The organism is Thermobifida cellulosilytica TB100, assembly GCF_001517975.1.
GTDB lineage: Bacteria > Actinomycetota > Actinomycetes > Streptosporangiales > Streptosporangiaceae > Thermobifida > Thermobifida cellulosilytica.
Genome location: NZ_KQ950180.1, coordinates 741205 through 797445, shown reverse-complemented (window position 1 = coordinate 797445; position 56241 = coordinate 741205). Strand labels below are relative to the sequence as shown.

The window sequence follows — 56241 nt, the reverse complement described above, 5'->3', positions numbered from 1 at the left end:
GGTGCGGACCGGAGGCCGCCCCCGCCGTGGCCGGGGAGCGGGCGGTTCAGCCCTGGGACCGCCTGCGCCCCGGCTCGAAGATCGCCTCCACCAGTTCGGAGCACCACTTCAACAGCTCCCGGTCCCGGAGCTGCCGACCGCCGATCCCACCGGACTTGGGCACCGGCACCAGCAGGATGTTGGTGGTCTTCTTCAGCACCGACTTCGGGTAGAGCCGCCGCAGCCGCAACTGCTGCGACTCGCGCAGCTCCGCCGGGGCGAACCGGATCTGGCTGCCCTGGAGGACCACGTCGGTCAGCCCCACGCTGCGGGCCAGCACCCGGAACCGCGCCACCGCCAGCAGGTTGTCCACCGGCTGCGGCGGCTCGCCGTAGCGGTCGACGAGCTCCTCGCGCACCGCGGCGATGTCGTCCTCGTTCGCGACCTCGGCGATCCTGCGGTAGGCCTCCAGCCGCAGCCGCTCGCCCGGCACGTAGTCGTGCGGGATGTGCGCGTCGATGGGCAGCTCGACCTTGGTCTCGACCTCCTCGGCCGCGTCCTGGTCGCCCTTCAGCTCGCGCACCGCCTCGCCGACCATGCGCACGTACAGGTCGAAGCCGACGCCCGCGATGCTGCCGGACTGCTCGGTGCCCAGGATGTTGCCCGCGCCGCGGATCTCCAGGTCCTTCATGGCCACGTACATGCCCGCGCCCGTCTCGGTGTGCTGGGCGACCGTGGCCAGCCGCTCGTGCGCGGTCTCGGAGAGCGGCTTGTCCGGCGGGTACAGGAAGTAGGCGTAGGCGCGCTCCCGGCCGCGGCCCACCCGGCCGCGCAACTGGTGCAACTGCGACAGGCCGTAGGTGTCGGCCCGGTCCACGATCAGGGTGTTGGCGTTGGGCACGTCCAGCCCCGACTCCACGATCGTGGTCGAGACCAGGACGTCGAAGTTCTTCTCCCAGAAGTCGATCATCACCCGTTCGAGCTGGTGCTCGTTCATCTGGCCGTGGGCGTAGGCCACCCGGGCCTCCGGCACCAGCCGGCTCACCGTGGCGGCGACCCGGTCGATGGAGGCGACCCGGTTGTGCACGAAGAACACCTGGCCCTCGCGCATCAGCTCGCGCCGGATGGCCGCCGCGATCTGCTTCTCGTCGTAGGGGCCGACGAAGGTGAGGACGGGGTGCCGCTCCTCCGGCGGGGTGAGGATCGTGGTCATCTCGCGGATGCCGGTCAGGCCCATCTCCAGGGTGCGCGGGATGGGGGTGGCCGACATCGCCAGCACGTCCACCTGGGTGCGCAGCCGCTTGAGGGACTCCTTGTGCTCGACGCCGAACCGCTGCTCCTCGTCGATGATCACCAGGCCCAGGTTCTTGAACCGGGTCTCCGGGGAGAGCAGCCGGTGCGTGCCGATCACCACGTCGACCTCGCCGGTGCGCATGCCCTCGCGGGTGCGCTCGATCTCGGCGTCGGTCTGGAAGCGCGACAGCGGGCGGACCGTCACCGGGAAGGAGGCGTAGCGCTCGGTGAACGTGGACAGGTGCTGCTGGACCAGCAGGGTGGTGGGCACCAGCACCGCCACCTGCTTGCCGTCCTGCACCGCCTTGAAGGCCGCGCGCACCGCGACCTCGGTCTTGCCGTAGCCGACGTCGCCGCAGATCAGCCGGTCCATCGGCACCGGCTTCTCCATGTCGCGCTTGACCTCCTCGATCGCGGCGAGCTGGTCGGGGGTCTCCACGTAGGGGAAGGCGTCCTCCAGCTCCCGCTGCCAGGGGGTGTCCGGGGAGAACGCGTGCCCCGGGGAGGCCTGGCGCGCCGAGTACAGCCGGATCAGGTCCCCGGCGATCTCGCGGACGACCTTGCGCGCCCGGTTCTTGGTCTTGGTCCACTCGGCGCCGCCCATCCTGGACAGGGTGGGGGAGTCGCCGCCGACGTAGCGGGTGACCTCGTCGAGCTGGTCGGTGGGCACGAACAGGCGGTCGCCGGGCTGGCCGCGCTTGGACGGCGCGTACTCGATGACCAGGTACTCGCGGGTGGCGCCCTGGACGCTGCGGCTGACCATCTCGATGTAGCGGCCGATGCCGTGCTGCTCGTGCACCACGTAGTCGCCGGGCTTGAGCTGGAGCGGGTCGACGCCGCGGCGGCGGCTCGGCATCCGGCGCATGTCGCGGGTGGAGGAGCGCTGCCCGACGAGGTCGGTCTCGGTGAGCACCACGGTGCGCACCGAGCGCCACACGAAGCCGTGCTCGAGCAGCCCGGTGGTCACCGTCGCCACGGCCGGATCGGGCGGCTCGGGCAGGGACTCGCGCAACTGCGTGCCCAGGCCCGCGTCGCGCAGCATGGAGGTCAGCCGTTCGGCCGGACCCTGGCCGGGGGTGAGCAGCACCACCCGCCACCCCTCGTGCAGCCAGGACTTGACGTCGGCGATCGCGCGCTCGGTGTCGCCCCGGTAGGCGTCGGCGGCCGACGCGCCGAGCAGCACGGAGTCGTCCTCCTCCGCGGCGGAGGGGTTGCCCGGGTCGAAGGGGGTGGTGGTCCACCACGGCAGGCCCAGCTCGCGGGCGCGCGACCGCAGCTCGGCGATGGACTGGTAGGCGGAGCCGCCCAGGTCGATGGGGGCCTCGCCGCCGGAGGCCGCGTTGATCCAGGACGCCTCGAGGAACTCCTGGCTGGTGGCGACCAGCTCCTCGGCGCGGGTGCGGATGCGCTCGGGGTCGCAGCCCACGATGTGGGTGCCCTCGGGCAGCAGGTCGAGCAGCAGCTCCATGCGGTCGGCGAGGACCGGGGCGAACGCCTCCATCCCCTCGACCGCGACGCCCTCGGCGAGCTTGCCCAGGACCTCGGCGAGCGCCGGGTGCTCGGCGGCCAGGGCGCGGGCGCGCTCCCGCACGGCGTCGGTGAGCAGCAGCTCCCGGCAGGGCGGTGCGAACAGCCCCGCCGCGGCGTCGCCCCCGGGGCGGTCGGACCGGTTGATGGAGCGCTGGTCGGCGACCTGGAAGTAGCGGATCTCCTCCACGGAGTCGCCCCAGAACTCCAGGCGCAGCGGGTGCTCCTCGGTGGGCGGGAACACGTCGAGGATGCCGCCGCGCACCGCGATGTCGCCGCGCTTCTCCACCAGGTCGACCCGCGCGTATCCCGCGTCGACCAGCGCCTGGACCACCTCCTCCAGCTCCACGGAGTCGCCCGCGCGCACCCGCACCGGCTTGAGGTCGCCGAGCCCGGCCACCAGCGGTTGCAGGACCGCGCGCACCGGGGCGACCACCACCCGCAGGGGCGCGGTGAGCGGGTCGGAGGGGTCGGGGTGGGCCAGGCGGCGCAGCACCGCCAGGCGCTGCCCCACGGTGTCGGAACGGGGGGAGAGGCGCTCGTGCGGCAGGGTCTCCCACGCCGGGAACAGGGCCACCGACTCCGCGGACAGCAGCGACCCCACAGCACTGGTCAAATCGGCGGCCTCACGTTCCGTAGCGGTGACGGCCAGGACGGGGCGCCCCGCCCCCACAGGGGCGTCGGCTGCGAGCCCCGCCACGACGAAGGGCCGCACTGCGGGAGGCGCAACGAGGTCGAGGTGAGGGTCGTGGCCACCACGGGCGGTCTCGATCGCGCGGTGCAGTGCAGGGTCGCCGGTGACGACGGAGAGAAGTCCTTTGAGGCTCATATCACCAGGTGGGGCGTGTGACGGTGGACCCCCGCCGAGCGACGGGAGCGGAACTGGGACGGAGATCGGTTTCCTCGGGTACAGCCTACGCGGGGCGCTGTACCAGCCGCATCAGGAATCGACAGGCCTGTGGACGGAACCGGCGGAGGCGCAGGACCCGCCGCGAGGAACAACGCCACGGGCGGCCCCGGTGTTCCCGGGGCCGCTCCGCCCGGAGGCGGCCCCAGGCGCGTCCCCTTACCCTTGGGCGGGACGTCCGATCGACAAGGGAGCCGCGATGACCGACCCGACCGGAGCACCCGCCGTCTTCACGCCGGGACCCCAGGGACTGGCCCACCTGGAGCTGCTGCTGGCCGGGATCTGCCCGCTGCCGGGGTTCATGACCCGCGACGAGGCCGCCCGGCTGGAGCGGCCCGGGCCGCCGCCCGCCGGGGCGCCGTGGCCGGTACCGGTCACGCTGGCCGTCCCCGACGGGCTCGCCGACGCCCGTGCGCTGGTGCTCACCGACCCGGAGGGCGCGCCGCTGGCGGAGCTGACGGTCACCGAGGCCCACCGGGACGGGGCCGTCCGCCTGGCCGGGCCGGTCCGCCCGGCCGCCGCCGCGCCCGCCTACGGCTCGCTGCGCTCCCTGAGGTCGACCGTCGAGCAGGTGCGGTCCGCGCGCGACGAGCGGCGGCCGCTGCTGGCGGTCGTCACCGACCGGCCGCTGCACCACCGGGCGCTCGCCCGGATCCGCTCCGCCCTGGCCGGTCTGGGCGGGGCCGACCTGCTGGTGCTGGTGGACGCGCCGCTGGACGGCGAGGGGGCGGCGCCCGCGGTGCTCGCCGCCCGGGAGTCGCTGCCCGAGGACGCCCGGTTCGCGGTCGTCACCCTGCCGACCGCGGCGGCCGACGGCGCCCCCGAGTGGTCGGCGCAGCGGCGCGGCCTGCTCGCCGCGCACGTCGCCGCCGCCTACGGCGCGACCCACGTCCTGCTGGAGGGGGTCGGCGAGCCCGCGGAGCCCGCGGAGGCCCCCGTGAAGGTGCTGCCCGCCGAGGAGTGGGTGTACGACACCGCGCGGGAGCGGTGGCGGCCCGCCCACGAGGTCGCCCCCGAGCACGCCCGCGCGGAGTGGGACGCCGCCGCGGTGGCGGAGGCGCTGGACCGCGGCAGGCCGCTGCCCGCCTGGTTCACCCCTGCGCCGGTGGCCGCCGCGCTGTCCCGGATGCGCCCTCCCCGTACCGAGCGCGGCCTCGTCCTCTTCTTCACCGGGCTGTCCGGGTCGGGCAAGTCCACGGTGGCGCGCGGGGTCGCCGAGCAGGTCCGCCGGGCCGGGCGCACGGTGACGCTGCTCGACGGCGACGTGGTGCGCCGCCTGCTGTCGGCGGGGCTGACGTTCTCGCGGGCCGACCGCGACCTCAACATCCGCCGGATCGGGTACGTGGCCTCCGAGATCGCCCGGCACGGCGGCGTGGCGGTGTGCGCGCCCATCGCGCCGTACGCGGCGACCCGCGCCGAGGTGCGGCGCATGGCCGAGGAGACCGGGGACTTCTTCCTGGTGTACGTGGCCACCCCGATCGAGGTGTGCGAGGCCCGCGACCGCAAGGGGCTGTACGCCAAGGCGCGCGCCGGGCAGATCCCCGAGTTCACCGGGGTCTCCGACCCGTACGAGGTGCCCGAGGACGCCGACCTGGTCCTCGACACCTCCCAGGAGAGCGAGGCGGAGTCGGTGGCGCGGGTGGTGGCGGCGCTGCGCGACGGCGGCTGGCTGCCGGACTGAGCCCGCCGCGGGCTGCCCCACAATGGGAGGCATGAGCGAGCACAACGGCACACCCCCGGGTCATCGGCTGATCGCGCTGGTCGAGGTCATGGACACGCTGCGGCGCGAGTGCCCGTGGGACGCCCAGCAGACCCACCAGTCGCTCGCCAAGTACCTCATCGAGGAGGCGTACGAGACGCTGGAGACCATCGAGCGCGAGGACTGGGACACCCTCGCCGAGGAGCTGGGCGACGTCCTGCTCCAGGTGGTCTTCCACGCCCGGGTGGCCGCCGAGCGCGGCGCGGACGGCTTCACCATCGACGACGTGGCCGACGCCATCATCGACAAGCTGGTCCGCCGCCACCCGCACGTGTTCTCGGACACGGCGGTGGCGGGGGCCGACGAGGTCCGGGCCAACTGGGAGGAGATCAAGGCCGCCGAACGGGCGGCGCGCGGGGAGCAGGCCGACGTGTCCGTGCTGGCCGGGGTGCCGTTCGCGCAGCCCGCCGCGCTGCTCGCCTACGAGTTGCAGAAGCGTGCCGCGCGCAACGGCGTGCCCGAGGAGCTGATCGACGACGACGGCGGACCCGGCGGGGAGCTGTTCGCGGCGGTGGCCCGCGAGCGGCGCCGCTCCTCCGACCCGGAGCTGGACCTGCGCGCCGCGGCCCGCCGGTTCGACGCCCGGGTGCGCGCGGTGGAGGAGGCGGCCCGCGCCGACGGGCTGGACCCGCGCGAGCTCACTCCCGAGCAGTGGAAGTCCTACTGGCGGCGACAGCACGCGCAGACGCCCCGCTGACCACGACGCGGGGCAGCTCCACGGTGGCCGTGCCGTCGCTGCCGGGAGGGACGGCGGCACGGCGGACCTCGCTGCTCACCCGCAGCCACAGGCCGACTGTGATCCAACTGGTCACCAGGGAGGAGCCGCCCACGGCCAGCAGCGGCGTGGTCATGCCGCTCAGCGGGATGAGCCGGGTGACCCCGCCCACCACCACGAACACCTGGAAGGCCCAGAGGAAGGCCAGGCCGGTGGTCATCAGCTTGACGAAGGTCTCGCGCGCACTCAGCGCGGTCCGGAAGGCGCGCTCCACCAGCAGCAGGGTCGCCATCAGGACCGCGGCGACCCCGGCCAGGCCGAACTTCTCGCCCAGCGACACCACGATCAGGTCGCTGTCGGCGGCGAACAGGGAGGCGGCGCGCCCCTCGCCGAAGCCGGTGCCGAACAGCCCGCCGTCGGCGAGCGCGAACAGCCCGTCCACCACCTGCGCGCTGCCCTGGCGGGCGTGGTAGACGTCGGGCGAGAAGGCGTGCAGCCAGATCGCCACCCGCTGCCGGATGTGCCAGAACAGCAGGTAGGCGGCGTAGGCCCCGACGAGGAACATGGCCAGGCCGATGCCGACCCAGGACTTGCGCTGGGTGGCGGTGTAGAGCATCGCCAGGAACAGGGTGAACAGCAGCAGCGAGGTGCCCAGGTCCCGGGTGCCGACGAGGATGAGGATGGCGACGCTCCACGCCGCGGTCATCGGTCCCATGTCGCGCATCCGGGGCACGCTGAAGACCTTGACGCCGCGCACCGTGATCTGGGAGGCGGCCAGGGCCAGGGCGTCCCGCTTCACGCCGAGGTAGGCGGCGAGGAAGACCACCAGCGGGATCTTGGCGAACTCCGAGGGCTGCACGGTGAACTCGCCGAACGACAGCCAGCGGCGCGCGCCGTACTGGTCCAGGCCGATGACGGGCAGCACGGGCGCGGCCAGCAGCGCCAGTCCGGCCAGCGCCGACACGTAGGGGTAGCGTTGCAGGCGCTGGGGGCGGCGGACCAGCAGCAGCGTGGCCAGGCAGGAGAGCAGGCCCAGGCCGGTCCACAGCAGTTGGCGCAGGGCGACGGCGGCGGAGTCGCCGGCCTCGGCGTGCAGCCCCCAGATGACGGTCAGGCCGATCCCGTTGAGCAGGACCGCCAGCGGCAGCAGCAGGGGGTCGGCCCAGGGCGCGAGGAACCGCAGGGCTACGTGGACGGCGAGGCCCCCGCCGCTGAGGACGGCGGTGAACAGCCACAGCACGTCCGGCAGGCGGCCGTGCAGCTCCAGTCCGGTCAGGCAGAGACCGACGACGAACACCGCGAGCGCCAGCAGCAGCATGGCCAGCTCGGTGGTGCGCCGCCGCCCGGGGCGGGGCGTGGTCTCGTCGGTCATGTCCCGCCTCGTTGGTCTGTGCGGTGGCACAGCGGACATAGCGAACTATAAGCGGACCCGGGGGCGTGTCCCACGAGGTGGGCGGGTGAGTCGCCGCTGGTGGCGACCGGTGCGGCCGGAAAAGTCGGCGGCGGCCGTGTGGCGGCCCGGCCCCGTGGGTACCGACAGGACCGCGGCACCGCGCGGTCCGGGCGCGGCGGCCGACACGTGAGGTGCGTCTCACAATCGTGAGCGCGGTCGGCCCTGTCGATCAGGGGATCAGGAGAAATGGACTAAACCAATTCGTGTCCCTGGGAAGACGCGGCGGCACCCGGATCGGTAGGCTCTGGGTGGTTCGCACGGTGATCCGGAGCACTTTTCCGCGTCGCCGTGCGGCCGAGGTATACCCCACCGGCCGGGTCTCGGACAGCGCAGTGCGCGGACCGACCGGGACCACGCACAGACGCGAGGAAATGGAGTACTACGTTGGCGTCGATCGAGGCAGTGCACGCACGGGAGATTCTCGACTCCCGCGGTAACCCGACGGTCGAGGTCGAGGTCGCGCTCGACGACGGGACGATCACCCGGGCCGCTGTCCCCAGTGGCGCGTCTACCGGCCAGTTCGAGGCGGTCGAGCTGCGCGACGGCGGCGACCGCTACGGCGGCAAGGGCGTGGAGAAGGCCGTCACCGCGGTCAACGAGGAGATCTCCGCGGAGATCGTGGGCTACGAGGCCGACGAGCAGCGGCTCGTCGACAACGCGCTGATCACCCTGGACGGCACCCCCGGCAAGTCCCGCCTGGGAGCCAACGCCGTTCTCGGCGCCTCCCTGGCCGTGGCCAAGGCGGCCGCGAAGAGCGCGCGGCTCCCGCTCTTCCGCTACCTGGGCGGCCCCAACGCCCACGTGCTGCCGGTGCCGATGATGAACATCCTCAACGGTGGTGCGCACGCCGACACCAACGTCGACATCCAGGAGTTCATGATCGCCCCCATCGGCGCCCCGAGCTTCCGCGAGGCGCTGCGCTGGGGCGCCGAGGTCTACCACGCCCTCAAGGCGGTCCTGAAGGCCCACGGCCTGGCCACCGGCGTCGGCGACGAGGGCGGCTTCGCCCCCAACCTCGACAGCAACCGCGCCGCGCTCGACCTGATCACCGAGGCGATCTCCAAGGCGGGCTACACCCCCGGCCGCGACATCGCGCTGGCCCTGGACGTCGCCGCCACCGAGTTCTACTCCGACGGCGCCTACCAGTTCGAGGGCGCCAGCCGCAGCGCCGAGGAGATGGCCGCCTACTACACCGAGCTGGTCGACGCCTACCCGCTGGTGTCCATCGAGGACCCGCTGAGCGAGGAGGACTGGGAGGGCTGGAAGTCCCTGACCGCCTCCCTGGGCGGCCGGATCCAGCTCGTCGGCGACGACCTGTTCGTCACCAACCCGGAGCGGCTGCGGCGCGGCATCGACGCGGACACCGCCAACTCGCTGCTGGTCAAGGTGAACCAGATCGGCACGCTCACCGAGACCCTCGACGCCGTGGCGCTGGCCCACAACAACCGCTACACCGCGATGATCAGCCACCGGTCCGGCGAGACCGAGGACACCACCATCGCCGACATCGCGGTGGCCACCAACGCCGGCCAGATCAAGACCGGCGCCCCCGCGCGCAGCGAGCGGGTCGCCAAGTACAACCAGTTGCTGCGCATCGAGGAGGAGCTCGACGACGCGGCCGTCTACGCCGGAGCCGGCGCGTTCCCGCGCTTCGCCCGGCAGGGCTGATCCGTGGCGAGGGCACCGGAGCCGCCGGAGGGCCGCCGTCCGCGGAAGGCGTCGGCCCCGGCCTCCGGTGCCTCCGGCCGCGGGCGCCCTGCCCCGCGGCCGTCCGGCGGGCCCGCGCTGACCGGCCGGGCCGCCGTCCTCGCGCTGCTGGTCTGCGTGATCGCGCTCAGCCTGGCCTATCCGCTGCGCGAGTACATCGCCCAGCGCGCGCAGATCGCCCAGCTCAAGGAGGAGCGTGAGCGCACCCGGGAGGCGGTCGAGGAGCTGACCGAGCGCTACGAGGAGTTGCAGGACCCCGCCTACATCGAGCGCGAGGCCCGGTCCCGGCTGCACTACCAGTACCCGGGCGAGCAGACCTACATCGTCATCGGGGGCACCGCGGAGGAGGAGGGGGAGGAGCGCGACGGCCCCTCCGACCCGTGGTTCGTCGAGCTGTGGGACTCGGTGGCCGAGGCCGACCAGCCGCGGGGATGAGCGCAGCGGCCCGGACCCGTCCCGGCGGGGAGTAGGCTGAGGGGGCCATGACTTCCGCAGACCAGGTTCCCGGCAGACGGGCCTCAGCCGAGGACGTCGAGGCCGTCCGGCTCCAGTTGGGGCGACCGCCGCGCGCCGTGCACGAGGTGGCGCACCGCTGCCCGTGCGGGCTCCCCGACGTGGTGCGCACCGCTCCGCGTCTGGCGGACGGCTCCCCGTTCCCCACCCTGTACTACCTGACCTGCCCCCGCGCGGCCTCCGCGATCGGCACGCTGGAGAGCAGCGGCCTGATGCGGGAGATGACCGCGCGGCTGGAGCACGACCCCGACCTGCGCGCCGCCTACACCGAGGCGCACGAGTCCTACGTGGCCGAGCGCGACGCCCTGGCCCGCGAGCTGGGCCTGGAGCCGCTGCCCGAAGGCATGCAGAGCGCCGGGGGGATGCCCAGGCGGGTCAAGTGCCTGCACGCCCTGGTCGCGCACGAGCTGGCCCGGCCCGGGAGCAACCCGTTCGGCCGGGAGGCCCTGGACCGGCTGCCCGAGTGGTGGAACAGGGGGCCGTGCGTGCGCGTGGACGACAGTACCGACAGCACCGAGAGGAACGGCGGGGGCCAGTGAGAACGGTCGCGGCCATCGACTGCGGAACCAATTCCATCCGTCTGCTCCTGGCAGGGGTGATCGACTCCGGCGGCGACGACGTCCAACTGCTGGACATCGACCGCCGCATGGAGATCGTCCGGCTCGGCCAGGGCGTGGACCGCACCGGGGCGTTCGCCCCCGAGGCGCTCAAGCGCACCTTCGACGCGCTGGCCGGGTACGCCGACCTGATGCGCGCCCACGGGGTCGAGCCGGGGCCCGGCTCGGTGCGCATGGTCGCCACCAGCGCCACCCGGGACGCCGCCAACCGCGACGAGTTCGTCGCGGGCGTGCGCGGGATCATCGGCGTGGAGCCCGAGGTGATCAGCGGCGACGAGGAGGCCGAGCTCTCCTTCGTCGGGGCGACCGCGGAGCTGGCCGCCGAGGGGGAGCAGGCCGGACTGCGCCCGCCCTACCTGGTGGTGGACATCGGCGGCGGGTCCACCGAGTTCGTGCTCGGCCGGGCCGACGGGGCGGTGCGCGCCTCCCGCTCGGTCAACATCGGCTGCGTGCGGATGACCGAGCGGCACTTCCACTCCGACCCGCCCACGGCCGAGCAGATCGCGGCGGCCACCGCCGACATCGAGGCGGCGCTGGACGAGGCCGCGGCGACCGTCCCGCTGGACCAGGCGGCGACGGTGGTGTGCGTGGCGGGGACGGCCACGACGGTGGCGGGGATCGCACAGGACCTGTCCGCCTACGACCCCGAGCGCATCCACCACGCCCGGGTGCCGGTCGGCCGGCTCCGCGAGATCACCGCCGAGCTGCTGGCCATGCCCCACGAGCAGCGTGCGGAGATCGGCGTCATGCACCCGGGGCGGGTGGACGTGATCGGCGCGGGCGCGCTCGTCCTGGAGCGGGTGCTGGCTCGGACGGGGGCGGCCGAGTTCGTGGCGAGCGAGCATGACATCCTGGACGGCATCGCCTGGAGCCTGGCGCTGGAGCCGGACCCGGAGGAGTAGGCCGCCCCGGAACCGGTGATCCTGCCGTGGCCAGGGACCTTCGGCACGCCGATGGTCCCTGAGCGCGTGAGTCGGGTCACGTTGGATCAAGCTTGTGAATCCATTCACATATGCTCTGACCTGGACAAACGAGGTGTCTGGGCGATTTAACCTGGTTTAAACCTTTCCAAGCTGTGCCTTGGATGACGGGGGAAGCTTGTGAAAGAATGCACAAGCAGGACGGGAGAGGCGAGCTCTCGCCCTGGCTCGAAAAAGTGCGTGATTTCTGCGAGAAGTCACCATCAAAAGTGACAGTCAGAGAAGACTTGTCGATCTTCGTGCTCTGCGAGGGCCGCGGGATCGGGGAAGCAGGGGCGGAACAGCGATGACCGAGGGCAGGAACTACCGGCTGGTGCACGGCGGTGGTGACGAGGCGGAGATCCCGCACGTGCTCATCGTCGGCGGCGGTTACCTGGGCATGTACACCGCGAAGCGGCTGGAGAAGAAGCTGGGTCCGGGGGAGGCCCGCATCACCGTCGTCGACCCCAACTCCTACATGACCTACCAGCCGTTCCTGCCCGAGACGGCCGCCGGGAGCATCTCCCCGCGCAACGTCGTCGTCCCGCTGCGCAAGGTCCTGAAGCGCACCCGCGTCCTCACCGGCCGGGTCGTGCGCATCGAGCACGCCAAGCGCAGGGTCGAGTTCGAGTCGAACCAGGGCGAGCTGCGCGAGATCGGCTACGACTACCTCGTCATGGCCGCCGGGGCCGTCTCGCGGACCCTGCCCATCCCGGGCCTGGCCGAGCACGGCATCGGCATCAAGACCGTGCAGGAAGCGGCCTACCTGCGCAACCACGTGCTGGAGCAGCTCAACATCGCCGACTCCACCGACGACCCCGCGGTGCGGCGCAAGGCGCTGAACTTCGTGTTCGTCGGCGGCGGCTTCGCCGGCGCCGAGGCCATCGCGGAGCTGGAGGACCTCGCCCGCGACGCCACCCGCATCTACCCGTCGATCGGCATCGACGACCTGCACTTCTACCTCATCGAGGCGGCCGACCGCATCCTGCCCGAGGTGGGCCCCGACGTCGGCGCCAAGGCGCTGAGCCAGTTGCGGCTGCGCGGCATCGACGTGCGCCTGTCGACCTTCCTGGAGTCGGCGGTCGACCAGCGCATCAAGCTCAGCGACGGCACCGAGTTCGAGGCGGGCACCCTGGTGTGGACCGCCGGGGTCAAGCCCAGCCCGGTCGTGCAGGCCTCCGACCTGCCGCTGGGCCCCAAGGGCCACGTGGACACCAGCGAGTACCTGACCGTCAACGGCGTGGAGAACGCCTTCGCCGGCGGCGACAACGCCCAGGTGCCCGACGGCAACGGCGGCTACTACCCGCCCAACGCCCAGAACGCGGTCCGCCAGGCCCCGGTCCTGGCCGACAACATCATCGCGACCCTGCGCGGCAAGGAGCTCAAGCCCTACCGGCACAAGAACCTGGGCGCGGTCGCCGGGCTCGGCATGCACAAGGGCGCGGCCCAGTTGTTCGGCAGGATCAAGCTGACCGGCCTGCCCGCGTGGATGGCCCACCGCGGCTACCACCTGCTGGCGGTGCCCACCTTCAACCGCAAGCTGCGGGTCCTGGCGGACTGGACGCTCGCCTTCTTCCTGCGGCGTGACTTCGCGTCGATCCCGGAGATGAGCCACCCCCGCCAGGCGTTCACCGAGGCGGCGCGCCCGCAGGTCGAGGACGGCCACCTGCTGCGCCGCGTCTCCTGACCCCGACCGGTTCCGCCGCGGCGGAACCTCCGCAGGGCCGCGTCCACAACGGGCGCGGCCCGTTGCGCACAGTGGGGGAAGGAAAAACCCGGACCACGGAAAAAGCGGCGTGTGACCGGTATGCTAGATAAGCCCTCGTAGCCCAATGGTAGAGGCAGGCCCCCTAAAAGGGTCACAAGTGTCGGTTCGAGTCCGACCGAGGGTACCAGTATGCCCCGGCGCACCGACCGCCGGTCCGACCTTTCCCAGGCCCGCCTCCCGAGCACGGGGACGGGCCTCTCCCCCTGCCGGCCCCGCCTCTCCCGCGGCCTCCGGCCGCACCTCCGGCAAAGAACCCCCCACGGAGTGATCTCCACGCTGTTGGAGTCCGGTTTGCGGGTAAGGAACCCAGTGGCGGCTACCGCACAGCCCGTTTTCCACCTCGAACCGACCCGTTCGACCGAGACGCCGCCCCCCACGGGCTTCCACGAGGAGCCCGCCAGGCGTTGCTCCGACCACGACACGCACCAGGGGGTCACACCATGGACGCTGTGACGAACGTTCCCGTACCGGTGAACGAGCCCGTCCTGTCGTACGCGCCCGGCAGTCCCGAGCGCGCCGAACTCACCCGCCGACTCGCCGAACTGGCCGCACAGCCCACCGAACTGCCCATGACCATCGACGGGCAGCGCCGGATGGGCGGCGGCGAACGCGTCGACGTCGTGCAGCCGCACCGGCACTCCTCCGTCCTGGGCACCTTCGGCACCGCCACCCACGACGACGCCCGCGCCGCGATCGCCGCGGCCAGACGCGCCGCCCCCGAGTGGCGGGAGACGCCCTTCGACGAACGCGCCGCGGTGCTGCTGCGCGCCGCCGAGCTGCTGGCGGGCCCGTGGCGCCAGCGGCTCAACGCGGCGACCATGCTGGGCCAGTCCAAGACCGTCATCCAGGCCGAGATCGACGCGGCCTGCGAGCTCGTCGACTTCTGGCGGTTCAACGTGTACTTCGCCCGCCGGCTCCTGGAGCAGCAGCCGCCGGTCAACGCCCCGGGCACGTGGAACCGCACCGACTACCGCCCGCTGGAGGGCTTCGTCTACGCGATCACCCCGTTCAACTTCACCGCCATCGCCGGGAACCTGCCCACCGCGCCCGCGCTCATGGGCAACACCGTGGTGTGGAAGCCGTCGCCCACCCAAACGCTGGCCGCCTGCCTGACCATGGAGCTGCTGGAGGAGGCCGGCCTGCCCCCGGGCGTGATCAACCTGGTCACCGGCGACGGGGCGGCGCTGTCGGAGGTCGCGCTGGCCGACCCCGACCTGGCCGGGGTCCACTTCACCGGCTCCACCCGCACCTTCCAGTACCTGTGGCGGACCGTCGGCGAGAACATCTCCCGCTACCGCGGCTACCCGCGCGTCGTCGGGGAGACCGGCGGCAAGGACTTCGTGGTCGCGCACGCCTCCGCCGACCCCGACGTGCTGCGCACCGCCCTGCTGCGCGGCGCGTTCGAGTACCAGGGGCAGAAGTGCTCGGCGGCCTCCCGCGCGTTCGTCGCGCGCTCGGTGTGGGAGCGGATGCGCGACGACTTCCTCTCCGAGGTCGAGGCGCTGCCCATGGGCGACGTCACCGACTTCCGCAACTTCCTGGGCGCCGTCATCGACCGCCGCGCCTACGACCGGCTGGCGGCGCTCCTCGACGCCGTGCGCTCCGATCCCACCGTCGAGGTGCTCGCGGGCGGCACCGCCGACGACAGCGTCGGCTACTTCGTGCGCCCCACCGTCCTGCTCGGCAGCGACCCCGGCCACGAGATCTTCTCCACCGAGTACTTCGGGCCGGTGCTGGCGGTCAGCGTCTACGACGACGACGCCTACGACAAGGTGCTGGAGACGGTCGACAGCGGCGCCCCCTACGGCCTGACCGGGTCGGTCGTCGCCACCGACCGCGCCGCGATCGCCGAGGCGACGCGGCGGCTGCGGTTCGCGGCGGGCAACTTCTACGTCAACGACAAGCCCACCGGCTCGGTCGTGGGACAGCAGCCGTTCGGCGGCTCCCGCGCCAGCGGCACCAACGACAAGGCCGGATCGGTGGCCAACCTGATGCGGTGGACCAGTCCCCGGGTGATCAAGGAGACGTTCACCCCGCCCACCGACCACCGCTACCCGCACCAGGGGTAGCCGTGGCAGGACGGAACCGCGCGGTGCTGCGCACCGCGCTGCTGCTGGCCGCGCGCTCCGACCGGTGCCGCGCGTTCGTGGAGCACTCGCCGCTCACCCGCAGGGTGGTGACACGGTTCGTGGCCGGGGCCACCCTGGAGGAGGTGCTGCCCGTCGCCCGGCGCCTCACCGCCGACCGGCTGGTCACCCTCGACTACCTGGGCGAGGACGTCACCGACGCCGGACGGGCCGCCGACACCGTGGACGCCTACGTCCGCCTGCTGGCCGAACTCGGCCTGCACGGCCTCGCCGGGCGGGCCGAGGTGTCGGTGAAGCTGTCCGCGCTGGGACTGGCCCTGCCCGCCGACGGGGCGCGGATCGCGCTGGACAACGCCCGGCGGATCTGCGCGGCGGCCGAGGCGGTCGGCACCACGGTCACCCTGGACATGGAGGACCACACCACCACCGACGCCACCCTGGACGTCCTGCACCGGTTGCGCGAGGACTTCCCCGCGACGGGCGCCGTGCTCCAGGCGTACCTGCGGCGCACCGAGGCCGACTGCCGCGACCTGGCCGTACCGGGGTCGCGGGTGCGGCTGTGCAAGGGCGCCTACGACGAGCCCGCCTCGGTGGCCTACCGCGACCGGGGCGAGGTGGACCGCTCCTACGTGCGCTGCCTGCGCATCCTCATGGCCGGACCCGGGTACCCGATGGTGGCCACGCACGATCCGCGGATGATCCGGATCGCCGCCCACCTGGCCGAGGAGGCCGGGCGCGCCGCGGACTCCTACGAGTACCAGATGCTCTACGGCGTCCGCGCCGACGCGCAGGCCGAGCTCGCGGCCCGGGGGCTGCGGATGCGGGTGTACGTGCCCTACGGCGGGCAGTGGTACGGCTATTTCATGCGCCGGCTCGCGGAGCGTCCGGCGAACGTGGCCTTCCTCGCCCGCTCCCTGGTCGGTGTCGGAAGCGCACGGTAGGGTCGCCGGACGCGGCGTGACGGAGCCGACGGGAACCTGTTCGACACCGGGATCCGTTACGTTGATGGTAGTGGTATCACGCCTTCGGAAGGTACAGACGAGAAGATGCGGAAGCGCAGCAGTTCCAACCCCGTGATCAAGCGGGCCCTGGCTGCCGCTCCGGGAAGCGCGGGCGCCTACCCGCCGCCCGGCTACGGCCAGCCTTATCCCCCGCAGGGCTACGGTCAGCCCTACCAGCAGGGTTACGGGCAGCCCTACGCGCAGCCCGGCTACGGCCAGCCCTACCCGCCGCAGCCGGGTTACGGTCCGGACCCGTACGCCCAGCAGGGCTACGCTCCGGTCGGCCCCGGCTACCGGGACCCCAACTACCGTCCGGTGACCATCGACGACGTCGTGGTGCGCACCGGCATCACGCTCGGCACCGTCACGGTGGCCGCGATCGTCACCTACTTCCTGGCGATGACGGTCAGCCCCGCCCTCGGCCTGGGGCTGCTGGCCGTCGGGGCGATCGGCTCCCTGATCCTGGGGCTGGTCATCGCCTTCAGCCGGTCCACCAACCCCGTGCTGGTCCTGCTCTACGCGGTGTTGGAGGGCCTGTTCGTCGGCGGCCTCAGCTTCATGCTGGAGCGGTCGCTCGTCGGCAGCGGGGTGTCGCCCGGCGGTCTGGTGGTCCCGGCGATCTTCGGCACGCTGTTCGTGGCGGGCACCATGCTCGCGCTCTACAAGTTCAAGGTCATCCGGGTCACCAACACCTTCGTCAAGGTGGTGACCGCGGCGGTGATCGCCTTCGCGGTGCTGATCCTCGCCAACTTCGTGCTGAGCTTCTTCGTCGACGGCGGCCTGGGGCTGCGCGAGGCCGGCCCGCTGGGCCTCCTGGTGAGCGCCGTCGCCGTCGTCCTGGCCGCCCTGGTGCTGGCCATCGACTTCAGGGACGTCGACGAGGCCATCGCCGTGGGCCTGCCGGAGAAGTACTCCTGGCAGCTCGCCTTCGGCCTGACCGTCTCGCTGGTCTGGCTGTACATCGAGATCCTGCGCCTGCTGTGGATCATCCAGTCGATGTTCAGCGAGTAGCCGTCCCGGCACGACGGGAACGCCTCCTCCCGGACGGGAGGGGGCGTTCTCTGCTTTCTTGCTCGGTGCCGCCGGGATCAGGACCGCGCGGTGGTTCTGCGGCCCCTCTGGAACGGGATCAGGGTGTGCCTGCGACGGCGGCGGTCGAACTCCTGGACGATCGCGGTGGCGTACCCGTGGGTCAGGCCGTACTCGTCGGACAGCCAGTGCGCCCGCTCCACGCAACTGGTCAGCGCGGGTCCCCGATCCAGGATGTCGAACCACTCGCGGAGCTCGTATCCGGTGGTCTCCGGGATCCGCGCGAGCAGCCGGGCGTGGATCTCCGGCGAATGGCTTACCGGCATGGGCACCTCCAAGGTGAATGGCACTTACCAAGGACACTGCACCACGAAACCGGGCCGGACAAGCGATTTGTGAAACCTTTTACGATTAGTCCGGTAGATCAGCCTTTGCCATGGTGAGAGGCGGGGAAAGCCACCGCCGACCGTGGCGGAGAACAATTCCACGAAATGGCAAAGCGGGGCATTCGCCACGAATGCCCCGCCCGTGCGGCCGACGGTTTCCCGCCGGTCAGCTCAGCCGCTCGAAGACGGCCGCCATGCCCTGGCCGCCGCCCACGCACATGGTCTCCAGGCCGAAGGTCTTGTCGTGGAACTGCAACCCGTTGATCAGGGTGGTGGTGATCCGCGCCCCGGTCATGCCGAACGGGTGGCCCACCGCGATCGCACCGCCGTTGACGTTGAGCTGGGAGTCGATGTCGATGCCCAGGTCGTCGGCCGACGGCAGCACCTGCGCGGCGAACGCCTCGTTGATCTCCACCAGGTCGATGTCGCGGATCGACATGTTGGCGCGGGCCAGCGCCCGGCGGGACGCCTCCACCGGCCCCAGGCCCATGATCTCCGGGGACAGCGCGCTCACCCCGGTCGACACGATCCGCGCGAGCGGGGTGATGCCCAGCTCGGCGGCCTTGGTGTCGCTCATGACGACCAGCGCGGCCGCGCCGTCGTTGAGCGGGCAGCAGTTCCCCGCGGTGACCGTGCCGTCCGGGCGGAACACCGGGTCCAGGGCGGCCACCTTCTCGTAGGTGGTGCCGCGCCGCGGGCCGTCGTCGGCGGAGACCACGGTGCCGTCGGGCAGCGTCACCGGGGTGATCTCGCGCGCCCAGAAGCCGTTGTCGATGGACTTCTCGGCCAGGTTCTGCGAGCGCACGCCGAACTCGTCCTGGCGCTGCCGGGAGACGCCGCGCAACTGCGCCACGTTCTCCGCGGTCTGCCCCATGGCGATGTAGACGTCGGGCAGCTCGCCGTCCTCGCGCGGGTCGTGCCAGGGCTCCGCACCGCCCTCGGCGCGCTTGGCGGTGCGCGCCTCGGCCGCGGCGAACAGCGGGTTCTTGGTGTCGGGCAGCGAGTCGCTGTTGCCCTTGGTGAAGCGGCTGACCATCTCCACGCCGGCGGAGATGAAGACGTCGCCCTCCCCGGCCTTGATGGCGTGGAAGGCCATCCGGGTGGTCTGCAACGACGAGGAGCAGTAGCGGGTGACGGTGGTCCCCGGCACGGTGTCGAGGCCCAGTTGCACGGCGACCACGCGGGCCAGGTTGTGGCCCTGCTCGCCGCCGGGCAGACCGCAGCCCAGCAGCAGGTCGTCGATGGTCGTGGGGTCGAGCTGCGGGACCTTGGCCAGCGCCGCGGAGATGATCTGCACGGTCAGGTCGTCCGGCCGGATGTCCTTGAGGGAGCCCTTGAAGGCCCGTCCGATCGGAGAGCGCGCCGTGGCGACGATGACGGCTTCAGGCATGTCCTCGGCCTTTCTAGAAGCGCTGATGGGAAACGCCCGCAGGCAGATCACGGGCGGCTGCGACCTCGTTACCCGAAACGCTAGCCAACGCGGCTGCGGTCGGACGCGCCAGGGGCGACTTTAACCGAATTGGAATCGGTTTCTGATGTGCTGTCGTCCCCGGCCGGGGCCGTGCCGCGCCGCAGCAGCCGCGCCCACAGCCCGCGCGGTCCGCGGCCGTCGGCCGCCCCGGCCTGCCGGACCTCGCTTCCGGGCTGCTCCACGGCCGCCGCCGCGGCGCGGTCCACCGGCAGGACCTCGGCCTGCTCCGGTTGCGGCTCCACCGGCTCGGGCAGCAGCCCCAGGGCCGCGCACAGCGCCGGCAGCACCACGGTCGCAGCCCGCGCGTACCCACGGGCCGAGGGGTGGAAACGGTCGGGGCCGAACATCTCGTCGGGATAGCGCAGGAACTCCTCGGCGAGCAGGTCGCCCAGCGCCACGGTGCTGCCCCCCTCCTCCACCACCGCGACCGTCTGCGCGGCCGCCATCTGCCGGGAGGCGCGCCGCGCCACGGCGCGCAGCGGCTGCGGAATCGGCTGCACCGTGCCCAGGTCGGGGCAGGTGGCCACCACCACCGCAGCGCCGGAGGCCACCAGCTCCCGCACCACCTCGCGCAGGTGGGCCGCCGCGTCGGCGGGACGGATCCGGCCGATGACGTCGTTGGCGCCGATGAGGACCACGGCGAGGTCCACCCGCTGGCCGCGCACCCGCTCCAGTTGGGCGGCCAGTCCGCGGGAGGTGGCGCCTACCCGCGACACGTCGCGCAGCCGTACCGGCCGGTCCGCGGCGGCCGACAGCCCGGAGGCGATCTGCACCGGCGGGGTCTGGCGGGGGTCGTCCACGGCGAAGCCCGCGGCGGTGGAGTCGCCCATCATCACCAGGGTGAGCGGCTCGCCCCCGCCCACGCCGTAGACCCCGTCGACCCGGGGACGCTTCCAGGGGGTGATCCCGATCGCCCGGGCCGCGATCCTGGCCTGTAGGTACAGCAGGGCGACGGTGCTGGCGGCCAGCAGGGTCAGCCCTCCGCCGCCGAACGCCGTCGCCGCCGCGATCCGGCGGGCCTGCGCCGCGCGTAGCGCCATGCCGTCACCTCCGACCGCGAGAAGGACAACCGGTCCCTGCTCCTTGGTGGTACCCGGCAGCGGCGCCTGCCAGTCGTGGCAGGCCGGGGCCGTACCCCACCGAGCGGCGGCCGGGGAACAACAGAGGCGTATAGGGTTCGGACGAGCAGCGGAGAGCCGGTACCGCACGGCACCGGCCGCAGGCCGCGCAGCCGCCCCCTCCGCACACGGCGGCGCGGCGGCCCAGGGGAGGAAGGGAACTGTTGATGCGGGTCTACAACTCCTTGATCGAACTGGTCGGCAACACGCCGCTGGTCCGGCTGAAGAAGGTCGCCGCCGGAGTCGCGCCGACCGTGCTGGCCAAGGTGGAGTACTTCAACCCGGGAGGGTCGGTCAAGGACCGCATCGCCCTGCGCATGGTCGAGGACGCCGAGCGGCGGGGCCTGCTCCGGCCCGGCGGCACCATCGTGGAGCCGACCTCCGGCAACACCGGCGTGGGCCTGGCCATCGTCGCCGCCGAGAAGGGCTACCGCTGCGTGTTCGTCTGCCCCGACAAGGTCGGCGCCGACAAGCTCGCGGTGCTGCGCGCCTACGGGGCCGAGGTGGTGGTCTGCCCGACCACGGTCGCCCCCGACCACCCCGAGTCCTACTACTCGGTCTCCGACCGCCTGGCCGCGACCATCCCCGGGGCGTGGAAGCCCGACCAGTACGCCAACCCCAACAACCCCGAGTCGCACTACCACAGCACCGGCCCCGAGATCTGGGAGCAGACCGAGGGCCGCATCACCCACTTCGTCGCGGGCATCGGCACCGGTGGCACCATCACCGGCACCGGCCGCTACCTCAAGGAGGTCTCCGGCGGCCGGGTCAAGGTCATCGGCGCCGACCCGGAGGGCTCGGTCTACTCCGGCGGCACCGGACGCCCCTACCTGGTCGAGGGCGTGGGCGAGGACATCTGGCCCACCACCTACGACCCGGAGATCTGCGACGAGGTCGTGGCGGTCAGCGACAAGGACTCCTTCCTCATGACCCGCCGCCTCGCCCGGGAGGAGGCGCTGCTCGTCGGCGGCTCCTGCGGGCTGGCCGTGGTGGCCGCGCTCAAGGTGGCCGCCGGCGCGGGGCCCGACGACGTCGTCGTGGTGCTGCTGCCCGACGGCGGCCGCGGCTACCTCGGGAAGATCTTCAACGACGAGTGGATGGCCGACTACGGCTTCCTGGAGGCCGACACCGAGGAGGCCACCGCGGGCCAGGTGCTCGCCGCCAAGGACGACAGCCTGCCCGAGTTCGTGCACACCCACCCGCACGAGACCGTCGGCACGGCCGTGGCCATCATGCGCGAGTTCGGCGTCTCCCAACTGCCGGTCATGAAGGAGGAGCCGCCGGTCATGGCCGCCGAGGTGGTGGGCGCCATCGCCGAGCGCGACCTGCTCGGCGCGCTGTTCAACGGCCGCGCCCAGCTCGGCGACCCGGTGGAGGAGCACATGAGCCCCCCGCTGCCGGTGGTCGGCTCCGGCGAACCGGTGAGCCGCTGCGTGGAACTGCTCCAGGAGGCGGGCGCGGTGGTGGTTCTTGTCGACGGCAAACCCGCGGGCGTGCTCACCCGCCAGGACCTGCTGGCCCACCTGGCGGGCTGACCGGCCGCAGGAGGCGGCAGTGGCCGTGTCCCCGGGGTCGCTTCGGCGGGTGCCGGCGGCCCGGGGACACGGCCGCGGCGGGGACGCCGGGCTGCTTCGCCCGTCTGTCCGCGGGGGCGGTGGCGGGCCGCCCTGGAGGCTTGCCTGGAATGCCTCGCCGTCCCGGTCGCCCGGCTTCGCGGGCCAGACGTTCTAGAGGCGTTCGCCTCGGGCCGCCCGCACGAACGCGGCCCACTCGTCAGCGGGGAAGAACAGCGCGCCGAGGTCGCGGTTCTTGCTGTCGCGGATGCCGGTGACCGGGCCTTCGGAGACTTCGACGCAGGCGCCCCTCTCGGTGGTGTAGGTGGCCTTGTGCCAGTTTCTCGCGGGCGTGGTGTCGTCGCTAGTGGCCATGACCTCTCGCGTACTCGTGGACCAGGTTGCTGATGAAGTCCCGCGACTCCGTTGGGGAGAGCGCGGCTGCCTGAAGATGATCGAACACCCGCTCGTGTTCGGACAAGTCGCCCCTGTCTTCGTAGAACATCCCGTTCGGTGGAACATCCACGTAAACCGCCCGGTCGCTCTCATCGAAGGTGAGGATGGAGAACCCGTAGCTCTGCGACATCCCCTTGGCGTGGGGCAGCACCTGGATGTCGATGGTGGGACGCTCGGCCAGGTCCAGCAGGTGGCGCAACTGAACCTCCATCAGCTTCGGACCGCCGACGGCGCAGCGCAGGCACGACTCGTCGAGAACCGTCCAGATCCGGGGCGGAGTGTCGCGTTCCAGCACGTTGCGGTGGCGCTGTAGCCGCACCTCGATTCGGCGTTCCTGCTCCTCCTTGTCCGGCAGATAACCGCGCTTCATCAGCGCCGTCACGTACTCGGGGTGCTGGAGGAGGCCGGGGACAAGGCCGAGGGAGTACTCCTGGATCTTGGCCGCCTCGTGTTCCAGGCCGTAGAACGCGGTGACGAGGACGTCCTTGTACTGGAACCACCAAGGCTTCCTGCCGCGTGAAGCCTTGGCGATCTCGACCAGTTCCTCGCGCAGGTCGTCGCTGGCTCCGTAGAGGCGGCACAGTTCGGAGACGTCGGCGGAGTTCAGTCGGATGAACTTCCCGGTCTCGATGCGGATGATCTTGCCTGATTCCCAGCCCATCCTCTTGGAGACCTGGCTCTGGGAGAGCCCGCTCCGGGTGCGGAGCCGTTTGAGCTGGCTGACCAGGTGTCGGCGGCGGACTGGAGAGCCCTGGGACACGGCTGCCTCCTCGGGCGTCGAGGGCTGGACCTGAGTGGGTCTCATCTTCTCATCAGCTAGGAACTACGCTTTCCGGGATCTTCCGGACTGGTTTTTTCCAACACTTGGATTTTCTGAGTCTATGGGCAACTATGGATCTGCGTCCCGCCGCACTCGGGGCCGCACGTCAGTCACGTCACTTCCTTGGGAGAGCCATGTCCGCATTCCTCCCGACCGACGACTCCCGCCGGTCCTTGCTCGCCCGCCTGCAAGAGGAGCTTCACCGGCTCGGGGCATCCGCCCTGCTCGCCCTGTCCGCCACCGCGCATCCGGTGCTCTACGTCCGCGTCTGGGGGCGCCTGGTTCCGGTCGTGGTGGTGCGGGACGCCTCCGGTCACCGGTGGTTCATCTGGGGGCGGACCGGTCAGGCGCCCGCCAGCCACGTGGAGGGGGCCGCCGCCGTGCTGTGCGGGCTGGAGCCTCCGCCCGCCCCGTCCTGGACCGCCCCGGTGGCCGCGCGCCGCGCCGCACGGAAGGACGCCGCCTGATGACCGACAGCGGCACCGGCGAGTCCGCCTCCGGCCGCCTGTGCGCGGTCTCCGAATTCTGGGAACTGCCCGGCGATCCCGCGCTCTGCCCGGGCCTGCGCCGCCGCGTCCGCGCCAGCCTCACCGGCTTCCCGCACACCGCCGCCGACGCCGAACTGTTCGCCAACGCCTGCCGCCACTCCCTCAGCGGCGACGGCGGCAAGGTCTCGGTGAGCCTGTCGGGCTTGCGCACCGGCCTGGTCCTGGTCACCGTCACCGACCAAGGCCCCAAAGCAGACCCGGCCACCGGAGGGCCCCGCGTCCCCCAGGTCCGCCCGCTCGGCGACCCGCTCGCCCCCGGCGGGCGCGGCCTGCGCCTGGTCGCCGAGCTCACCACCGACTGGGGCCACTGGGCCACCGACGAGGGCGGCCACACCGTCTGGGCCGTCTTCGAACCCCCGCTGCCCGCCTACGCCTACCTCCCCCACGAACCCTGACCCGACCCGGTGGCCCCCGCCCGCAGACCTCCTCCGGTTTCCGGGATTTCCGGGGGCCACCCCCTGGGCGGCAACGGGCGCGTCGTCTAGTGTTCTCCTGGTATTACCAGCGAGTAAAGACGGAGACCCGGTGTCGCGGCTGCTTTCCTGGATGGTGCGCACGACCTGGTCGTGGGCCCGGCGCAAGGCGGACATCCGCCACGGCTCGCGCGCCGCCGCACGCTTCGCCGCCTACGGCGAGGGCACCTCCATCGCCTTCCCGCCCGCCACCATCTTCGGCGAACCCTGGATCGAACTGGGCTCCCACACGCTGATCGGCGCGGACATCACCCTCAGCGCCGGATACGTGCCCGGACTCGACCTCGGTCCCAGGCCGCTGCTCACCATCGGCGACGGCTGCACCATCGGCCGCGGCTCGCACGTCGTGGCGCACCGCTCCATCGTCTTCGGCGACCACGTCTTCACCGGCCCCTACGTCTACGTCACCGACCAGAACCACGGCTACGCCGACCCCGACACCCCGATCGGCTTCCAGTGGCCCACCGAGGCCCCGGTCCGCATCGGCTCGGGCTCCTGGATCGGGGCGAACGCGGTGATCCTGCCCGGAGTGACCCTGGGCCGCAACTGCGTGGTCGCCGCGGGCGCGGTGGTGCGCGCCGGCAACTACCCCGACCACAGCGTCATCGCGGGCGTGCCCGGCAGGGTGGTGCGCCGCTACGACCCCGAGACCGGATGGCAGCCCCCGATGCGCCAGGACCTGGTCGTCCGCCGCGACGACGCCGAACCCGCCGCGGGATGAGACGACGGCCACGGTCGTGGAGGGGGCGCGGGAGCACGGGGGAGTGACGGCCTGATACTACTGTGGCCCCATGAGTTACGAGGGGTTTGAGACACTGGCCATCCACGCCGGTCAAGAGGCGGATGCCGAGACCGGCGCGGTGGTGGTCCCGATCTACCAGACCAGCACCTACCGCCAGGACGGCGTGGGCGGGCTGCGCGGCGGCTACGAGTACTCCCGCACCGCCAACCCGACCCGCACGGCGCTGGAGGAGTGCCTGGCCGCGCTGGAGTCGGGCGTACGGGGCCTGGCGTTCGCGTCGGGCATGGCCGCCGAGGACACGCTGCTGCGCACCATCGCCCGGCCCGGCGACCACCTGATCATCCCCAACGACGCCTACGGCGGCACCTTCCGCCTGGTCTCGAAGGTCTTCGAGCGGTGGGGCCTGGCCTGGGACGCGGTCGACCTGTCCGACACCGACGCGGTGCGCGCCGCCGTGCGCCCCGAGACCGTCGCGGTCTGGGTGGAGACGCCCACCAACCCGCTGCTCAACATCGCCGACATCGCCGCGCTCGCGGAGATCGCGCATGCCTCCGGCGCGCTGCTGGTGGTGGACAACACCTTCGCCTCGCCCTACTTGCAGCGCCCGCTCACCCGGGGAGCGGACGTGGTGGTGCACTCCACCACCAAGTACCTGGGCGGCCACTCCGACGTGGTCGGCGGCGCGCTGGTGGTGGCCGACCCCGAGCTGGGCGAGCGGCTCGCCTTCCACCAGAACTCGATGGGCGCGGTCGCCGGGCCGTTCGACGCCTGGCTGACCCTGCGCGGCATCAAGACGCTGGCGGTGCGCATGGACCGGCACACCGCCAACGCCGAGCGGGTCGTCAACGCGCTGCTCGGTCACCCCGAGGTCGCCCAGGTGCTCTACCCGGGCCTGCCCGAGCACCCCGGCCACAAGGTGGCCGTCGACCAGATGCGCGCCTTCGGCGGCATGGTGTCGTTCCGGTTGAAGGGCGGCGTGGAGGCGGCGCTGCGGGTGTGCGCCAGGACGAAGGTGTTCACGCTCGCCGAGTCCCTGGGCGGTGTGGAGTCCCTGATCGAGCACCCCGGGAAGATGACGCACGCCTCCACCGCCGGTTCGCTGCTGGAGGTCCCGGACGACCTGGTCCGCCTCTCCGTGGGGATCGAAACAGCGGATGATCTGGTGAATGACCTTCTCCAGGCCCTGGAGCCGTGACCACGGGGAACAGGGGGACGGGAGGGGCCGCGCGTCCCTTCCGCCCCCGTCACGTCCCGCGGCTCCCGAAGAGGCTTCCGCCCGGCAAAGGCCCGGCGGTACCGGCGTCAACGGCGCCGTCCACGGGCTCCTCCTCCACCCGTGAAGCGGAGCGGGCCACGATGCCCCCGACGCCGCCGAGGTCCCGGCAGACGGCTCGGGCCAACCACCGCGCGGCGTCGTCGGCGCCCCGCCGGTCCAGCAGGGCGGCCAACCGGTAGGCGGCCGGCCGGTGCCCGGCTTCGGCGGCCCGGCGCAGCCACTCCTCCGCTCCTCCGGGGTCACCGCGCCGCTCGGACAGCAGCGCGAGGTCGTAGCCCGCGTCGAGTGAGCCCGCCGCCACGGCCCGGCGCAGCCACTCCGACGCCTGGCCGGGGTCCTCCGGCTCCGTGAGTCCGGCCAGTCGGCGCATCGCCTCGGCGTGCCCGGCCTCGGCGGCCCGGAGCAGCCACGTCCGCTTCTCCGCGGACCCGCCGAAGGCGTCCGAGGAGAGCAGGGCGAGTTCGTACATGGCCGCGACGTGACCCTGCTCGGCGGCCCGGCGGAACCAGTACCCGGCCCGGTAGAGGTCCCACCTCCCGGGCGGCCGCAGCGGGTCGGCCCACAGGCCCCGGCGGGGCTTCAACCGCATGCCCAGTGCGTACATCGCGGCGGCGCTCTCGGCCTCGGCGGCCCGGGCGTACCAGTCCGCCGCCTCCCCGTCCCGGCCGAGCCGTTCCAGGAGAAAGGCGAGGTCGTTCATTGCGCGCTGGTCGCCCCGCTCCGCCAGCGGACGCCACGCGGTCTCCGCGACCGACCACTCCCCGGCGTCGAGCGCAGCCCGGCCGATCCGCCACCGGTCGTCCTCGGCGGCCCGCTCCAGCGCGGCCAGCCACACGGGCCCCGGGACCGCGGCGGCGGCATCCGAGTCGACCAGGTAGTCGAAGGCCCGCCAGGTGGTCTGCGCGACGTCCCCGGGCACCAGCAGGCCCGCGGCCCCCGACCGCTGCTCGGTCGCCCACCGCCACGCCTCGTCGTGCCCCTCGGGACGCAGCAGGGCGGCACCGGCCAGATAACCGGTGTGCAGCCGGTCGAGCAGTTCCCTGGGCACCGGCGCGGTGAGCCCCACCCGGGCCAGGTCCACCGCCGCGGCGACCAGGGCGTGGCCGCGGGGATGCCCGCCGTCGGCGGTCGCGGCACGGGCGCTCTGCCACTCCTCCAGCAGTTCCGGACCGGCGGCCAGGTACTCCGCGACACCGAAGTCGCCGTGGCGGGCGTGGGCCTCCCGCAGCCGGTCGTCGCGGTGGGCGGCGGCGGACACGCGGGCCAGCTCCCCGGGCGACCACTCCCGGTGCAGCGTGAGGACGCGGGCCGTGTTCAGCACCAGCATCCCGGCGCGCAGCTCCGGGCGGCGGTCCCGCCGGTCGCGCAGCTCCCGGTAGAACCTGGCGCGCATGGTGGCCACCACGGGGACGCGGCGCTCCCGGAGCCATTCCAGCAGCTCCGGGCCGAGCGCCTGCGGGCCGAGGTGGTTTTCCAGGTCGTCCAGCCACAGCAGCCAGGACACGGCCCCGGCGTTGTCCAGTTCGACGAGTCTGCGCAGGTCAGACCCTGGGTCGGGGGCGAGCAGCCGGTGGCCGGGAAGGACCCGGCGCACCGCCTCCAGCGCGGTCCGGGACTTGCCCGCGGTGGAGGGGCCGACCACCAGCACCACTCCGCCCCGGTCCGCGGCGTCGCGTATCCGGTCGCGCAGCTCGCCGTCGGCGTCCCGGGCGACGTAGGGCGGGAGCCCGCTGCCGTCCCGGCCGCGCCGCACCCGGTGGACGCCCGCCAGCAGCGGGTCGTACTCGGTGGTCAGCGGCAGCTCGGCGAGGGAGCGCAGCGGGCGCCGGTCCCCGCCCGCGGCGGTGACGGTGACGTCGCCGTACACCGCTCCGGTCTGGATGAGGGTTCCCCGCACGCTCCCGGCGGAGTTCGACGCCCGCTCCGGCCACTGGTTCACGAGCAGCCCCCCGCCGCGCCGGTGCGGCGCCTGTTCCCGCGGGGCAGCCGCAAAGCCCCTACCATTCGTCCTCGAACCAGCCCTCGGGAGCGGGGACCGCCCGCGGCGGGGAGCGGTCGACGTGGCGCTCGGGGGTGCAGTCGCGGAAGGGCCCGGTCGCCGACAGCAGGACGTCCAGCTGGACGTCGAGGTGGTCGCGGTACCACACGGCCATGCCGGTGCCCGGCTCCCAGCGCAGCACCTCCCAGGCGTGCCACAGCGCCTGGAACCGCGACACCGCCTCCGCGTGCCGCCACCACTCCCCGCACCAGCGGTAACCGTCGTCGAGAGAGCGGAGGTAGACCGGGAGGAACCGGTAGCGGACGAACTCCTCCACGTTCCTGAAGACCGGCTCGGGAGCCGGCTGCGCGGTGTCCTCGGGGGCGTCGTCCAGGAATTCGTCGTCCACGAGACCGTCTCCTCCCCGTTGCCCGACCGGTGCCGACCGCGGTGCCGCGGCGCGCGGGACGCGCCGCCGGCCTACGGCCCCCGGAACAGGGTATGCCCCGGGGGCGCGGAGGGACAGGGGGTGCAAAGCGCCCTCGGGGCGGCGGGGACGCTCCCGAGGGCTCCGGGGGCGGCGGTCAGGCCGGGAAGCCCCGGAACTGGCCGAACCGCTCGCCCTCCGCCATCTTGAACACCGTGTAGAACTTCACCAGACGAAGACGCTCGTCCACGTCGAAGTTGGTGACCGCCGCCTGGAGCAGCACGGCGTCCATGACGTCGATCTCGCCGACCGAAGAAGTGGCGACGTAGTTGATCATCTCGGCGAACGCCGACTGGTCGTCCAGCTCCAGCCAGCGGTTGACGGTCATGGCGTAGGCCATGCCCTGCGCGAACGCCCCCACGCCCTGGAGGATGCGCTGCCAGTCCACCACGGGGAACCACCCCTCAGCTCGGAATCCACGATGACCTTGACGCCAGGGGGTTGTCGGGGCTGTTTCGCTCACCCGCGGCTCAGTTTCCAGAGTGCGTTCGCTGTTCCTGACAGGCAATCCCGAAATATGGGGATATGCAGGTGCGGAAGCGTCCGACAATATGGGACAGCCGTCGTGCTCCCTACCCGTGAGGCAGGCCCATGCGTGTCCCCCCGAGGCGAACCCTGACCGTCCTCCCCGCCGTGCTGCTGACCGCGGCGTGCGGCCTGCTTCCCGAAGTCGGCCCCGCCGCGCCGCAGCCGTCGCCGAGCCCGTCCGCCCCGCCCGGCCCGGACCTGCCCACCCTGCACGAACTGGTGCGCACGCACCTCGCCGACACCTGGGCCGAGGAGGTCGAGTACGGCGGCCGGTGCGAGGCACTGGGCTTCTCCGAACAGATGGACCTCGCCTCCCGCGGCGGCGTGTGCCTGGCGCTGTTCGCCGACTGGCAGGACAGCACGGTGTTCGTCGTCGGCCCGCCCGCCTCCGAGCCCTTCGAGGCGCTGCGGCTGGCCACCCCCGACGGCACGCACTGGGAGCTGGTGGAGAACTTCGTCATCGAGGACCCCTACGCCCCCGGCCCCGAGTGGCTCGACGGGGCGATCACGACCAAGGACGACCCCGCCGCCTGGGAGGTCACCGCGCCCACCCCGACCGAGGCCGCCGAGACCTGGCTGGCCGACCGCTACCTGCCGCTGGACTGCGAATCCACCGGCGGCACCCACCCGGAGCAGGACGCCTGGTGCCCCCGGGAGGAGGACCCCGGGCACGCGGAGGACCCGCAGCCCGGCGCGGAGACCTCGGTGGTGGTCACCCACAACGGCGAGCCGCGCTACCGGCTGCACCTGAGGCATACGGGGGACGGCTGGTCGCTCACCGACGAGGCCGAGATCGACGACCGGTACGGCTCCTGAGCCCCGCCCGGGCGGTCACCTCCGGGAGCGCCGCGACAGCAGGTCGCGCACCACGTAGGAGCCCAGCCGGTCGGGATCGGGACGGACCGTGCGGCCGCCGTTGCGGGACACCAGCGCGGTGACGAACTCCTCCAACCGCGGGTCGTCGGCCAGGGAGAACACGGTCAGCCGGGCGCCGCGCCGGGTCATCCGGTCCACCTCCGCCAGCGTCAGCTCCGTGGTCCGGCGCGCCGGAGGGTACGAGAAGTACGGCAGGCCGTCGTCCTCCAGGTGCGCGGTCGGCTCCCCGTCGGTCACCACCAGCACCACCGGCTCGAACTCCGGATGCCGGTCCAGGTGCCGCCCGGCGAGCAGCAGCGCGTGGTGCAGGTTGGTGCCCTGCACCGGCTTCAGCGACAGCTCCGCCAGCTCCCGCGGGGCCAGCACCCGGGCGTGGTCGTTGAATCCGACGATCTGCACCGCGTCCTGCGGGAAGCGGGTGGACACCAGCGCGTGCAGCGCCATCGCGGTCTGCTTGGCCGCCCCCCACAGGTCGCGCTGCACCATCGAGTACGACAGGTCCACCAGCAGGCACACCGCCGCCGCGTCGCGCTGTTCGGTCTCGGTCACCTCGAAGTCCTCGGGGCGCAGCCGCAGCCGACCGTCCCGGTCCGCCCCGCGCCGGGCCGCGTTGCTGAGGGTGCGCACCACGTCCAGCGGCTGCTCGTCGCCGAAGCGCCACGGCCTGCTGGTCCCGGTCGGCTCCCCGGCAGCGCCCGTGGCCCGGGCCTCGTGCGCGCCGGGCCGCCCCCCGGAGGCGGACAGCACGTCGCGCAGCGCCGCCTCGCCGAGCCTGCGCACCGCCTTGGGGGTCAGCTCCAGCCGGTTGCGCGACCCCGACAGGTACCCCTGGTCGCGCAGCTCCCGCTCCAGCTCGCGCAGCCGCTCCAGGTCCTCGGCGGCCGACCGGCCCAGGACGCGCCGCACCGCCTCGGCGTCGACGTCGTCCAGACGGGCTCCCGCGTACCCCTGGCCCAGGGCCTCCTCCAGCTCGGCCAGGTCGGCGAGCTCCGCCACGGCCGTGGTGGCGTCGCCCAGCCCCAGCTCCGCCTCGCCGGAGACGTCCACACCGCCCGACCAGACCAGGTCCGGGCGGCGGGCGCGCAGCCGCTCGCCGAGCCGCTGCACCGCGCTGTCGAGCCCCGCCTCCCGCATCGCCTGGCGGCTCAGCTCCAGCAGTTCGGCGCGTTGCTCGGGGGTGAGCGAGTCCAGCAGGCGTTGCAGGGCCGCCGAGCGCCGCGCCAGCAGGTCCACGAGCTCGTCCAGGTCGCGCGGGTTCTCCGGGAAGAAGTCGCCGAACTCGGCCAGGAACCGGTCGAAGTCGGCCTGGGTGTGCTCGCCGCGGTCGTCGGCGTCCAGCATCGCGTGCAGCGCGTCCAGCATCGCGCGCACCCGTCGCAGGTCCGCGGGGGTACCACCGGCCAGGGCCTGCTTCATGCCGCGGAACTGGGCGTCCAGGACCTCGCGGCGCAGCAGGTCCCGCAGGCGCTCGAAGGTCTCGCGGGCGTCGGGGGAGCGCCACCGGTAGTCGGCGAGCCGCCGGATCGCCGCGGCCGGATCGGACGGCAGCTCGTCGAGCTCCCGCTCCCGCAGCCGCGCGTCGTCGCCCGGGTCGGGGAAGAGGACCGCGCGCTCCTGGCCCACGGCCTGGTCCAGGAGCCGCCGCGCCTGCGCCAGGACACCGTCCAGCCTGCCCCGGGAGCGCAACTGCCGGCCGCGCTCGCGGACGCGGCGCAACAGGTCGTCCAGCCCGGCCAGGCCGCGTGTGCCGCGGCGCAGCAGGTCCCGCAGCGCCCGCGTGGGCGAGGAGCCCGCCATGACCGAGCGGCCCAGCTCGTCCAGTGCGGCGCGCACGTCGTAGGGGGGACGCAGCGGGTCGGGGCCGTCCTCGTAGCGCCCGTACCGGAAACCGCCCATGCCGCAGCCCCTCTTCCTCGCTCAGGTACGGTAGCGCGACCCGTCCGGCAGGGCGTCCTTGGACAGCCGCCGGTTCAGGTACAGGCCCTCCAGCGCGAACTCCACGGCCGACGCCGCGTAGCCGGGGGCGGCGGCCGGGTCGTCGTCGCTGTCCGGCATGACCCGCTTGACCAGTTCCGCCAGCCCGGTGAACGGGCCGACCCGCTTCAGCAGCTCCTCGGCGCCCACCAGCTCGCCCGACTCCACGGACGCGCCGGAGGAGAAGCGCTCGGTCAGCGGCCCCAGGTCCACCCCGCCCAGCACGTGGCGGAACGTGTCGTAGACGGCGCGGCGCAGCAGGTGCTCCAGCACCGCGGACTCCCGGCCCTCCTCGGACACGTCGAACTCCACCTTGCCGCGCAGCACGTCCGTGACCGCGGGCAGGTCGCACACGCGCGCCACCGCCCGCTGCTCGCCGGTCAGCGCGGCGCGGCGCTCCGCGGAGGCCGCGACCGTCTCCAACGCGGCGATCGCGAACCGCGCCGACACGCCGGAGCGCTCGTCCACCGACGGGGACTCGCGCACCAGCCGGGTGAACCGCGCCACGGCCTCCACCAGGTACGGCGGGACGCGCACCCCCGGCGGCAGCGTGCTCTCCTGCTCGATCAGGGCGATCTCGTCGTCGAGCTCCAGCGGGTAGTGGGTGCGGATCTCCGCGCCGAACCGGTCCTTGAGCGGCGTGATGATCCGGCCCCGGTTGGTGTAGTCCTCCGGGTTGGCGCTCGCCACCACCAGCAGGTCCAGCGGCAGCCGCAGCTGGTAGCCGCGGACCTGCACGTCCCGCTCCTCCAGCACGTTGAACAGCGCCACCTGGATGCGCGCGGCCAGGTCGGGCAGCTCGTTCAGGCAGAACACGCCCCGGTTGGAGCGCGGCACCAGGCCGTAGTGCACGGTCTCCGGATCGTCCAGGCTGCGGCCCTCGGCGAGCCGGACCGGGTCGACGTCGCCGATGAGGTCGCCGACGCTGGTGTCGGGAGTGGCGAGCTTCTCGCCGTAGCGCTCGCTGCGGTGCCGCCACACGATGGGCAGGTCGTCGCCGTACTCCTCGACCATGCGGCGGGCCTGGGGGGAGACCGGGGCGTAGGGGTGGTCGTTGAGGGCGCACCCGGGCACGGCCGGACTCCACTCGTCCAGCAGGCCGGTGAGCGTGCGGATCAGCCGTGTCTTGCCCTGGCCGCGCTCGCCCAGGAGCACCACGTCATGCCGGGCGAGCAGGGCCCGTTCGAGCTGCGGCAGTACGGTCTTGCCGAACCCCACGACGCCCGGGAAGCGCTCCTCACCGGAACGCATCCGCTGAAGGAGGTTCTCGCGGACCTCGTCCTTGACGGTCCGGTGGCGGTGCCCCGAAGCGCGCAGCGCGCCCAGGGTGTGCGGAAGGTCGACGTGATCGGGCACACGGTCGAGTCTATTCACCGGACCCGGGCCGTGAAGGCCCCGGGAGAAGAAACCGCCCTCCCGCACGGCCCCGGCGGCGGGGTGCGGCCGGATCCCGCGGATCCTCGGGCAGAGTGGGAATGTTCTACCCGCACGGGGAACCGTCACCAGAGAGGGACGGTTCCGGCGAGAGTCCGCTCACGGTGGACGGCGAGGAGGCGACAGTGGCCCGGTTCAGCGACGCACTGGCTACCGGGGTCGACCTGGTGAGCGCGGCCGAGCGCGCGGCCCTGGAGGCGCTCGGTCGGCTCGACGGTCCGGCCGACCTCGTCTGCGTGTTCGTCAGCGGATTCGACCCGGATGAGGTGGCGCTGGCCGGGGAGCGCGTCATGGCCATGGCCGAGGGCGCGACCACCATCGGTTGCAGCGCCGACGGGGTCATCGGCGGGGGCCGCGGCACCGAGGGGCAGGGGGCGGTGAGCGTGTGGGCGGCGATGCTGCCCGGGGTCACCATGACCCCGTTCGAACTCGCCGCGGTCCCGGAGGGCGACCACCTCGCCGTGGTCGGCATGCTCCAGCACACGCCCGCCGACCGGGCCGTGCTGCTGCTGACCAACCCCTACACCTTCCCCACGCACTCGTTCGTGCGGCGCAGCGAGGCGATCCTGGGCGACCTCCCCATCGTCGGCGGCCTCGCCGACGGCGCCTACGGCGGCGACAGCGTCCGACTGTTCTTGCAGGGCGAGACCGTGCAGGCGGGCGCCGTGGGCCTGCTGATCGGCGGGGAGGGGGTGCTGGGGACAGTGGTGAGCCAGGGCTGCCGCCCCGTCGGCCCCTCCATGGTGGTGACCAAGGCCGAGGAGAACCTGCTGCTGGAGCTGGCGGGGGTGCCCGCCTACCGGAAACTGGAGGACATCATCGGCGCCCTCCCCCCGGAGGAGCAGGAGCTGGCCGCGGAGGGGCTGCACATCGGCATCGCCATCGACGAGTACGCCGAGCGGCACGAGAGCGGGGACTTCCTGATCCGCGGGGTGCTCGAAGCCGACCCGGAGGAGGGCTCGATCACCATCGGGGACGTCGTCGAGGTCGGCCAGACCGTGCGCTTCCAGGTCCGCGACCACGACACCGCCGACAGCGACCTGCTGGAGCAGTTGCGCCTGTTCGCCCGCGACACCGGGAACGCGGCCGAGGGCGCCCTGCTGTTCTCCTGCAACGGCCGGGGCAGCGCGATGTTCCCCTCCGCCGACCACGACGTGCGCTGCGTGCGGCAGACCCTCGGAATCGACGCGGTCGGCGGATTCTTCGCCGCGGGGGAGATCGGCCCGGTGGCCGGGCGCAACCACCTGCACGGCTTCACCGCCTGCATGCTGGCCTTCCGGGGGTGACGGCGGTCGCCGCCCGTCCTACCGGCTGACCACCACGACGGTCTGCGCCATCTTGTCCCACAGCGCCTGGGCGTTGTCGTCGCCGGCGATGAAGAGCGAGGACACGAAGACGAACGTGTGCCCCAGGCAGGGCAGCGAGTGCGGCAGCCCGAACGCCGCGCTGCGCAGGACGCTCGGCCCCTGGGACAGGGGAGCGCCGTTGGCGTTGATCACCCGCAGCCCGGTCATCATCTTGCCGGGGGTGCGCCCCGACGCGGCGACGAAGAACCAGTCGTACAGGAAGGCGGCCACCCCCCAGCCGAAGGCGAACAGCAGGCCGAACGTCTGGTCGAACGTCGACGACGGCTCCTCCAGGTTCGGGTAGGCCATGAAGACGAGCAGGACGATCCCGAAGGTGAGCAGCCACACCAGGACGCTCAGCAGCAGGTAGTCGATGATCCGCGCGCCCAGTCGGCGGCCGAACCCGGCCAGGGGGAGCCCGGTCGGGGCGTGGACGCGGACGGTGGAGGGCGCCGGCGGCGGGGGCGGCGGAGGAGCCGACGGCACCGGGGGGACCGGGGGCGTCGGCGGCATCGGGTAGTTCTCGCCCGGCCTGCCGGGATAGGGAAGCGGTGCCCCGTGCGGCTGCTGGTGCGGATTGTGCCAGGGAGGAGTGCTCACCCGAGCATTATCTCCGGGAGTACGGGCAGGCGCACCCGTCCCTCCGCCGGGCCCTCCCGACGGCCCCGTAACGCGGAAGGGGTGGCTCTCGGCCACCCCTTCCGCGTTGTGCGTTCGGGGTTATGCGCCGCCGTTGTAGGGGACCGCGTCGATGATCTCCACCGTCGCTTCCTTGCCGTTCGGAAGCTTGTAGGTGGCCTTCTCACCGGCCTTCTTGCCGTTGATGGCCTCGCCCAGCGGGGACTTGGGGGAGTACACGTCGATGGGCGCCCCGCTCTCCTCGCGGGAGGCCAGGAGGAAGGTCATCTCCTCGTCGTCTCCCTCGAACTTGATCGTCACCGTCATGCCCGGGCTGACCACGCCCTCGCGCTGCGGAGCCTGGCCGACACGGGCGGTGCTCAGGACCGACTGCAGGTGGGCGATCCGGGCCTCGATCTTCCCCTGCTCCTCCTTGGCAGCGTGGTAGCCGCCGTTCTCCCTCAGGTCGCCTTCTTCCCGAGCGGCTTCGATCCGATCGGCGATCTCGATGCGACCAGGCCCTGACAAGTACTCCAGCTCTGCGGAGAGCCGGTCGTACGCCTCCTGAGTGAGCCAGGTGACGTTGTCATCACGGGTCTCGGTCACGGGAACTCCCTCGATGGTTCTAGGGACCGCGCCGGGGCGCGGTAGATGAAACTACGAGATTAGCACCGAGCTCCCAGAGCCGGTTGACCATGGAAAACGGCACCACGGCAGGTGCGTCTCCGCGGGGGCGGAACGCGACGGCGCCTGTCGGGGGCCGCGGTCGTGCTCGGGAGTCCGATGCCGTGCTCCGCGGTGGAGCTGGGTCGGAAACTAGTACTGGTCGGCTGTCTCGCTTGTGGAACCTTGTTCCCTGCAAGAGACGACTTGTACCGTCGTAGCGCGACGAACTGTGTCGATCGTCGCCTCCACGTTCCGCAGCCCGCCCTCGACCGACACCTCGGTCAGCCCGACCTCGACGTGCTGTTCGTCGTAGGCCCTGATCAGACAGCGCGCTCCCGAGTCACTGGTGGTCTGGAAGGAGATCCGCGCCTCGGTGTCGGAGACGATCCGCCAGGCGACCGTCTGGTGGTGCACCTGCCCCAGGGCGTTGCCGCTGTAGCTGAACAGCGCGATCCCCCAGCCGATCGTGAACACGACGGCGGCCAGGACGCCGAGGACGAAGAAGAACGGCTGGTTGCCCAGGCGTCGCCGCGTGCCCGACGCCGGCCGGGCGGCGGTGGGCTGGGAGTCTTCGGGCTGGGGCGGCATAAGGGAATCTCCGAGAGTGGGACCTACGTTGTCTAAGATATCCCTGCCTCCACAGGCTCACGTTCCGCCCAGCCGTTTCGCGTCGGGTCCCACGGTGCGGGCGGGGTGGGCGGGGCGGTGAACGCCGTCCGACCACGACATCGAGGGGCTTCCCAAGTGTCCGACCGCTTGCGGCTCATGGCCGTGCATGCCCACCCCGACGACGAGTCGAGCAAGGGCGCGGCCACCATGGCGCGCTACGTGAACGAAGGCGCGGAGGTGTTGGTCGTCACCCTCACCGGCGGTGAACGGGGATCCATCCTCAACCCCGCCATGGACCGTCCGGAAATCCTGGCCAACATCGGCGAGGTCCGGCGCAAGGAGATGGAGGAGGCCCGGCGCATCCTCGGCGTCCGCCAGGAGTTCGCCGGCTTCGTCGACTCCGGTCTTCCCGAGGGGGACCCCCTTCCTCCGCTGCCGGAGGGCTGCTTCGCCCTGCAACCCCTGGAGGTCGCCGCCGAACCGCTGGTGCGCATGGTCCGCGACTTCCGGCCGCACGTCATGCTCACCTACGACGAGCAGGGCGGCTACCCCCACCCCGACCACATCATGTGCCACCGGGTCTCCGTCGAGGCCTTCGAGGCCGCCGCCGACCCGGAGCGCTACCCCGGAACCGGGGAGCCGTGGCAGACGCTCAAGCTCTACTACCACGTCTCCTTCCCCCGCGAGCGCTTCGAGGCCATCGCCAAGGTCCTCACCGACCGCGGCCTGGAGAACCCGTTTGCCGAGTGGATGGAGCGGATGGAGAAGCGCGACTTCCCGCGGTGGGAGATCACCACCCGCGTGAAGTGCGACGACTACTTCGAGACCCGCGACCGCGCGCTCCTCGCGCACGCCACCCAGATCGACCCCAACGGCTTCTGGTTCGCCGTGCCCATCGACATCCAGCGCGAGGCGTGGCCCACCGAGGACTACCACCTGGCGCGCTCGCTGGTCGACACCGAGCTGCCCGAGGACGACCTCTTCGCGGGCATTCGGGGCACGGTGTGAGAATAGGGACCATGAACCTCTCGGCGCTCCAGCTTGCAGACTCCGTGAACGACCTGGCGACCCCGGGCCTGCTCGGATTCACCGTCATCGCGCTCATCGGCGGGGCGCTGTTCCTGCTCATGCGCTCCATGCGGCGGCATCTGGAAGCCGCACGCTCCCACGACTTCGGCACCGCCGAGGCGTCCGCCACCGAGCCGAACACCTCGGACAAGCCGGGCGACCAGGCGGACTGACCACCGCCGACCGGTCCCTACGCGGCCCCGCCCCGGTCCGGGCGGGGCCGCGGCCGTTTCCGGGGTGTCCGACGCCCCCGCAGCGGGCAGAGTAGGGGACATGCCCAACCGTCTCGCCCGAGCAACCAGTCCCTATCTGCGCCAGCACGCCGACAACCCGGTGGACTGGTACCCCTGGGGGGAGGAGGCGTTCGCCGAGGCGCGCCGCCGCGACGTGCCCCTGCTGCTGTCCGTCGGCTACGCCGCCTGCCACTGGTGCCACGTCATGGCGCACGAGTCGTTCGAGGACGAGCAGACCGCGCGGATCATGAACGCCAACTTCGTCAACGTCAAGGTCGACCGAGAGGAACGGCCCGACGTGGACGCGGTCTACATGGAGGCCACCCAGGCCATGACCGGACAGGGCGGCTGGCCCATGACAGTCTTCGCCACCCCCGACGGCGCCCCCTTCTACTGCGGCACCTACTTCCCCCGTGAGCACTTCCAGCGGCTGCTGCTGGGCATCAGCCACGCCTGGCGCACCGACCGCTCCGGAGTGGTCGGGCAGGGCAGGCGCGTCGTCGACGCGCTGAGCGCCCCGCGCACCCTGCCCGGCGGCCCGCCGCCCTCCGCCGGGACGCTCGCCACGGCCGTGGAGCTGTTGGCGGCCGACTTCGACCACGCCAACGGGGGCTTCGGCGGCGCCCCCAAGTTCCCGCCGTCCATGGTGCTGGAGTTCCTGCTGCGCCACCACGCCCGCGTCGGCGGCGAGGAGGGCGCCGCAGCACTGCGCATGGTGCGCCGCACCGCCGACGCCATGGCCCGCGGCGGCATGTACGACCAGTTGGGCGGAGGGTTCGCGCGCTACTCGGTGGACGCCTCCTGGACGGTGCCGCACTTCGAGAAGATGCTGTACGACAACGCCCTGCTGGTGCGCTGCTACACCCACCTGTGGCGGCAGACCGGCGACGCGACGGCCCGCCGGATCGCCCTGGAGACCGCCGACTGGATGGTCGCCGAGCTGCGCACCGACGAGGGCGGCTTCGCCAGCGCGCTGGACGCCGACAGCGAGGGCGAGGAGGGCCGCTACTACGTGTGGACCCGCCCGCAGTTGCGGGAGGCCCTCGGGGAGGCGGACGGCGCGTGGGCCGCCGACCTGTTCGGCGTCACCGAGCAGGGCACCTTCGAGCACGGGGCCTCGGTGCTGCAACTGCGCGCCGACCCCGACGACGCCGAGCGGTACGCCCGCGTCCGCGACCGGCTGCGCCGGGCCCGCGCCGCACGGGTCCGCCCCGCCCGCGACGACAAGGTGGTCACCGCCTGGAACGGGCTGGCGATCGCCGGGCTCGCGGAGGCCGGAGCCCTGCTGGACCGCCCCGACCTGGTGGACCGCGCCCGGGAGGCGGCCCGGCTGCTGGTCGGACGGCACTACGATGGCGGACGACTGGTCCGCGCCTCGCTCGGCGGGGTCCCGGGGGAGAGCACGGGCGTGCTGGAGGACTACGCCGACCTCGCCGAGGGGCTGCTCGCCCTGCACGCGGTCACCGGCGAGGCGGAGTGGGTGGGGGTGTGCGGCGCGCTGCTGGACACCGTGCTCACCCGCTTCTCCGACGGCTCGGGCGGCTTCTACGACACCGCGGACGACGCCGAGTCCCTGTTCAACCGGCCGCGGGAGGTCACCGACAACGCCGTCCCGTCGGGCTGGTCGGCGGCGGCGGGCGCCCTGCTGGGGTATGCGGCGCTCACCGGCTCGACCCGGCACCGCGAGGCGGCGGAGGCCGCGCTCGGGGTGTTCACCGCGCTCGCGGAGAAGGCGCCGAGGTTCGCCGGGTGGGGGCTGGCGGTGGCCGAGGCGTTCCTCGCCGGGCCGTTGGAGGTCGCGGTGGTCGGGCCGGACGGGGATCCGGCCACCGAGGAACTGCACCGCGCCGCGCTGCTGGCCGCCGCCCCGGGAACCGTGGTGAGTCGAGGGAACGGGATCGACGACGGGGGCGTCGGACTACTGCGGGACCGGCCACTGGTCGACGGGCGTCCCGCAGCCTACGTGTGCCGGAACTTCGCCTGCCGCCTGCCCGTCACCACCGCCGAGGCGCTGGCCGCGGAACTCGCCGCGGTCTGAGGGGAAGGCACGCGGGGGCGCCCTCCCGGAGCAAGCCCCCACGCAGGCTCCGAGAGGACGCGATCACGGGGGCAGGGCGCGAGAAAACCTCTCGCCCGCCCTGCTCCCTGTCTGATGAGATGCAGGAAACGGTCGAATGGTTTACGGGCGGATACCGTGAATTCCGTCTGTACGCCCACGCGGGTCCGCGGACTCCGGCGGGTGAGAGAGGAGGAGCGCGTGCGGACGAGCAGAGCTGCGGCGTTCCCGCTGGCCGCGGCGGTGGTGCTGGCGGTACCGGGGTGCGGTTTCGGCACGCCCTCGCAGGTGCTGCCGGGACTGGCACATCCGATGGCCTCGTCCGAGGAGGGGTACCACGTCTCCGACGAGGCCACCCTGCACGACTACAACGGGATCAACCTGGTGCTGCCGGACGGCTGGCACGTCGACATCGCCGACAACTGCCTCTCCCCTCCGGGGGTGGGGCCCGCCCCGGGCGGAAGCTGCCCGATCGAGGCGCTGCGGGTCCGCCCCAACGCCTCCGACGACGGCCTGATCGACCCGGAGGGCGCCGATCTGGAGGACCCGGACAAGTGGCGGCGGCCCTGGGCGTCCTGCCCGCAGCGCCCCGACCTGGGCGGCCAGATCCGGGCGGAGAGCGCCGTGATCAGCGAGCACGGCACGTTCACCCTGGTCAGCGGGGAGGAGGCGGTCTACAGCGAGTGGACGGTCACCTGCACGGGCGGCTCCACGTTCCGCACCCGCGCCTGGTACGTCGCCGAGGCCGACCTGGAGTTCGACGTGCCCGTCCTGCTGGAGCAGGCGGCCGACGAGTACGACGCGATCGTCCGCTCCACCGACCTGTCCCGCTACAAGACGATCTCCTGACGCGGCGGCCTCACAGGGCGGTCAGCCGGACGCCGTCGAGGATCTCCGCCACGGTCTGGGGCTGCTGGTCGGCCTGGCGGATCTCCATGTAGAGGGTCCGCCCGCGATCGCGGTGCTGCAAGGCGGCGGCGGTGAACACCCCTCCTCCGGAGCCGTCCGGGAAGCAGTCGAGCCACTGCCACACCTCGCCCTCCCAGTCGGCGTTGGCGAAGCTCCGCCGCTGCGGCTCTCCCTCGCACGGGCCGACGGAGATCAGCCGGTCCAGGTCGGGGGAGTCGGACTCGGTGGCGAGCAGCCCGGCGAACAGGCCGGACACCTTCGCCTCGGGGTCGGGCCAGGCGGCCAGGTCGGTGGCGACCAGCATGCCCGGCTCGTGGCCGCCGGGCATGCCCAGCTCCCGCGGCGACCAGCCGTTGATCTGCATCTGGCGGACCCACGGGGTGGGCACCCGGACGTGGAGTTCCCCGCTGGAGTCGTAGACCTCCATGAGCGGCAGGCGCGGGGCGGCCGTGGCCGCCAGCGCCGTGGCGAGCATCACGACCGCCGCCGCGGCCGAGGCCCCCAGCCGCATCCAGGCGGTGCGGTGGCGCTGCCACCAGGGCACCGCCAGCTCCAGGTCGGGCGACATGCGGATCTCCCGGATGCGGGAGGTGAAGGTGGCCGCGTCGGGGGGACGGTCGTTGCGGTTCGGCGACAGCGCCGACATGATCAGCTCGTCCAGGGCGGGCGGCAGCCCCGGCCGCAGTTTGCTCGGCGGCACCCGCACCGGCGGGCGCGGGGGGCGCTTGCCGGTGACGAGTTCGTAGGCGACCGCGCCCAGCGAGTACACGTCGGCGCGCACGTCGATGTCGCCGCCGACGACGCTCTGCTCGGGGGACATGTAGCCGGGGGTGCCCGCGGACGCGGTGAACCCGGACGCCTCGTCGATGCTCTTGGCGAACCCCAGGTCGGCGACGAGCACGCGTTCGCCCACCGGGCTGGACTGCAACAGCACGTTGGACGGCTTGATGTCGCGGTGGATGGTGCCGTGCCGGTGCAGCACGGTGACGCCCTGCCCGATCTCGGTGAGCAGGCGCAGCGCCTCGTCCATCGGCAGGGGGCCCTCGGCGACCCGGTCGGCGACGCTGCCCCGGTCGGCGTAGGTCATCACGAAGTAGGGACGTTCGTCGGGCAGGGTGCCGATGTCGTGGACGCGTACCAGCCACTCGGAGTCGGCCTGGCGCAGAATGCGCGCCTCCTCGACGAAACGCTGGTGGATGTCGAGGTTGTGCGCCCAGTTCTCGGCGAGCACCTTGATGGCGACCGGGGTGTCGAGCAGATCGTCGTGTCCTAACCAGACGGTGGCGAACGAGCCCGAACCCAGTCGCCGCAGGACGCGATAGCGCCCGAAACGTTCCGGTTGTGCCACACGTATTGCTTACCACGTCTTGGTGGTCCCGACACCGGGATCTTGCCGTCGGAACAGGCCGGAACACGCCCCGGACCTGCTGTTCCGTGCCGGCGGCCCGGGACCGGGGCATTTCCGGCGGCCGCTGTCCGCGCGGCCGGGCCGCTCTGGTGCGCGCCCGCTTGGGGCGGACCGGAATTTCGCGGGGGTGTGGTCCGGAACGGAAAACGCCCCCGGTTCCGCGGGCGCGCCGACCGGGTTTTCCCGGCCCTGCCGGGTCCGCTCGCGCACCGCCGGGGAATTTCCCCGGACTGCCGGAGGAGAACCGTGGGGCGGCGGGGCCGACGGCGCCGGAAAAAGGGGGTGCGGCGCGTCTTCCCGGAGCGGACCGCCGAGGCGGCGGCCCCGCATCCGCAGCGCCCGTACCGGCGGGCCGTCGGTGACTCCGCCCGCACTCGGCGTCGCTTCCGGGCGAAAGGACGGAGCTCCTGCGGTGCGCGGCGCCGGCCGGGATCCCGGCACGCGGGTTGTGAGAAGAGTGGGCATTCTTTTCGGGTTTTTCTCCGGCTCCGGGGGAGAAGAGGCCCCGGAGCGACGGCGGCGGAGTGCGCCGCTTCCGGGGGCACCGGGGCGCCCCGAGGGGTGGACCTCGCCGGGTGCGGAGAGAATTCCCAGTTCAGCCCGTGAAGAGAATGTGTCGGCGCGGACACCGGCGGCCGGTCCGGGAGTCGGCGGCCCCGGGAAGTGGCCTGTGAAATGTCCGGTTTCGCCATATTTTTTTGGCTGGCTCCGGAGAGCGGTCGCGGTGTGGGGCCGGGAGGGAGAGGCGGAACCGGGGTGCTTGCCTCAGCCGCAGAATCCTGTTACGGCGGCTCCGCCCTCCGCGGAAATGTGTCAACCTTTTTGCGGAGGTATGCGTGTAATAGCTGGACGAGAGTATCGTCAGTGGGGAGTGTCCGCCGTGACCCAACCAGACCAGTCTTCCGCCTCAGTACGCCCCGCCCCCGACCCGGGCGAGGAGGAGTCCCTGGAGCAGTTGGCGCTGCGCGCCAAGGAAGGGGACCAGGCCGCGCTCGAGGAGCTGTTGCGCCGTATTCAACCCGACGTCCTGCGCCGCTGCGCCCGCTTCCTGCCCTACCGGCAGGACGCCGAGGAGGCGTGCCAGGACGCGCTCATGCGAGTGGCCGCCAGCATCCACCGGTTCCGCGGCGACTCGATGTTCACGACCTGGCTCTACACGGTGGTCTCGAACTCCGCGAGGCAGACCTACCGGTCGCTGAAGCGGCGGGCCGCCGAGATGCCCACCGAGGCCGACCGCATTCCGCACCAGAGCGACCCGCGCACCACCAGCGTCATCGCGGGGTCGCGGATCGACCTGCTGGAAGCCCTCGACCAGTTGGAGCGGGACCGGCCCAACCTGGTGGCGCCGCTGGTGCTGCGGGACCTGTGCCAGATGGAGTACGGGGAGATCGCCGCCCAGCTCGACCTGGCCCTGGGAACCGTCAAGTCGCGCATCCACGAGGGCCGCAAGCGGGTCCGCAAGGCCCTCGCCGTGAACTGAGACACCACTGCGGCAAGGCAGGCCGGGGATGGCTCCGCCACCCCGGTTCCTTGACTACTGTTGAGGACTGACCGGCGGCCCGGCTCCGCCGGACGATCATGCAGGCGGAGGTGTCCCGGCCCGGCGACGCGCCGGGAACACCCGCGGCACATCCGGCGCCGCGTCCGCGGCCTCGAACGGATCAGGAGAGGTAGTACCGTCCATGGGGCTGTTGCGCGTCCCTCTCTACCGGCTGTACGAGCGGCGCCTGGAGCGTGCGCTCAGTACGGTCGAGAAGCCCCGGCACGTGGGGGTGATCCTCGACGGGAACCGTCGGTGGGCCAAGCTCAGCGGGCTGTCCAGCCCCAAGGAGGGCCACCGGGCCGGAGCCGAGAAGATCTTCGAGCTGCTCGGCTGGTGCAACGAGGTCGGCGTGCAGGTGGTCACGCTGTGGCTGCTGTCCACCGACAACCTCTCCCGGCCGCCCGAGGAGCTGGAACCGCTGCTGGAGATCATCGAGAACACGGTGCGGCGGCTCCGCGACGAGGGGTGGCGGATCAACCCGATGGGCGCCCTCGACCTGCTGCCCGACTCCACCGCCAGGGTCATGAAGGAGGCCGGGACCGCCACGGCGAACAACCCGGGCCTGATCGTCAACGTCGCCGTGGGCTACGGGGGGCGCCGCGAGATCGCCGACGCCGTCCGGTCGCTGCTGCTGGCGGAGGCCGCCAAGGGCACCACCCTGGAGGAGCTGGCCGAGCGGCTGGAGATGGACGACATCGCCAAGCACCTCTACACCCGCGGCCAGCCCGACCCCGACCTGCTCATCCGGACCTCGGGGGAGCAGCGCCTCTCCGGCTTCCTGCTGTGGCAGAGCGCGCACTCGGAGTTCTACTTCTGCGAGGTCTTCTGGCCCGCGTTCCGTAAGATCGACTTCCTTCGCGCACTGCGCTCCTACAGCGCACGGCAGCGGCGTTTCGGCTCGTGACAGCCCCTCTGCCGGGCGCGGGCGGACGGCGAAGGTCACGGCTCGTTCACGAAGAGGTCGAAGAAAGGTCTTGCTCTTTCAGATGAGCGGGGTACCGTCGTAGCAGTGGTAGGGTGCGCATCCCTGCCACTCGGGAGGCCCCGACTCATTGATGCTCCTGGCCACACAGGAAACCATCACGACGGGGGCCGGTCCCGGCTCCCACGGGGTCGGTCCCGGTCCTTGGATTCCCGTGAGTCTAGGGCGCTTCGCCGCGCCCAGGGGGAGAACGAGTGGCTAGTTCCTCGACCGTTCACCGCGACCCTGCCCGTCTCAGCTCCGCCGAGGGGAACGCCCGGCGCACCTACGTGCTCGACACCAGTGTCCTCCTCGCGGACCCCCTGTCGATCACCCGTTTCGCCGAGCACGAGGTGGTCCTGCCCATCGTCGTCATCACCGAACTCGAGAGCAAGCGGCACCACCCCGAGCTGGGCTACTTCGCCCGCGAGGCGCTGCGCAAGCTGGACGACCTGCGGGTCGCCTTCGGCGCTCTCGACGCTCCGGTGGAGGTCAACGACCAGGGCGGCACGCTGCGGGTGGAACTCAACCACAGCGACCCCGACGTCCTGCCGGCCGGGTTCCGGCAGGGGGACAACGACACCCGCATCCTGACCGTGGCGCGCAACCTCGCCGCCGAGGGCAGCGACGTGGTGCTGGTCAGCAAGGACCTCCCCCTGCGGATCAAGGCCTCGGCGGTGGGGCTGGCCGCGGACGAGTACCGCGCCGAGCTGGCCATCGAGCACGGGTGGACCGGCATGGCGGAGCTGGAGGTCCCGGCGTACCAGATCGAGGAGCTGTTCAGCCGCGGTACCGCCGAGATCGAGGAGGCGCGCGACCTGCCCTGCCACACAGGCCTGGTGCTGGTGTCCGAGCGCGGCAGGGCGCTGGGGCGGGTGCTCCCCGACAAGTCGGTCAAGGTGGTGCGCGGCGACCGCGACGTGTTCGGGCTGCACGGCCGCAGCGCCGAGCAGCGCATCGCCCTGGACCTGCTCACCGATCCCGAGGTGGGCATCGTGTCGCTGGGCGGCCGGGCGGGCACCGGCAAGTCCGCGCTGGCGCTGTGCGCCGGCCTGGAGGCGGTGCTGGAGCGGCGGCAGCACCGCAAGGTCGTGGTGTTCCGGCCGCTGTACGCGGTGGGCGGCCAGGACCTGGGCTACCTCCCGGGGACCGAGTACGAGAAGATGTCGCCCTGGTCGCAGGCGGTGCACGACACCCTCTCGGCGCTGACCACCCAGGACGTCATCGACGAGGTGGTCGACCGCGGCATGCTGGAGGTGCTGCCGCTCACCCACATCCGCGGCCGCTCGCTGCACGACTCCTTCGTGATCGTGGACGAGGCGCAGTCGCTGGAGCGCGGCGTGCTGCTGACCGTGCTGTCCCGGCTGGGGGAGAACTCCCGGGTGGTGCTCACCCACGACGTCGCGCAGCGCGACAACCTCCGGGTGGGCCGCTACGACGGGGTGGTGGCCGTGATCGAGAAGCTCAAGGGCCACCCGCTGTTCGCGCACATCACGCTGACCCGCTCGGAGCGCTCGCCGATCGCCGCGCTGGTCACCGAGATGCTGGAGGGCTGATTCCGGTTTCCGGGTGCCCGGCCGGGCCGTCCGGTCGGGCACCCGCCGCTGTCGACGCGGAATCCACGGAAATGGTTGTCGAAAAGACCCCGAAAACAATGTGACCCATGTCGCATGTACTTTCGGTATTACCAACCCGAAAACATGCGGCAAGGTTGATTCTGTTCCGTTGGGAGCCCCGAGCGCGCGCATCCCGCAAGGACCAGCGGTGACTTCCCGAGCTCCAGCGCGCGATGATCTTCGGCGACACGGCGGCCGGTGGCCCCAGCCAGTCCGCCTGTCGCCCCGACAGTCCACTCCGAAGACTCGGGGCACATTCGAGCGCATGCGACGCCACCGGGCATGCGACCGTCGAAAGGCCGATCCTTGCTGAAGAACCGGATTTCGCTGCGGCTCGCCACCGCGGCAGGGACGGCGGCACTCACTGTCGCGGGCGCGGCGTTCGGCTTCTCCGCCTTCGCCGCCGACACCGGCGACTCGCCGGAACAGGCCGCTTCGGCCGCAGTCCTGCCCGCAGAGGCGGCCCCGGACGACTTCTTCCCCGAGAGCGGGGAGGGGATTGCGGCGGGCCAGCTCGAACAGGCCAACAGCCAGCGCAACCAGGCACTGGGCCAGGCTCTCGCCACCGCCAACGGCACCCTGGAGGAGGAGAAGGAGGAACCGGAGCCCGACCCCGTGCCCAGCGGGGACCCCAGGGGGATCGCCCAGGCCATGCTCGCCGACTTCGGGTGGGGCAGCGACCAGTTCAGTTGCCTCGACTCGCTGTGGCAGAAGGAGAGCAACTGGAACCCCCAGGCGCAGAACCCCAGCTCCGGCGCGTACGGCATCCCGCAGGCGCTGCCCGGCAGCAAGATGGCCAGCGCCGGGGCCGACTGGCAGACCAACCCCGCCACCCAGATCAAGTGGGGGCTGGGCTACATCAAGGACCGCTACGGCAGCCCGTGCGCGGCCTGGAACCACTCCCAGAGCGTCGGCTGGTACTGATCCCGAGCCCCGCGGGCCGTCCCGGACGGCCCGCCCCACGCGAGGCGGCGGTGGCCTCCGGATTCCGGAGCCACCGCCGCCTCGCGTCGCGTCACTGCGAGTTGGTCATCGACAGCACGTCGAGCGCCTCGTCGAGCTGGGCCTCGGTCAGCTTGCCGTCGGCGACGTACCCGCGCTCGATGACGACCTGGCGGATCGTCTTGCGCTCGGCCAGCGCCTGCTTGGCGACCTTGGCGGCCTCCTCGTAGCCGATGTACCGGTTGAGCGGGGTGACGATCGACGGGGAGGACTCCGCGTACTCGCGGCAGCGCTCCACGTTGGCGGTGATCCCGGACACGCACCGGTCGGCGAACACCCGGGAGACGTTGGCCAGCAGCCGGATCGACTCCAGCACGTTGCGGGCGATCAGCGGGAGCTGCACGTTCAGCTCGAAGTTGCCGGTCGAGCCGCCGAACGCCACCGCCGCGTCGTTGCCCACCACCTGCGAGGCCACCTGCAACATCGCCTCGCACAGCACCGGGTTGACCTTGCCCGGCATGATCGAGGAGCCCGGTTGCAGGTCGGGCAGGAAGATCTCGGTCAGACCGGTGCGCGGCCCCGAGCCCATCCACCGGATGTCGTTGGCGATCTTGCAGAAGCTCACCGCGATCGTGCGCAACTGCCCGGACAGCTCCACCAGGCCGTCCCGCGCGCCCTGCGCCTCGAAGTGGTCGCGCGCCTCGGTCAGCGGCAGCCCCGTGGTCCGCGCGATCTCGGCGATCACCTTCGCGGAGAAGCCCTCGGGCGTGTTGATGCCGGTGCCCACGGCCGTGCCGCCCAGCGGCAGCTCGGCCACGCGCGGCAGCGCCGCCTCGACCCGCTCGATGCCGTAGCGCACCTGCGCGGCGTACCCGGCGAACTCCTGGCCCAGGGTCACCGGGGTGGCGTCCATCAGGTGGGTGCGGCCGCTCTTGACCACCGTGGCGAACTCCGCCGCCTTCGCCGACAGCGCCGCCTCCAGGTGCTTCAGCGCGGGGATCAGGTCGTTGACCAGAGCGGAGGTCGCCGCGATGTGGATCGAGGACGGGAACACGTCGTTGGACGACTGCGAGGCGTTGACGTGGTCGTTGGGGTGGACCGGCTCGCCCAGCCGCTCGGAGGCCAGCGTCGCGATGACCTCGTTGGTGTTCATGTTGCTCGACGTGCCCGAACCGGTCTGGAACACGTCCACCGGGAAGTGGTCGTTCCACTTGCCCTCGGCGACCTCCAGGGCCGCCTCGCGGATGGCCTCGGCCATGTCCGCCTTGATCACGCCGAGCTCGGCGTTGACCGTCGCGGCCGCGGCCTTGATGTGGCCCAGCGCGGCGATGTGCGCGGCCTCCAGGCCCTGCCCCGAGATGGGGAAGTTCTCGACCGCGCGCTGGGTCTGGGCCCGCCACTTGGCCTCGACAGGAACCTTGACCTCGCCCATCGAGTCGCGCTCGATGCGGAATTCAGTCATCGTGAAAGACACCTCCAGGTCGATCCTCAGACCAAAGACTGCCAGACCCGCACGTGGACGCCGTGGTCAGCCCTCCCGCAGCACGGACGGGGACGGACCTACTCGATCGCGCGGGGTCGGCGGCCGCGGCCCAGCAGGCGGCGCTGCCGCGGCGCGGTGACCCGCACCGAACCGAACAGCGAGAACCCGTCGACCTCCAGCACCGGGGCGTCGCGCAGCGGGGAGGGGCGGACGGCGGCGCTGCGTCGGCCGAGGAAGGAGCGGCCGCGCAGGCGCACCTCCATGCCCTCGGGGACCCGGATCACCACCCGGCCGAAGAGCGCCGAGGCGGTCACCGCCACCCGGTCCCGGGACAGCAGCGCGTCCCGCAGGTCGACCTCGGCGGTGCCGAAGAGGGAGAACACGAACTGGCGCACCGGTACCACCCAGCGGCCGGCGCGCCGCTCGGAGCCGAACAGCGCGGAGACCGGCCCCTGGTCCAGGCGCAGCGGCTGGGCGTCGGGCGGCAGCAGGTCGGCGGTGATCCCCACCAGGTCGCCGAGCCGGCGCGCCGCGTGGACCCGGTCGCTGCGCTCCTGGAACTCCTCCAGGTCCAGGCGGCCGTCCGCGGCCGCCTCGCGCAGCACCGCCAGCACGCGCTCCCGGTCGGCGTCGGAGGCGCGGAGACGTTCAGGAGAAGGTCCTTCGATCACGCCGTCAACGGTACTTCCCGACATGTCCACAGCGCAGAAAACCATTAGGAGCGGTTTCGGGCCGCCAACTACGGTGGAGGGCATGACTTCGTCACCACAGTCCGACCGGTCGGCGTTGCGCCACGAGCCCTCCTCGCCGCAGCCGGCGATCTCCCTGCGGGGGGTGGTCAAGCGCTTCGGCGACATCACCGCCGTCGACGGCCTCGACCTCGACGTCCCCGAAGGAACCGTGATGGGCCTGCTCGGACCCAACGGAGCGGGAAAGTCCACCACGATGCGCATGCTCACCGCGCAGAGCCTGGCCGACGAGGGAGAGATCAGCATCCTGGGCCACCCCGTCCCCCGGGAGTCGAAGTGGGCGCGCTCCCTCATGGGGGTGGTGCCCCAGCACGACAACCTCGACGAGGAGCTCACCGTCGAGGAGAACCTGCGCAGCTTCACCTACCTGTACCGGGTGCCGCGCCGGGAGCGCGCCGCCGCGGTCGAGCGGGCGCTGCGCATCGCCCACCTGGAGCACCGGCGCGACACGTTCACCGAGAAGCTCTCCGGAGGAATGCGCCGCCGCCTCCTCATCGCCCGCGGGCTGGTGCACCGGCCCCGCGTGGTGCTGCTCGACGAGCCCACCGTCGGCCTGGACCCCCAGGTCCGCCAGGAGCTGTGGGGGCTGATCACCGCCCTGCGGGAGGAGGGCGTCACGGTCCTGATGTCCACCCACTACATCGAGGAGGCCGAACGCCTCTCCGACGAAGTGGCGCTCATGGCCAAAGGGCGCATCGTCCGCCGCGGCGCCCCCGCCGACCTGATCGCCGAGTACGCCGGCAGGACGGTCGAGGAGTACGCGGTGGGCCTCGACGGCATCGAGGTGATGGAGAAGACCCTGCACGCCGCCGGGTTCACCACCCGGCGCACCGGATCGGCGCTGTCGGTGCTGCGCGCCGAGGAGCTGCCCGACTCGCTGCGCGACCAGTTGGGCAGCGGCATGCGCCGGGCCAGCAACCTGGAGGACGTGTTCGTGACACTGACGGGGGAGAAGGTCGAATGACGGCGACCAGGGACACGGCCGCGCCCGCGGCCACCGACCTGCGCACCCGGCCCCGCGGCTTCGAGATCGCGCCGATCCTCGGGGTGCTGGCCCGCGAGTGGGCGCTGTACCGGCGCATCTGGGCGCCGATCACCTTCTCCGCGATCGTCGAGCCGGTCCTGTACCTGCTCGCCTTCGGCATGGGCATGGGCGCGCTCGTCGGCACGATCGGCGGCTACGACTACATCGAGTTCCTGGGGACCGGCATCGTCGCGATGTCGGTGCTGTTCTCGTCCATGTTCCCGGGGCTGATCGACACGTTCGTGCGCCGCCGGTTCCAGCACACCTACGAGGGGGTGCTGGCCGCCCCGGTGGACGTGCGCGAACTGGTCACCGGCGAGGCGCTGTGGATCGCGCTGAAGGCGGGCGTCTACGGCTGCGCCCCGCTGCTGGTGGCGATCGGGTTCGGGCTGGAGCCCACCTGGGCGATGCTGCTCGTCCCGTTCGTCGGGGTGCTCACCGGGTTCGGGTTCGCGCTGCTCGGCATCCTGCTGGCTGCGGTCATCCCGTCCATCCGCACGGTGGACTACGTCATCTCCGGGCTCATCACACCGCTGTTCCTGGTCGCGGGGACGTTCTTCCCGATCGACCAGTTGCCGGGCTGGGCTCAGACGGCGGCCCTGGTCAACCCGCTCTACCACTGCGTGGAGCTGGTGCGCGGCTTCGCCTTCGGCATCGACGTCCTGGCTGCCCTGGGGCACCTCGCCGTGATCGCCCTCTTCGCCGTGGTCGTGTGGTTCCTGGCGGTCCACCTGATGCGCCGCCGCCTCATCGACTGACGCGGCCCGCACGGCGGTGCCCCGGGGACCCGGTGCGGCGGGCCGGTGAGGCCGCCGCGGCCCGGTCCCCGGGGCACCCGCGTGCCCGCCCGCTCTTGGGCGGGACACGCCGGATCACCCGGGGCTGGGCACCCAGCGCAGGTTGAGCGAGGCCGACCCGCCCTCGTGGAACTGCAGGGCGCCGCCCAGGCCGCCCCACTGCTGCGGCCAGGGGTCCTCCTCCATCTCGGCGACGACCCGCAGGTCCGCGTAGAGCGCCAGGTGCGCCTCCCCCAGGCCCGCCATCGTCTGCTGGAAGACCGGGTCGTCACCGAGCCGTCCCGTCCCCGCGGTCCCCATGGAGACCACCGTGGTGTCGCCGTCGGTGGTCACCGTGGGCGTCGACCCGTAGGAGTAGTCCGACGGGGCCAGCAGCTCGCTCCACAGGTCGCTGTCGGCTCCGGTCAGCCGCAGCTCGAAGGAGGGGTCGTCGGTGCCGAAGAAGAAGTCCAGGCCCGCCAAGTCGGTGATGCCCAGGGCGGTCTGGGTGCCGAGGAGCTTGTGGAAGTCGGCGGGCAGCCGCAGCCCGATCTCCCGCAGCATCGCGTCGATGTCGGCGTAGTCGGGGGCCGACTCGATGCTCTCCCGGTTGGCCTCCCAGATCTCCTGCGCCACGGCGTCGAGCCCGTCGCCGCCGAGCGCGACGACGGAGTTGTCCGGCAGGTCGTGCAGCGCGGTGATGCCCCCGGCGGGAACGGACTCGGAGAACAGGGTCTCGCCGTCGACGCCCGCGTCGAACACGTCGGCCTGGAACTCCAGGTACTCGCTCTCCACGCGCACGACCGCGGCGAACCGTCCGCTGATCTCCCCGACCTCGGACAGGTCGTCCAGGTCGAATTCGGCCGCGGCCGTCGGGTCCTGCGCCATCGCGCCGTAGTCGGCCCACACCGTGGCGACGCCCTCGCCGATCTCGTCGAGGTCGGCGGAGAAGGTCTCGTTGTCCTCCAGCGTGCCGACCCGCTCCACCTGGGCGCGCCGGTCGTTGAGCGCGGTCTGGGAGTCGCTGAGGACCGCGAAGCCGTCGACGACCTCGAAGAAGAGGCTGTCGTCCTGGGACTGGATGCGGACCAGGGTCTCCTCGGCGAGCTCCTCGTCCTCCACGGCGAGGGCCACGGCGAACACCAGCTCGTCCTCGGGACCCGACCACACGGCCAGGCCGACGCGCTGCCCCAGCCAGGGCTCGACCTCCGTGTCGTAGTCGAGGCCGAGATCGGGGTACATCTCCTCGAACAGCTCCCGGCCGAAGTCCTCCTCGGCGCTGCCCAGGTCGTCCTGCACGGTGTCGGGCAGCCGTTCGTAGAACTGGGCGTAGGAGGCCCACTGCCGACCGGTGGGCTTCAGGTCGACCTTGGCGTAGGCCAGGGAGGAGCCGGGCAGCACCGACTCGGGCTGCGGGCCGCCGAACAGGCTGTTCACCAGCGCCACCGACGCCCACGCGCCCCCGCCGATCAGAGCCAGCGCCAGCACGATGGAGAGCGGGATCACCCAGACCGGCCTGCGGCGGGGCGGCGGGGCGCCCGGAGTGCCGTACCCCGGCGGAGCCGGCGGCGGGAACCCGGGGCCGCCCGGCCCGTGCAGCACGCCCACGGGCGCTCCCGGGTGCGGACCCGTCGGCGGTCCCTGCACCGGGCCTCTGGGCGGCCCCGCCGCCGGAGGCGGTGGCGGAGGAGGACCTGCCGGCTGTCCGGGGGGAGCTCCCTGGGGCTGTCCCGGCGGCTGGTATCCCGGACCGGGCGGCCGGCCGGGAGGCGGCTGCTGCCCCCACGAGGGCGGCTGGTTGGGCTGGTCGGGGTAGGACATCGAACCTCCGGGAGTGCGAGGGAAGAACTTCCGGTTCCAGACGTTTCGACCTCCCCGCGGAGACGCCCGGTTCCTCCTCAGGCCGTTTCGTGCCCCAAAAGTAACCGGACCCCGCCGGAGTGGCCGGGTCCGGTCAACCGCGGCGGGCTCAGCGGGCGCCGGAGAAGTCCACCCCGCTGTAGGTGGCCAGCTTGTTGAGCTGGTGCTCGCTGTTCACCCGGCGGATGGTGCCGCTGCGTCCGCGCATGACCAGGGACTCGGTGGTGGCGCCGCCGTCGGCGTAGCGCACCCCGGTCAGCAGCTCCCCGCCGGTGATGCCGGTCGCCGCGAAGAACACGTCGTCGGAGGAGACCAGGTCGTCGGTGGTCAGCACCCGGGACAGGTCGTGCCCCGCGGCCTCGGCCCGGCGCCGCTCCTCGTCGCTGCTCGGCCACAGCTTCCCCTGGATCACGCCGCCCAGGCACTTGATGGCGCACGCGGCGATGATGCCCTCGGGGGTGCCGCCGATGCCCAGCAGCAGGTCGACACCGGTTCCGGCGCGCGCCGCCATGATCGCTCCGGCGACGTCGCCGTCCGAGATGAACTTGATCCGGGCGCCCGTCTGCCGCACCTCGTGCACCAACTGCTCGTGCCGGGGCCGGTCCAGGATCACCACCGTGACGTCCTGCGGGCTGCCGCCCTTGGCCTTGGCCACCGCGCGGATGTTGTCGGCGACGGGGGCGTTGATGTCGACGGCGCCGGCCGCGGCCGGTCCGGTGACCAGCTTCTCCATGTAGAACACGGCAGAGGGGTCGAACATGGAGCCGCGCGGGCTCACCGCGATCACCGAGATCGCGTTGGGCATGCCCATCGCGGTCAGCCGGGTTCCGTCGATCGGGTCCACGGCGACGTCGCACTCGGCGCCGCTGCCGTCGCCGACCTGCTCGCCGTTGTACAGCATGGGGGCGTTGTCCTTCTCGCCCTCGCCGATGACGACCGTGCCTTTCATCGACACGGTGCTGATCAGGTGGCGCATGCCGCGGACGGCCGCGCCGTCCGCGCCGTTCTTGTCCCCGCGGCCCACCCAGCGCGCGGCGGCCAGCGCCGCGGCCTCGGTGACCCGTACCAGTTCCAGTGCCAGGTTGCGGTCGGGAGCGTCGTGCGGGACAGAGAACGGAGCAGGAGCAGTGGTCATGGCAGCCCTTTCCACACGGGTTCTTCCGCCCGACAGGTGCGGAGACCCCGACGATTTTCTCAGCCTTGTTCGTCAGTGGGTCGTGCGGGACCCGCTGGCGTACTCTCTTCAACACTAGGCGAGCCCTTGGTACGCGATTGGGGACGATTGAGTTGACAGTGGAGAAGGTGGAAAAGCCGGTGCGCGTGTCGGCCCGGGGAGCGGCCACCCGCAGCGCGCTGCTGGAAGCCGCGTCGCACGTCTTCCGGACGGTCGGCTTCGACAAGGCCGGGGTCAGCGAGGTCGTCGCCCAGGCCGGGGCCAGCGTCGGGAGCCTGTACCACCACTTCACCGGCAAGGCCGACCTCTACCTCGCGCTGTACGAGGAGTTCCAGCAGCGCCAGCAGGACCGGACCCACCAGGCGGTCGTCCAGGCGCGGGCCCGGGGGGAGAGCGACCCCCGCAGGCTGATGAACATCGCCGCCCGCGCCTACCTGGAGGGGTGCATCGAGGAGCGGGAGATCACCCGGCTCTTCTACAGCGGGGACAGCCCGCCCGGGTTCGAGGCGCTCATGCGCAGGCAGTTGCGGGAGTGGACCGACCGCAACGCCGCCCTGTTCCGCAAGGCCGAGGAGCCCGTGGACGAGGCGCTGCTCATGATCGTCACCGGCGCGATCTCGCTCGCGGCGACCGAGGTCGTCAACCGGGAGGACCGCGAGGAGGCCCGCAGGCTCGCCGACGCGGTGGTGGAGCGGCTCAGCACGGTGGCACCCCGCGCGGAGTGACCCGCGACCATCGGGCAAGCTGGGAGGCGACAGGACCGAAGCGCGGTGACGGGGTGGGAAGAACCGCATGAGCAGTGGTGGTCGCCGGACCGACAACACTTTCCTCGGCTACACGATCGTGCTGGGCGCGCTCGTGCTGCTGGTCGTGCTGATGACGGTGGTGGTGAACGCGCGGCGGGAGGAGCGGATCCCCACCGTCGACTACACCCCCGACGTGCTCTCCCTCAGCGAGGTCGCGCCCTACCAGGTGTACGCGCCCGACCAGGAGCTGCTGCCCGAGGGCTGGACGCCCACCAGCTCACGGCTGGAGGACGGCGGAGTGCTGCCCGGCGAGGAGCCGACCGAACCGGTCCGCTGGTCGGTGGGGTTCGCCACCCCCGAGGACCGGCACGCCGCGTTCCACATCAGCAACGCCGACCCGGAGGCGTTCGTCGCCGAGGTGAGCATGGACGGCGAGCCCGACGGCGAGTCCACGGTGGACGGCCGGGTCTGGGAGCGCCGCTACAACGAGACCGAGGACGAGCGCTCCCTGGTGCTGCGCGCCGACGACGCCACCCTCGTGGTCAGCGGCGGCGCCTCCTACGAGGAACTGGAAACCCTCGCCGGGGCCTTGCAGCCGCAGGCTGCTCCACAGGAGTGACACGACTGCCTGAAGACCGGGGGTTCCGGCGACGCCCCGGAGGCAGGTGCGGCCGACGGCCCCGGTGTCCGGCCGCCTCAGGTGAGACTCCCCACAGCCGAGACCACGGCGCGGTGGTCCCCGTGCGTGGGGTCCGTGTCGGCTCGACGGTTGCTGTCTGCTTCGGCCGCGAGGCGCGGCAGCCTTGAGGCCCGCCCCGGTTCCTGGGGGACTGCCACCCCCCCGCAACACTCCTCTCCCGGCCAACCTGCGACCGTGGGACGGCGCTTCACGCCCGAAGACCTGCCACCCACCAACCCCTCCCTCACCCGAGCGGCGGACAAGGCTGCCGGGCCTCCCGGCCGAAGACACCGGATGGTTCACCGCCCACCCCACCCCGGCCGCTCCGCGGCTGATGGGGA

49 protein-coding genes and 1 tRNA gene are annotated in these 56241 nt (G+C 72.3%); 30 read left to right on the top strand and 20 right to left on the bottom strand.

The window, feature by feature from the left end:
• Nucleotides 1–46 precede the first annotated feature (46 nt).
• Nucleotides 47–3628 carry a transcription-repair coupling factor gene (gene mfd, locus AC529_RS03410; RefSeq protein ID WP_068753431.1) on the bottom strand — a complete coding sequence of 1194 codons (3582 nt, stop codon included), beginning with the start codon at nt 3626–3628 and terminating at the stop codon, nt 47–49.
• Between the two features lie 277 nt (nt 3629–3905).
• Between mfd and cysC the strand changes: the two genes are divergently transcribed.
• Nucleotides 3906–5387, top strand: coding sequence for an adenylyl-sulfate kinase (gene cysC / locus AC529_RS03405; protein ID WP_068753430.1), 1482 nt, complete (start codon nt 3906–3908; stop codon nt 5385–5387).
• Nucleotides 5388–5418: 31 nt separating this feature from the next.
• Nucleotides 5419–6162, top strand: a complete 744-nt coding sequence (gene mazG / locus AC529_RS03400; RefSeq protein WP_068753429.1) for a nucleoside triphosphate pyrophosphohydrolase — start codon at nt 5419–5421, stop codon at nt 6160–6162.
• Here mazG and AC529_RS03395 read toward each other — a convergent pair.
• Entirely contained in the window at nt 6104–7552 is a 1449-nt protein-coding gene (locus tag AC529_RS03395) for an FtsW/RodA/SpoVE family cell cycle protein (RefSeq protein ID WP_068753428.1), read from the bottom strand. The two genes, mazG and AC529_RS03395, sit on opposite strands and share 59 nt — an antisense overlap.
• A gap of 465 nt (nt 7553–8017) precedes the next feature.
• On the opposite strand from AC529_RS03395, the gene eno reads away from it, so the two are divergent.
• The 9 genes from eno to AC529_RS03350 all read left to right on the top strand — a co-directional run bounded on the left by eno (nt 8018) and on the right by AC529_RS03350 (nt 17296).
• Nucleotides 8018–9301, top strand: coding sequence for a phosphopyruvate hydratase (gene eno / locus AC529_RS03390; RefSeq protein ID WP_068753427.1), 1284 nt, complete (start codon nt 8018–8020; stop codon nt 9299–9301).
• 156 nt (nt 9302–9457) lie between these two features.
• Entirely contained in the window at nt 9458–9775 is a 318-nt protein-coding gene (locus AC529_RS03385) for an FtsB family cell division protein (protein ID WP_332307035.1), read from the top strand.
• A 47-nt stretch (nt 9776–9822) separates the two neighbouring features.
• Nucleotides 9823–10392, top strand: a complete 570-nt coding sequence (locus AC529_RS03380; protein ID WP_068753426.1) for a DUF501 domain-containing protein — start codon at nt 9823–9825, stop codon at nt 10390–10392.
• Nucleotides 10389–11372, top strand: coding sequence for a Ppx/GppA phosphatase family protein (locus tag AC529_RS03375; protein ID WP_068753425.1), 984 nt, complete (start codon nt 10389–10391; stop codon nt 11370–11372). The genes AC529_RS03380 and AC529_RS03375 overlap by 4 nt, the downstream gene beginning before the upstream one ends.
• A 364-nt stretch (nt 11373–11736) precedes the next feature.
• On the top strand, nt 11737–13116 hold the full coding sequence (locus tag AC529_RS03370) for an NAD(P)/FAD-dependent oxidoreductase (RefSeq protein ID WP_068753424.1): 1380 nt from the start codon (nt 11737–11739) through the stop codon (nt 13114–13116).
• A 131-nt stretch (nt 13117–13247) separates the two neighbouring features.
• Nucleotides 13248–13324: transfer RNA gene (locus AC529_RS03365), tRNA-Leu, on the top strand.
• Between the two features lie 313 nt (nt 13325–13637).
• A complete protein-coding gene (gene pruA / locus AC529_RS03360) occupies nt 13638–15266 on the top strand; it encodes an L-glutamate gamma-semialdehyde dehydrogenase (protein WP_068753423.1) in 1629 nt (542 codons plus the stop codon).
• A gap of 23 nt (nt 15267–15289) precedes the next feature.
• Nucleotides 15290–16225: a proline dehydrogenase family protein gene (locus AC529_RS03355; protein ID WP_068753422.1), complete on the top strand. Its 936-nt coding sequence runs from the start codon at nt 15290–15292 to the stop codon at nt 16223–16225.
• A 105-nt stretch (nt 16226–16330) separates the two neighbouring features.
• Entirely contained in the window at nt 16331–17296 is a 966-nt protein-coding gene (locus AC529_RS03350; RefSeq protein ID WP_068753421.1) for a Bax inhibitor-1/YccA family protein, read from the top strand.
• Nucleotides 17297–17373: 77 nt separating this feature from the next.
• Here the strand turns inward: AC529_RS03350 and AC529_RS03345 are convergent, their stop codons facing one another.
• The 3 genes from AC529_RS03345 to AC529_RS03335 all read right to left on the bottom strand — a co-directional run bounded on the left by AC529_RS03345 (nt 17374) and on the right by AC529_RS03335 (nt 20211).
• On the bottom strand, nt 17374–17640 hold the full coding sequence (locus AC529_RS03345) for a DUF4287 domain-containing protein (protein WP_068753420.1): 267 nt from the start codon (nt 17638–17640) through the stop codon (nt 17374–17376).
• Between the two features lie 226 nt (nt 17641–17866).
• Nucleotides 17867–19090, bottom strand: a complete 1224-nt coding sequence (locus tag AC529_RS03340) for an acetyl-CoA C-acetyltransferase (RefSeq protein ID WP_068753419.1) — start codon at nt 19088–19090, stop codon at nt 17867–17869.
• Between the two features lie 80 nt (nt 19091–19170).
• The gene (locus AC529_RS03335) at nt 19171–20211 is read right to left on the bottom strand and encodes an SGNH/GDSL hydrolase family protein (RefSeq protein WP_068753418.1); all 1041 of its coding nucleotides are present in this window, start codon (nt 20209–20211) and stop codon (nt 19171–19173) included.
• A 245-nt stretch (nt 20212–20456) separates the two neighbouring features.
• On the opposite strand from AC529_RS03335, the gene AC529_RS03330 reads away from it, so the two are divergent.
• Entirely contained in the window at nt 20457–21824 is a 1368-nt protein-coding gene (locus AC529_RS03330) for a cystathionine beta-synthase (protein WP_068753417.1), read from the top strand.
• Between the two features lie 192 nt (nt 21825–22016).
• Here the strand turns inward: AC529_RS03330 and AC529_RS03325 are convergent, their stop codons facing one another.
• Together AC529_RS03325 and AC529_RS03320 are read right to left on the bottom strand one after the other, a co-directional pair.
• A complete protein-coding gene (locus AC529_RS03325) occupies nt 22017–22217 on the bottom strand; it encodes a DUF397 domain-containing protein (protein ID WP_068753416.1) in 201 nt (66 codons plus the stop codon).
• A complete protein-coding gene (locus tag AC529_RS03320) occupies nt 22207–23058 on the bottom strand; it encodes a helix-turn-helix domain-containing protein (protein WP_232306548.1) in 852 nt (283 codons plus the stop codon). Before AC529_RS03320 ends, AC529_RS03325 begins: the two co-directional genes overlap by 11 nt.
• Before the next feature lie 194 nt (nt 23059–23252).
• On the opposite strand from AC529_RS03320, the gene AC529_RS03315 reads away from it, so the two are divergent.
• The 4 genes from AC529_RS03315 to AC529_RS03300 all read left to right on the top strand — a co-directional run bounded on the left by AC529_RS03315 (nt 23253) and on the right by AC529_RS03300 (nt 26076).
• A complete protein-coding gene (locus AC529_RS03315; protein ID WP_068753415.1) occupies nt 23253–23585 on the top strand; it encodes a hypothetical protein in 333 nt (110 codons plus the stop codon).
• Nucleotides 23585–24061 (top strand): ATP-binding protein, encoded by a 477-nt coding sequence (locus AC529_RS03310; RefSeq protein WP_068753414.1) that lies wholly within the window; start codon nt 23585–23587, stop codon nt 24059–24061. The genes AC529_RS03315 and AC529_RS03310 overlap by 1 nt, the downstream gene beginning before the upstream one ends.
• Nucleotides 24062–24191: 130 nt before the next feature.
• On the top strand, nt 24192–24860 hold the full coding sequence (locus AC529_RS03305) for an acyltransferase (protein ID WP_068753413.1): 669 nt from the start codon (nt 24192–24194) through the stop codon (nt 24858–24860).
• A 70-nt stretch (nt 24861–24930) separates the two neighbouring features.
• Complete coding sequence (locus AC529_RS03300) at nt 24931–26076, top strand: cystathionine gamma-synthase (protein ID WP_068753412.1); 1146 nt, start codon at nt 24931–24933, stop codon at nt 26074–26076.
• A 49-nt stretch (nt 26077–26125) separates the two neighbouring features.
• On the opposite strand, the gene AC529_RS03295 is transcribed toward AC529_RS03300, so the two are convergent.
• The 3 genes from AC529_RS03295 to AC529_RS03285 all read right to left on the bottom strand — a co-directional run bounded on the left by AC529_RS03295 (nt 26126) and on the right by AC529_RS03285 (nt 29013).
• Complete coding sequence (locus AC529_RS03295; protein ID WP_068753411.1) at nt 26126–28096, bottom strand: tetratricopeptide repeat protein; 1971 nt, start codon at nt 28094–28096, stop codon at nt 26126–26128.
• 58 nt (nt 28097–28154) lie between these two features.
• Nucleotides 28155–28544: a DUF4913 domain-containing protein gene (locus AC529_RS03290; RefSeq protein WP_083947893.1), complete on the bottom strand. Its 390-nt coding sequence runs from the start codon at nt 28542–28544 to the stop codon at nt 28155–28157.
• 175 nt (nt 28545–28719) lie between these two features.
• Entirely contained in the window at nt 28720–29013 is a 294-nt protein-coding gene (locus tag AC529_RS03285) for a hypothetical protein (RefSeq protein ID WP_068753410.1), read from the bottom strand.
• A 200-nt stretch (nt 29014–29213) separates the two neighbouring features.
• Between AC529_RS03285 and AC529_RS03280 the strand changes: the two genes are divergently transcribed.
• Entirely contained in the window at nt 29214–29966 is a 753-nt protein-coding gene (locus tag AC529_RS03280; protein ID WP_068753409.1) for a hypothetical protein, read from the top strand.
• 15 nt (nt 29967–29981) lie between these two features.
• Here AC529_RS03280 and AC529_RS03275 read toward each other — a convergent pair whose 3' ends face one another.
• Nucleotides 29982–31922 (bottom strand): VWA domain-containing protein, encoded by a 1941-nt coding sequence (locus tag AC529_RS03275; RefSeq protein WP_068753408.1) that lies wholly within the window; start codon nt 31920–31922, stop codon nt 29982–29984.
• Nucleotides 31923–31943: 21 nt separating this feature from the next.
• Entirely contained in the window at nt 31944–33356 is a 1413-nt protein-coding gene (locus AC529_RS03270; protein WP_068753407.1) for a sigma 54-interacting transcriptional regulator, read from the bottom strand.
• Between the two features lie 203 nt (nt 33357–33559).
• Here AC529_RS03270 and AC529_RS03265 point away from each other — a divergent pair, with 203 nt between their 5' ends.
• The gene (locus AC529_RS03265; RefSeq protein WP_068753406.1) at nt 33560–34720 is read left to right on the top strand and encodes an FIST signal transduction protein; all 1161 of its coding nucleotides are present in this window, start codon (nt 33560–33562) and stop codon (nt 34718–34720) included.
• An 18-nt stretch (nt 34721–34738) separates the two neighbouring features.
• Here the strand turns inward: AC529_RS03265 and AC529_RS03260 are convergent, their stop codons facing one another.
• The 3 genes from AC529_RS03260 to AC529_RS03250 all read right to left on the bottom strand — a co-directional run bounded on the left by AC529_RS03260 (nt 34739) and on the right by AC529_RS03250 (nt 36652).
• The gene (locus tag AC529_RS03260; RefSeq protein ID WP_232306547.1) at nt 34739–35380 is read right to left on the bottom strand and encodes an RDD family protein; all 642 of its coding nucleotides are present in this window, start codon (nt 35378–35380) and stop codon (nt 34739–34741) included.
• A 120-nt stretch (nt 35381–35500) separates the two neighbouring features.
• The gene (greA, locus tag AC529_RS03255) at nt 35501–36004 is read right to left on the bottom strand and encodes a transcription elongation factor GreA (RefSeq protein WP_068753405.1); all 504 of its coding nucleotides are present in this window, start codon (nt 36002–36004) and stop codon (nt 35501–35503) included.
• A gap of 210 nt (nt 36005–36214) precedes the next feature.
• Nucleotides 36215–36652, bottom strand: coding sequence for a DUF4307 domain-containing protein (locus AC529_RS03250; protein ID WP_068753404.1), 438 nt, complete (start codon nt 36650–36652; stop codon nt 36215–36217).
• Nucleotides 36653–36808: 156 nt separating this feature from the next.
• On the opposite strand from AC529_RS03250, the gene mca reads away from it, so the two are divergent.
• From mca to AC529_RS03230, 4 genes are all read left to right on the top strand, one after another.
• Nucleotides 36809–37681, top strand: coding sequence for a mycothiol conjugate amidase Mca (gene mca / locus AC529_RS03245; RefSeq protein ID WP_068753403.1), 873 nt, complete (start codon nt 36809–36811; stop codon nt 37679–37681).
• Between the two features lie 11 nt (nt 37682–37692).
• Nucleotides 37693–37914 (top strand): hypothetical protein, encoded by a 222-nt coding sequence (locus tag AC529_RS03240; protein WP_068753402.1) that lies wholly within the window; start codon nt 37693–37695, stop codon nt 37912–37914.
• A 100-nt stretch (nt 37915–38014) separates the two neighbouring features.
• Entirely contained in the window at nt 38015–40012 is a 1998-nt protein-coding gene (locus tag AC529_RS03235; protein WP_068753401.1) for a thioredoxin domain-containing protein, read from the top strand.
• Nucleotides 40013–40231: 219 nt separating this feature from the next.
• On the top strand, nt 40232–40879 hold the full coding sequence (locus AC529_RS03230; RefSeq protein WP_068753400.1) for a hypothetical protein: 648 nt from the start codon (nt 40232–40234) through the stop codon (nt 40877–40879).
• A gap of 10 nt (nt 40880–40889) precedes the next feature.
• Here the strand turns inward: AC529_RS03230 and AC529_RS03225 are convergent, their stop codons facing one another.
• Complete coding sequence (locus AC529_RS03225; RefSeq protein WP_068753399.1) at nt 40890–42287, bottom strand: serine/threonine-protein kinase; 1398 nt, start codon at nt 42285–42287, stop codon at nt 40890–40892.
• 940 nt (nt 42288–43227) lie between these two features.
• Between AC529_RS03225 and AC529_RS03220 the strand changes: the two genes are divergently transcribed.
• From AC529_RS03220 to AC529_RS03205, 4 genes are all read left to right on the top strand, one after another.
• Nucleotides 43228–43827, top strand: a complete 600-nt coding sequence (locus AC529_RS03220) for an RNA polymerase sigma factor (RefSeq protein WP_068754464.1) — start codon at nt 43228–43230, stop codon at nt 43825–43827.
• 202 nt (nt 43828–44029) lie between these two features.
• On the top strand, nt 44030–44794 hold the full coding sequence (locus AC529_RS03215) for an isoprenyl transferase (protein WP_068753398.1): 765 nt from the start codon (nt 44030–44032) through the stop codon (nt 44792–44794).
• Nucleotides 44795–45141: 347 nt separating this feature from the next.
• Nucleotides 45142–46407, top strand: a complete 1266-nt coding sequence (locus tag AC529_RS03210) for a PhoH family protein (RefSeq protein ID WP_068753397.1) — start codon at nt 45142–45144, stop codon at nt 46405–46407.
• Between the two features lie 366 nt (nt 46408–46773).
• Entirely contained in the window at nt 46774–47391 is a 618-nt protein-coding gene (locus tag AC529_RS03205; RefSeq protein WP_068753396.1) for an aggregation-promoting factor C-terminal-like domain-containing protein, read from the top strand.
• Nucleotides 47392–47482: 91 nt separating this feature from the next.
• Here AC529_RS03205 and AC529_RS03200 read toward each other — a convergent pair whose 3' ends face one another.
• Together AC529_RS03200 and AC529_RS03195 are read right to left on the bottom strand one after the other, a co-directional pair.
• Entirely contained in the window at nt 47483–48871 is a 1389-nt protein-coding gene (locus AC529_RS03200; RefSeq protein ID WP_068753395.1) for a class II fumarate hydratase, read from the bottom strand.
• 98 nt (nt 48872–48969) lie between these two features.
• The gene (locus AC529_RS03195; protein ID WP_068753394.1) at nt 48970–49587 is read right to left on the bottom strand and encodes a DUF1707 SHOCT-like domain-containing protein; all 618 of its coding nucleotides are present in this window, start codon (nt 49585–49587) and stop codon (nt 48970–48972) included.
• Nucleotides 49588–49645: 58 nt separating this feature from the next.
• Between AC529_RS03195 and AC529_RS03190 the strand changes: the two genes are divergently transcribed.
• The gene (locus AC529_RS03190; protein WP_198156277.1) at nt 49646–50605 is read left to right on the top strand and encodes an ABC transporter ATP-binding protein; all 960 of its coding nucleotides are present in this window, start codon (nt 49646–49648) and stop codon (nt 50603–50605) included.
• Nucleotides 50602–51423, top strand: a complete 822-nt coding sequence (locus AC529_RS03185) for an ABC transporter permease (RefSeq protein WP_068753393.1) — start codon at nt 50602–50604, stop codon at nt 51421–51423. The genes AC529_RS03190 and AC529_RS03185 overlap by 4 nt, the downstream gene beginning before the upstream one ends.
• 114 nt (nt 51424–51537) lie before the next feature.
• On the opposite strand, the gene AC529_RS03180 is transcribed toward AC529_RS03185, so the two are convergent.
• Together AC529_RS03180 and glpX are read right to left on the bottom strand one after the other, a co-directional pair.
• The gene (locus AC529_RS03180) at nt 51538–53049 is read right to left on the bottom strand and encodes a DUF3352 domain-containing protein (RefSeq protein ID WP_232306545.1); all 1512 of its coding nucleotides are present in this window, start codon (nt 53047–53049) and stop codon (nt 51538–51540) included.
• A gap of 361 nt (nt 53050–53410) precedes the next feature.
• Complete coding sequence (gene glpX / locus AC529_RS03175) at nt 53411–54436, bottom strand: class II fructose-bisphosphatase (RefSeq protein WP_068753392.1); 1026 nt, start codon at nt 54434–54436, stop codon at nt 53411–53413.
• Nucleotides 54437–54594: 158 nt separating this feature from the next.
• On the opposite strand from glpX, the gene AC529_RS03170 reads away from it, so the two are divergent.
• Both AC529_RS03170 and AC529_RS03165 read left to right on the top strand, forming a co-directional pair.
• Nucleotides 54595–55200: a TetR/AcrR family transcriptional regulator gene (locus AC529_RS03170; RefSeq protein WP_068753391.1), complete on the top strand. Its 606-nt coding sequence runs from the start codon at nt 54595–54597 to the stop codon at nt 55198–55200.
• Between the two features lie 67 nt (nt 55201–55267).
• Complete coding sequence (locus tag AC529_RS03165) at nt 55268–55840, top strand: DUF4245 domain-containing protein (protein ID WP_068753390.1); 573 nt, start codon at nt 55268–55270, stop codon at nt 55838–55840.
• Nucleotides 55841–56241 lie beyond the last annotated feature (401 nt).

Coding starts and splice junctions, on each gene's coding strand:
- AC529_RS03190 (WP_198156277.1), top strand. CDS start 49,646: ATGACTTCGTCACCACAGTCCGACCGGTCGGCGTTGCGCCACGAGCCC.
- AC529_RS03300 (WP_068753412.1), top strand. CDS start 24,931: ATGAGTTACGAGGGGTTTGAGACACTGGCCATCCACGCCGGTCAAGAG.
- pruA (WP_068753423.1), top strand. CDS start 13,638: ATGGACGCTGTGACGAACGTTCCCGTACCGGTGAACGAGCCCGTCCTG.
- AC529_RS03340 (WP_068753419.1), bottom strand. CDS start 19,090: ATGCCTGAAGCCGTCATCGTCGCCACGGCGCGCTCTCCGATCGGACGG.
- AC529_RS03335 (WP_068753418.1), bottom strand. CDS start 20,211: ATGGCGCTACGCGCGGCGCAGGCCCGCCGGATCGCGGCGGCGACGGCG.
- AC529_RS03215 (WP_068753398.1), top strand. CDS start 44,030: ATGGGGCTGTTGCGCGTCCCTCTCTACCGGCTGTACGAGCGGCGCCTG.
- AC529_RS03330 (WP_068753417.1), top strand. CDS start 20,457: ATGCGGGTCTACAACTCCTTGATCGAACTGGTCGGCAACACGCCGCTG.
- AC529_RS03235 (WP_068753401.1), top strand. CDS start 38,015: ATGCCCAACCGTCTCGCCCGAGCAACCAGTCCCTATCTGCGCCAGCAC.
- mfd (WP_068753431.1), bottom strand. CDS start 3,628: ATGAGCCTCAAAGGACTTCTCTCCGTCGTCACCGGCGACCCTGCACTG.
- AC529_RS03370 (WP_068753424.1), top strand. CDS start 11,737: ATGACCGAGGGCAGGAACTACCGGCTGGTGCACGGCGGTGGTGACGAG.
- AC529_RS03280 (WP_068753409.1), top strand. CDS start 29,214: ATGCGTGTCCCCCCGAGGCGAACCCTGACCGTCCTCCCCGCCGTGCTG.
- AC529_RS03250 (WP_068753404.1), bottom strand. CDS start 36,652: ATGCCGCCCCAGCCCGAAGACTCCCAGCCCACCGCCGCCCGGCCGGCG.
- AC529_RS03200 (WP_068753395.1), bottom strand. CDS start 48,871: ATGACTGAATTCCGCATCGAGCGCGACTCGATGGGCGAGGTCAAGGTT.
- AC529_RS03240 (WP_068753402.1), top strand. CDS start 37,693: ATGAACCTCTCGGCGCTCCAGCTTGCAGACTCCGTGAACGACCTGGCG.
- cysC (WP_068753430.1), top strand. CDS start 3,906: ATGACCGACCCGACCGGAGCACCCGCCGTCTTCACGCCGGGACCCCAG.
- AC529_RS03395 (WP_068753428.1), bottom strand. CDS start 7,552: ATGACCGACGAGACCACGCCCCGCCCCGGGCGGCGGCGCACCACCGAG.
- AC529_RS03350 (WP_068753421.1), top strand. CDS start 16,331: ATGCGGAAGCGCAGCAGTTCCAACCCCGTGATCAAGCGGGCCCTGGCT.
- AC529_RS03345 (WP_068753420.1), bottom strand. CDS start 17,640: ATGCCGGTAAGCCATTCGCCGGAGATCCACGCCCGGCTGCTCGCGCGG.
- AC529_RS03195 (WP_068753394.1), bottom strand. CDS start 49,587: ATGTCGGGAAGTACCGTTGACGGCGTGATCGAAGGACCTTCTCCTGAA.
- AC529_RS03315 (WP_068753415.1), top strand. CDS start 23,253: ATGTCCGCATTCCTCCCGACCGACGACTCCCGCCGGTCCTTGCTCGCC.
- mazG (WP_068753429.1), top strand. CDS start 5,419: ATGAGCGAGCACAACGGCACACCCCCGGGTCATCGGCTGATCGCGCTG.
- AC529_RS03185 (WP_068753393.1), top strand. CDS start 50,602: ATGACGGCGACCAGGGACACGGCCGCGCCCGCGGCCACCGACCTGCGC.
- AC529_RS03325 (WP_068753416.1), bottom strand. CDS start 22,217: ATGGCCACTAGCGACGACACCACGCCCGCGAGAAACTGGCACAAGGCC.
- AC529_RS03275 (WP_068753408.1), bottom strand. CDS start 31,922: ATGGGCGGTTTCCGGTACGGGCGCTACGAGGACGGCCCCGACCCGCTG.
- AC529_RS03380 (WP_068753426.1), top strand. CDS start 9,823: ATGACTTCCGCAGACCAGGTTCCCGGCAGACGGGCCTCAGCCGAGGAC.
- AC529_RS03165 (WP_068753390.1), top strand. CDS start 55,268: ATGAGCAGTGGTGGTCGCCGGACCGACAACACTTTCCTCGGCTACACG.
- glpX (WP_068753392.1), bottom strand. CDS start 54,436: ATGACCACTGCTCCTGCTCCGTTCTCTGTCCCGCACGACGCTCCCGAC.
- AC529_RS03310 (WP_068753414.1), top strand. CDS start 23,585: ATGACCGACAGCGGCACCGGCGAGTCCGCCTCCGGCCGCCTGTGCGCG.